The sequence below is a fragment of the Hymenobacter koreensis genome (assembly GCF_039541855.1).
Taxonomy (GTDB): Bacteria; Bacteroidota; Bacteroidia; order Cytophagales; family Hymenobacteraceae; genus Solirubrum; species Solirubrum koreensis.
This window is the reverse complement of sequence record NZ_BAABHA010000015.1, coordinates 228,071-285,741: the sequence shown is the minus strand read 5'-3', so window position 1 is coordinate 285,741 and position 57,671 is coordinate 228,071. Positions and strand designations below refer to the sequence as shown.

General features: G+C 60.5%; 47 protein-coding genes and 1 riboswitch (2 of these 48 running past the window's edge). Of the genes, 28 read left to right on the top strand and 19 right to left on the bottom strand.

Annotation, left to right across the window (positions count from 1 at the left end; all coding sequences use genetic code 11):
* On the bottom strand, positions 1-441 hold the 5' end (the start) of the coding sequence (gene gpmI / locus ABD903_RS19985) for a 2,3-bisphosphoglycerate-independent phosphoglycerate mutase (protein ID WP_345227109.1). Its footprint begins 1,113 nt before the window's first position; 441 of the gene's 1,554 nt are visible here — the first part of the coding sequence; its start codon is at positions 439-441; its stop codon lies beyond the left edge, outside the window.
* Positions 442-586: 145 nt separating this feature from the next.
* Here gpmI and ABD903_RS19980 point away from each other — a divergent pair, with 145 nt between their 5' ends.
* The 6 genes from ABD903_RS19980 to ABD903_RS19955 all read left to right on the top strand — a co-directional run bounded on the left by ABD903_RS19980 (position 587) and on the right by ABD903_RS19955 (position 4,795).
* A complete protein-coding gene (locus ABD903_RS19980) occupies positions 587-991 on the top strand; it encodes a DUF4783 domain-containing protein (RefSeq protein ID WP_345227107.1) in 405 nt (134 codons plus the stop codon).
* 95 nt (positions 992-1,086) lie between these two features.
* Positions 1,087-1,959 carry a carboxylating nicotinate-nucleotide diphosphorylase gene (gene nadC / locus ABD903_RS19975; protein ID WP_345227105.1) on the top strand — a complete coding sequence of 291 codons (873 nt, stop codon included), beginning with the start codon at positions 1,087-1,089 and terminating at the stop codon, positions 1,957-1,959.
* A gap of 89 nt (positions 1,960-2,048) precedes the next feature.
* Positions 2,049-2,678, top strand: coding sequence for a hypothetical protein (locus ABD903_RS19970; RefSeq protein WP_345227103.1), 630 nt, complete (start codon positions 2,049-2,051; stop codon positions 2,676-2,678).
* A 52-nt stretch (positions 2,679-2,730) separates the two neighbouring features.
* Entirely contained in the window at positions 2,731-3,126 is a 396-nt protein-coding gene (locus ABD903_RS19965) for a hypothetical protein (protein ID WP_345227101.1), read from the top strand.
* A gap of 136 nt (positions 3,127-3,262) precedes the next feature.
* Positions 3,263-4,009: a class I SAM-dependent methyltransferase gene (locus tag ABD903_RS19960; RefSeq protein ID WP_345227100.1), complete on the top strand. Its 747-nt coding sequence runs from the start codon at positions 3,263-3,265 to the stop codon at positions 4,007-4,009.
* Positions 4,010-4,060: 51 nt separating this feature from the next.
* Positions 4,061-4,795 (top strand): ZIP family metal transporter, encoded by a 735-nt coding sequence (locus ABD903_RS19955; RefSeq protein WP_345227099.1) that lies wholly within the window; start codon positions 4,061-4,063, stop codon positions 4,793-4,795.
* An 18-nt stretch (positions 4,796-4,813) separates the two neighbouring features.
* On the opposite strand, the gene ABD903_RS19950 is transcribed toward ABD903_RS19955, so the two are convergent.
* From ABD903_RS19950 to ybiA, 8 genes are all read right to left on the bottom strand, one after another.
* Positions 4,814-6,100, bottom strand: coding sequence for an erythromycin esterase family protein (locus tag ABD903_RS19950; protein WP_345227097.1), 1,287 nt, complete (start codon positions 6,098-6,100; stop codon positions 4,814-4,816).
* 107 nt (positions 6,101-6,207) lie between these two features.
* Entirely contained in the window at positions 6,208-6,549 is a 342-nt protein-coding gene (locus tag ABD903_RS19945) for a hypothetical protein (protein ID WP_345227095.1), read from the bottom strand.
* Between the two features lie 138 nt (positions 6,550-6,687).
* Complete coding sequence (locus ABD903_RS19940) at positions 6,688-6,888, bottom strand: hypothetical protein (RefSeq protein ID WP_345227094.1); 201 nt, start codon at positions 6,886-6,888, stop codon at positions 6,688-6,690.
* A 385-nt stretch (positions 6,889-7,273) separates the two neighbouring features.
* A complete protein-coding gene (locus ABD903_RS19935) occupies positions 7,274-8,080 on the bottom strand; it encodes an inositol monophosphatase family protein (protein WP_345227092.1) in 807 nt (268 codons plus the stop codon).
* A gap of 121 nt (positions 8,081-8,201) precedes the next feature.
* Positions 8,202-9,878, bottom strand: a complete 1,677-nt coding sequence (gene lnt / locus ABD903_RS19930) for an apolipoprotein N-acyltransferase (RefSeq protein WP_345227090.1) — start codon at positions 9,876-9,878, stop codon at positions 8,202-8,204.
* Positions 9,871-10,569, bottom strand: coding sequence for a 16S rRNA (cytidine(1402)-2'-O)-methyltransferase (gene rsmI, locus ABD903_RS19925; protein ID WP_345227089.1), 699 nt, complete (start codon positions 10,567-10,569; stop codon positions 9,871-9,873). The genes lnt and rsmI overlap by 8 nt, the downstream gene beginning before the upstream one ends.
* Positions 10,570-11,206: 637 nt before the next feature.
* Positions 11,207-11,464, bottom strand: coding sequence for a 4a-hydroxytetrahydrobiopterin dehydratase (locus ABD903_RS19920; protein ID WP_345227087.1), 258 nt, complete (start codon positions 11,462-11,464; stop codon positions 11,207-11,209).
* 11 nt (positions 11,465-11,475) lie between these two features.
* Complete coding sequence (ybiA, locus tag ABD903_RS19915) at positions 11,476-12,054, bottom strand: riboflavin biosynthesis intermediates N-glycosidase (protein ID WP_345227084.1); 579 nt, start codon at positions 12,052-12,054, stop codon at positions 11,476-11,478.
* 126 nt (positions 12,055-12,180) lie between these two features.
* On the opposite strand from ybiA, the gene ABD903_RS19910 reads away from it, so the two are divergent.
* From ABD903_RS19910 to ABD903_RS19895, 4 genes are all read left to right on the top strand, one after another.
* On the top strand, positions 12,181-12,762 hold the full coding sequence (locus ABD903_RS19910) for a hypothetical protein (RefSeq protein WP_345227082.1): 582 nt from the start codon (positions 12,181-12,183) through the stop codon (positions 12,760-12,762).
* Positions 12,763-12,806: 44 nt separating this feature from the next.
* The gene (locus ABD903_RS19905) at positions 12,807-13,031 is read left to right on the top strand and encodes a hypothetical protein (RefSeq protein ID WP_345227081.1); all 225 of its coding nucleotides are present in this window, start codon (positions 12,807-12,809) and stop codon (positions 13,029-13,031) included.
* Between the two features lie 94 nt (positions 13,032-13,125).
* Positions 13,126-13,833: a metallophosphoesterase family protein gene (locus ABD903_RS19900; RefSeq protein ID WP_345227079.1), complete on the top strand. Its 708-nt coding sequence runs from the start codon at positions 13,126-13,128 to the stop codon at positions 13,831-13,833.
* 548 nt (positions 13,834-14,381) lie between these two features.
* The gene (locus ABD903_RS19895; protein ID WP_345227077.1) at positions 14,382-16,931 is read left to right on the top strand and encodes an autotransporter outer membrane beta-barrel domain-containing protein; all 2,550 of its coding nucleotides are present in this window, start codon (positions 14,382-14,384) and stop codon (positions 16,929-16,931) included.
* Positions 16,932-17,027: 96 nt separating this feature from the next.
* On the opposite strand, the gene ABD903_RS19890 is transcribed toward ABD903_RS19895, so the two are convergent.
* Positions 17,028-18,311, bottom strand: coding sequence for a hypothetical protein (locus ABD903_RS19890; RefSeq protein WP_345227076.1), 1,284 nt, complete (start codon positions 18,309-18,311; stop codon positions 17,028-17,030).
* 211 nt (positions 18,312-18,522) lie between these two features.
* Here ABD903_RS19890 and glyA point away from each other — a divergent pair, with 211 nt between their 5' ends.
* From glyA to rpiB, 3 genes are all read left to right on the top strand, one after another.
* Positions 18,523-19,818 carry a serine hydroxymethyltransferase gene (gene glyA, locus ABD903_RS19885; protein WP_345227074.1) on the top strand — a complete coding sequence of 432 codons (1,296 nt, stop codon included), beginning with the start codon at positions 18,523-18,525 and terminating at the stop codon, positions 19,816-19,818.
* 137 nt (positions 19,819-19,955) lie between these two features.
* Positions 19,956-20,846, top strand: coding sequence for a twin-arginine translocase subunit TatC (tatC, locus tag ABD903_RS19880; protein ID WP_345227072.1), 891 nt, complete (start codon positions 19,956-19,958; stop codon positions 20,844-20,846).
* 135 nt (positions 20,847-20,981) lie between these two features.
* On the top strand, positions 20,982-21,413 hold the full coding sequence (gene rpiB, locus ABD903_RS19875; RefSeq protein WP_345227071.1) for a ribose 5-phosphate isomerase B: 432 nt from the start codon (positions 20,982-20,984) through the stop codon (positions 21,411-21,413).
* A gap of 66 nt (positions 21,414-21,479) precedes the next feature.
* Here the strand turns inward: rpiB and ABD903_RS19870 are convergent, their stop codons facing one another.
* Positions 21,480-22,889: a hypothetical protein gene (locus tag ABD903_RS19870; RefSeq protein ID WP_345227069.1), complete on the bottom strand. Its 1,410-nt coding sequence runs from the start codon at positions 22,887-22,889 to the stop codon at positions 21,480-21,482.
* A 184-nt stretch (positions 22,890-23,073) separates the two neighbouring features.
* Here ABD903_RS19870 and ABD903_RS19865 point away from each other — a divergent pair, with 184 nt between their 5' ends.
* The 4 genes from ABD903_RS19865 (at position 23,074) to ABD903_RS19850 (ending at position 28,983) form a co-directional block, all read left to right on the top strand.
* A complete protein-coding gene (locus ABD903_RS19865; protein ID WP_345227067.1) occupies positions 23,074-23,484 on the top strand; it encodes a ribosome-binding factor A in 411 nt (136 codons plus the stop codon).
* Positions 23,485-23,579: 95 nt separating this feature from the next.
* Entirely contained in the window at positions 23,580-24,389 is an 810-nt protein-coding gene (locus ABD903_RS19860; protein WP_345227065.1) for a class I SAM-dependent methyltransferase, read from the top strand.
* A 178-nt stretch (positions 24,390-24,567) separates the two neighbouring features.
* Complete coding sequence (locus ABD903_RS19855; protein WP_345227062.1) at positions 24,568-25,800, top strand: ABC transporter permease; 1,233 nt, start codon at positions 24,568-24,570, stop codon at positions 25,798-25,800.
* Between the two features lie 243 nt (positions 25,801-26,043).
* Complete coding sequence (locus ABD903_RS19850) at positions 26,044-28,983, top strand: DEAD/DEAH box helicase (protein WP_345227061.1); 2,940 nt, start codon at positions 26,044-26,046, stop codon at positions 28,981-28,983.
* Positions 28,984-29,014: 31 nt separating this feature from the next.
* Here the strand turns inward: ABD903_RS19850 and ABD903_RS19845 are convergent, their stop codons facing one another.
* Positions 29,015-30,088 (bottom strand): aminotransferase class I/II-fold pyridoxal phosphate-dependent enzyme, encoded by a 1,074-nt coding sequence (locus ABD903_RS19845; RefSeq protein ID WP_345227058.1) that lies wholly within the window; start codon positions 30,086-30,088, stop codon positions 29,015-29,017.
* A 97-nt stretch (positions 30,089-30,185) separates the two neighbouring features.
* Between ABD903_RS19845 and ABD903_RS19840 the strand changes: the two genes are divergently transcribed.
* Positions 30,186-30,638, top strand: a complete 453-nt coding sequence (locus ABD903_RS19840; protein WP_345227056.1) for an SRPBCC family protein — start codon at positions 30,186-30,188, stop codon at positions 30,636-30,638.
* A gap of 19 nt (positions 30,639-30,657) precedes the next feature.
* Here the strand turns inward: ABD903_RS19840 and ABD903_RS19835 are convergent, their stop codons facing one another.
* The 3 genes from ABD903_RS19835 to ABD903_RS19830 all read right to left on the bottom strand — a co-directional run bounded on the left by ABD903_RS19835 (position 30,658) and on the right by ABD903_RS19830 (position 31,587).
* Positions 30,658-31,137 carry a GNAT family N-acetyltransferase gene (locus ABD903_RS19835; RefSeq protein WP_345227054.1) on the bottom strand — a complete coding sequence of 160 codons (480 nt, stop codon included), beginning with the start codon at positions 31,135-31,137 and terminating at the stop codon, positions 30,658-30,660.
* Between the two features lie 121 nt (positions 31,138-31,258).
* Positions 31,259-31,387 carry a winged helix-turn-helix transcriptional regulator gene (locus ABD903_RS23290; RefSeq protein WP_425555532.1) on the bottom strand — a complete coding sequence of 43 codons (129 nt, stop codon included), beginning with the start codon at positions 31,385-31,387 and terminating at the stop codon, positions 31,259-31,261.
* Positions 31,372-31,587: a hypothetical protein gene (locus ABD903_RS19830; RefSeq protein ID WP_345227052.1), complete on the bottom strand. Its 216-nt coding sequence runs from the start codon at positions 31,585-31,587 to the stop codon at positions 31,372-31,374. Before ABD903_RS19830 ends, ABD903_RS23290 begins: the two co-directional genes overlap by 16 nt.
* Positions 31,588-31,668: 81 nt before the next feature.
* On the opposite strand from ABD903_RS19830, the gene ABD903_RS19825 reads away from it, so the two are divergent.
* The gene (locus tag ABD903_RS19825; RefSeq protein ID WP_345227050.1) at positions 31,669-32,859 is read left to right on the top strand and encodes a class I SAM-dependent rRNA methyltransferase; all 1,191 of its coding nucleotides are present in this window, start codon (positions 31,669-31,671) and stop codon (positions 32,857-32,859) included.
* A gap of 203 nt (positions 32,860-33,062) precedes the next feature.
* Here ABD903_RS19825 and ABD903_RS19820 read toward each other — a convergent pair whose 3' ends face one another.
* Positions 33,063-33,947, bottom strand: a complete 885-nt coding sequence (locus ABD903_RS19820) for a prohibitin family protein (RefSeq protein ID WP_345227049.1) — start codon at positions 33,945-33,947, stop codon at positions 33,063-33,065.
* A complete protein-coding gene (locus ABD903_RS19815; RefSeq protein ID WP_345227048.1) occupies positions 33,922-34,194 on the bottom strand; it encodes a hypothetical protein in 273 nt (90 codons plus the stop codon). The genes ABD903_RS19820 and ABD903_RS19815 overlap by 26 nt, the downstream gene beginning before the upstream one ends.
* A gap of 282 nt (positions 34,195-34,476) precedes the next feature.
* Positions 34,477-34,585, top strand: a riboswitch (SAM riboswitch).
* 69 nt (positions 34,586-34,654) lie between these two features.
* Here ABD903_RS19815 and metH point away from each other — a divergent pair.
* The 7 genes from metH to ABD903_RS19780 all read left to right on the top strand — a co-directional run bounded on the left by metH (position 34,655) and on the right by ABD903_RS19780 (position 44,809).
* The gene (metH, locus tag ABD903_RS19810; RefSeq protein ID WP_345227046.1) at positions 34,655-38,368 is read left to right on the top strand and encodes a methionine synthase; all 3,714 of its coding nucleotides are present in this window, start codon (positions 34,655-34,657) and stop codon (positions 38,366-38,368) included.
* A gap of 14 nt (positions 38,369-38,382) precedes the next feature.
* Entirely contained in the window at positions 38,383-39,339 is a 957-nt protein-coding gene (gene metF, locus ABD903_RS19805; protein WP_345227045.1) for a methylenetetrahydrofolate reductase [NAD(P)H], read from the top strand.
* Between the two features lie 282 nt (positions 39,340-39,621).
* Complete coding sequence (locus ABD903_RS19800) at positions 39,622-40,113, top strand: tetratricopeptide repeat protein (RefSeq protein WP_345227044.1); 492 nt, start codon at positions 39,622-39,624, stop codon at positions 40,111-40,113.
* A gap of 174 nt (positions 40,114-40,287) precedes the next feature.
* Positions 40,288-40,875: an energy transducer TonB gene (locus ABD903_RS19795; RefSeq protein WP_345227043.1), complete on the top strand. Its 588-nt coding sequence runs from the start codon at positions 40,288-40,290 to the stop codon at positions 40,873-40,875.
* Positions 40,876-40,909: 34 nt separating this feature from the next.
* A complete protein-coding gene (locus ABD903_RS19790) occupies positions 40,910-41,479 on the top strand; it encodes a hypothetical protein (protein WP_345227042.1) in 570 nt (189 codons plus the stop codon).
* Positions 41,480-41,637: 158 nt separating this feature from the next.
* Positions 41,638-43,209, top strand: a complete 1,572-nt coding sequence (locus tag ABD903_RS19785; protein ID WP_345227041.1) for a hypothetical protein — start codon at positions 41,638-41,640, stop codon at positions 43,207-43,209.
* 151 nt (positions 43,210-43,360) lie between these two features.
* Positions 43,361-44,809 carry an N-acetylmuramoyl-L-alanine amidase gene (locus ABD903_RS19780; RefSeq protein ID WP_345227040.1) on the top strand — a complete coding sequence of 483 codons (1,449 nt, stop codon included), beginning with the start codon at positions 43,361-43,363 and terminating at the stop codon, positions 44,807-44,809.
* Between the two features lie 26 nt (positions 44,810-44,835).
* Here the strand turns inward: ABD903_RS19780 and tamL are convergent, their stop codons facing one another.
* Both tamL and ABD903_RS19770 read right to left on the bottom strand, forming a co-directional pair.
* Positions 44,836-47,274, bottom strand: coding sequence for a translocation and assembly module lipoprotein TamL (gene tamL, locus ABD903_RS19775; RefSeq protein WP_345227039.1), 2,439 nt, complete (start codon positions 47,272-47,274; stop codon positions 44,836-44,838).
* Between the two features lie 30 nt (positions 47,275-47,304).
* Positions 47,305-52,473 carry a translocation/assembly module TamB domain-containing protein gene (locus ABD903_RS19770; RefSeq protein WP_345227038.1) on the bottom strand — a complete coding sequence of 1,723 codons (5,169 nt, stop codon included), beginning with the start codon at positions 52,471-52,473 and terminating at the stop codon, positions 47,305-47,307.
* 430 nt (positions 52,474-52,903) lie between these two features.
* Here ABD903_RS19770 and ABD903_RS19765 point away from each other — a divergent pair, with 430 nt between their 5' ends.
* Entirely contained in the window at positions 52,904-55,636 is a 2,733-nt protein-coding gene (locus tag ABD903_RS19765) for a 4-alpha-glucanotransferase (protein WP_345227037.1), read from the top strand.
* 286 nt (positions 55,637-55,922) lie between these two features.
* Positions 55,923-57,671, top strand: the 5' portion of a protein-coding gene (locus ABD903_RS19760; protein WP_345227036.1) for an FG-GAP-like repeat-containing protein. 1,269 nt of this gene lie beyond the right edge of the window; the window shows 1,749 of its 3,018 coding nt (coding positions 1-1,749); its start codon is at positions 55,923-55,925; the stop codon falls past the right edge of the window.

The window sequence follows — 57,671 nt, the reverse complement described above, 5'->3', positions numbered from 1 at the left end:
GGCGTGAATGAACACCTTGTGCACGTCGGCATCGTGGGCCAGGGTACAGAGGGCTTTCAGGTGCTCGAGGTGGGAGTGCACGCCGCCGTCGGAGAGCAGGCCCATCAGGTGCACGGGCTTGCCTTGGGTGCGGGCGTACTCAAAAGCCTGGTGCAGGGCGGGCATGGCAGCCAGCTTCCGCTCCCGAACCGATTTGTTGATGCGCACCAGATCCTGGTACACCACGCGGCCGGCCCCAATGTTCATGTGGCCTACTTCGGAGTTGCCCATCTGGCCATCGGGCAGGCCCACGGCTTCGCCGGAAGCTTGCAAACGGCTGTGCGGAAAGCGCGCAAAAAGGGAATCGACGAAGGGCGTTTGAGCGGCCGCGATGGCCGACACTTCCGGGTTGGTTCCCAAACCCCACCCGTCCAAGATTACCAGCAGTACCGGTTTGTTCATACCTGCAAAGATAGGCGCCGCGTGGCTGGCAAACGCCACAGATTCGCTAATTTGGGCCACTGTCGCTATTTAGTACGCTTATCTCGCGCACGCAAGGGGTTGGCACAGTTTTGGTGTATCTGCCGCTGCAGTCTCATTGCATACTATGAAACGTTTATTTTCAAGGGCGCTTACCGTTTTCTGCCTCAGCATGATGACGATAGTGGCCCAGGCACAAGGCGAAGCCTTCAGCGCGGTGCGCTCGGCCATTCGCAGCGGCTCTTCCCGCGCCGTAGCTCAGTACTTTGCCGGTACCGTCGAACTCGAGTTCGACGGCGACAGGCAGAGCTTCAGCGCGACGCAGGCGGAATTTGTGCTCAAGGATTTCTTCGCCAAAAACGGCCCGGCATCCTTTGAGCTCGTACACCAAGGCTCTTCAACCTCCGGCGGCGTGCAGTATGCCGTGGGGAAGTTCGGTGCCAAATCGGGCACTTACCGGGTCTTCATCAAGATGAAGCCGGCCGAGGGCGGCGCCATGCAAATTGACCAAATGCACTTTACGCACGAGTAATTTGGGTCGACCTGTACATTCCTAAGTACTTTTTGGCCTGACTTTCTGCTAAGCAGGCCCCGGCGCATGTCGGGGCCTTTTGCTATTTTTGCGCCGTGCAAAACGCTCTTTCCTCCGCGCCCTACCTTACCCCCGAAGCCCTTCAGGCCTTTATCCAATCGGCTTTGGCCGAAGACGTGGGCGACGGCGACCATTCCTCCCTGGCCGGCGTACCGGCCGATGCCCGCAAGCAAGCCCGCCTGCTGGTGAAGGACGAAGGCGTACTGGCCGGCGTAGCCTTGGCCGAATTGATTTTCGCGGCCGTGGACCCCAGCCTGCAGGTGAAGGTGCTGCTGCCCGATGGCAGCCGCGTAAAGCACGGCGACGTGGCCCTGACCGTAGAAGGTCCGGCCCGCAGCATTCTTACGGCCGAGCGTTTGGCCCTGAACTGCATGCAGCGCATGAGCGGCATTGCCACCCACACGGCCTACCTCAACAGCCTGCTGGCCGGTACCAAGGCGAAGCTGCTGGATACCCGCAAAACCACGCCTAACTTCCGTATTTGCGAGAAATGGGCCGTGCTCATCGGTGGCGGGGTAAACCACCGCTATGGCTTGTTCGACATGATTATCCTGAAGGACAACCACGTGGATTACGCCGGCGGCATTCGCCAAGCCATTGAGGCCACGCACGCTTACTTGAAGAAGCTGGGTCGCAAACTGCCCATTGAAGTGGAGACCCGCACCCTGGCTGAAGTGCAGCAAGTGCTGGAAGTGGGCGGCATCGACCGTATTATGCTCGATAACATGGCCCCGCCCATGCTGCGCGAGGCCGTAGCCCTAATTGCCGGCCGGTTCCCCACCGAGGCCTCGGGTGGCATTACCGAGCACACCATTGCCGCCGTGGCCGCCACAGGCGTCGATTACATTTCGGTGGGCGCCCTCACGCACTCCACCAAGAGCCTGGATTTGAGCCTGAAAGCGTATTAAAGCCTTGTTAGTAAGCCGTTGTACTTGTTGTTTCTATTAGCAAACACGCGCAACGGCTAACGTCTAACAGCAATAACTGAAAACCCAGAATGCAACAACCCAATAACATGCGCGGTCGGCAAGTAGCGCAGCAGCCTTCGCCGCTGGCCATCCGCACCAAAAAATACCAGCTCGACAAGAACACCTACACCCGCATGGCCCTCACGCAAGTGTGGAAGCGCGACTGGTGGCAGGCCGTTATTCCATTGGTGGCGCTGTCGTTGCCGGCGGTATTTTGGTTTTCGTGGTGGTGGATTGCGGCGGCCGTGCTGGTAACCATTCTCTACGTGCTGCTGCGTTCGGCTCAGGTTACGGGCGTTACGCAAATGGAGCAAAGCAAGGCTTTGTTTGAGCGCGTGAACTACGAAATGGACCAGCGCCAGGTGTTGCTGCGCCTCAACCAGGAACAAGGCATGCGCCTGACCTGGGACATGATTGAGAGCGTGCGCAAGGACAATGACGCCTACGTGATGTACCTGAAGCAGCCCGATTTAGCGGGCCAGGTAGCCGGCTGGCGGGCTTGGGCCGCCAAGATTATGTACGTGCCTGTATTTTTGCACCTTCCCACCCGCATTTTCAACTCGGCTAACGACTTGCGCCTGTTCGAGTCTATTTTGCGGCGCAAAGGCTTCCTGCCTGCCGAAACCGCTGCGCCTGAGGCGGGCGGCAAAGCAGCCTAAATTGTCGGTTCTGCGTACTTCTGACTTCGTTTCTTCTTCCGCTTTCTTCTATATGACCTCCAAGAACCTCGTTTCGGGCCTGGCTGCCGTAGCTCTGCTGGCCCTGGCTTCGTGCAGCAGCGAACCATCTGACTGGCGCGCCGACCGCAAAGTGTCGGTAGACATGGTCCCTCCCGGCGGCCGCACCACCGATAATTTCGACCTAGCTACCGACGCTGCCAGCCAGCACAAGGGCGGCGCCGTTGCCGAGCCCATCAGCTCGCACATGGATGTGGAGCAGACCATGGCCCCGGCCGCTGGCCAGCCCGATAAACCTTCCGCAGGTGGTGCTATGTCGGCCGATGCCGTGAAGGCCGAAGGCAGCAAGCAGGGCGAATCCGCTACCAAAGTGGAAACGGAAACCCACCACGACCTCAACGAAGGCCACCGCGAGCAGAACAAAAACTAGGCTCGGGGTTCGGGCTTGGCTCTGAACTCCTTACCCACCCAGCGCCCCGGCGCGGCGGTTGAAGCCAGCTTCGACTGCCGCGCCGGGGCGTCGGCATACGTTCCCTGGCCGCGCTTCTCGGCACTATTTCCGCCCTATGCCACCTGTGCCCCCCGAAACCGAATGGTTTAGCACCTGGTTCGATTCGCCGTACTACCACTTGCTGTACCGCAACCGCGACCAGAACGAGGCGCAGCACTTCCTCGATAACCTGCTCGTGCGCCTGCACCCCAAGCCCACCGAGCGCCTGCTCGACCTGGCTTGCGGCAAGGGGCGTCATGCTATTTACCTCAACGAGCAGGGCTACGATGTAGCCGGCATCGACCTGTCGGCGGAAAGCATTGAATTTGCCCGGCAGTTCGAGAACGAGCGGCTCCAATTTCACGTGCACGACATGCGCGCGCCACTGACCTACGGGTCCTTCGATTTCATCCTGAACCTGTTCACCAGCTTCGGTTACTTTCAGGAAGAGGCCGAAAACGTGGTGGCTCTGCGCAATGCCGCTGACGCGCTGCAGCACGGCGGCAAGCTCGTTATCGATTTTATGAACACCGAGCGCACGATTCGCAAGCTGGTGGCGCACGAAGAAAAAACCGTTGAGGGCATCACGTTTCTGCTTACCCGCCACCTCGACCGCGACTTTGTGGTAAAGGACATTCGCTTTACCGACAAGGAAGGCCAGCCGCGCCATTACCAGGAGCGGGTGCGGGCCCTCAGCCTGGAGCGTTTTCGGGAGTACTTCTACCTGGCCGGTTTGCGCCTGGCCGAAGTGCTCGGCGACTATGAGTTGCGCCCTTACGTGGAGCAGGATAGCCCCCGCATGATTTTCATTCTCAAGAAATAAACCTGCCTGCTGCCGCTCCGTTGGGCATTCGGCAGTACTGGTTCCTCGCTCATGTTAATAGCTCTGCTGCTGCTTTTTGGATCGGTGTTCGGTGCCGGCTGGCTTACCCGGTTCATGCCCACAGCGCAAACTACGTGGCTGCGGCCGCTGCTGGCTTTTAGCGGGGCTTACCTGGTTACGCTTACCCTCACGCACTTGCTGCCTGAGGCTCTGTCGTTGGGCACTTCCGCCGAGCACATCGGCTATTATGTGCTGGCGGGCTTTTTCGGGCAGTTGGTGCTGGAGCTATTCTCGGAGGGGGTGGAACACGGCCACCAGCACGTGCATGCTGAACATGCCCACGCGGGGGTGCCGTGGCTGCTGCTGGGCTCCCTCACCCTGCACGCGTTTCTGGAAGGCAGCATTTTGGTGCAGGACCCGCACGGCCACACGCCCGATGGCTTTTACGCTACCTTAACCGGCGTAGCCCTACACCACATTCCAGCTGCTTTCGCGCTGGTAGCCGTGCTGGTTACCCGGCTTGGCAGCTTCCGGCGTGCTTTGCCGTGGTTGGTGCTGTTCGCGGCTGCTGCGCCCATTGGCGTACTGGTAAGCCATTACGCTGCCCTCGATCCGCTGATGAAAGGTGGACTTTACCCGGCGCTGCTGGGTTTGGTGAGCGGCAATTTCCTGCACGTGTCCACCACCATCCTGTTCGAGGTTAGCCCCGAACACCACGTGAACGTGCGCAAGCTGCTGGCTACGGTAGCCGGCTTGTGCCTTGCCCTGCTGGCCAACGCACTGTAGCAACCCGCTTGTGCGGCCTCAGTCCGTCCACGGATACAAATCTGGCGGCACGTGTTCGTTTACTTTGGTGGGCAGCGGGTGCAGGGCTTTGGTTTGCTCGATGTACATGAAGGCGTCGTAGCGTTCGGGTACTACGGTGGGCACGTAATTACCGAACCGTTCCCGCTCGGGCCGGTACACTACCCCAATGGCGCGGTGCCCGATGTGCTCTTTTAGGGCGGGCAGCTGCCGGATTTCGTTGGAAAACAGCAGCGCATTACGCCCTATTTGGGTGTGCAGCAGGGCTTCCCACGAGTTTGATCGGGCTTCGGGCACCGGCATTTTTTCGATTGGCGCGCCCCAGGCCTTAGCCGCAATAACGGAGCCTTGGTACGAGCCGAAGCCCACGGAGTATACCTCTTCACGGCCGAGCTGCTGGCGCGCCAGTTGGCCCACGTTCACCATGCCGTCGGCGGCCATGTCGGTGTAGCGCGCGTCGCCGATGTGGGTGTTGTGCTCCCACACAATGGCTTTGCTGTCGGGGCCGTGCAGCTCCAGCAGGCGCTCCAGGGTTTCCATCATGTGCCGGTCGCGTACGTTCCAGGAGGAGCCGCCGCCACGCAGCATGGCTTTGTAGTAGCGTTCGGCATTCACGGCCACCAGGGCGTTTTGCTCGGTGGCAAAGTCTATTTCGGGTCCCAGGCCGTCGGGGCCGGTGGCGGGCAGGCGGCGCTTCAGCTCGCGCAGCATGGTTACTACTTCATCTTCGCAGTCTTCCTTTACGAAGGCTACGGCTTGCGCGTATTCCTGCGGGTCGGCACTGTAGGGCTCGAAGCAGCGGTATGCCCGCTGGGCGGCTTGGGCGGCGGCTTCGCCTTTGGTGCCGGCGTATTGCATAATCTGCTCCAGGGACTCCCACAGGCTGTACACATCGAGCCCGTAAAAACCGACTTTGCGGCTGCTTTCCTGCCCGGCGTTGTGCTGCCGCAGCCAATCGACCAGCGCCGCTATTTCCCAGTTACCCCACATCCAGGTGGGCCAGCGGTTAAAGGTTTGCAGCAGCTCCGAGGCCGGCCGCTGGTCTTGCGGCTGCTTAATAGCCATGTTCACCTCGAAGCAGTCGGGCCAGTCGCCTTCCACGGCAATAAACTGAAAGCCTTTTTCCTGCACCAGGCGCTTGGTAGTGGCGGCCCGCCAGGTATAGTACTCGTGGGTACCGTGCGAAGCTTCGCCCAGCAGCACCACCCGCGCATCGCCAATGGCGTGCAGCAGCGGATCGAGGTCGGCGGAGGATTGCAGGGCATGATGTGGCAAGTGAGCAGACATAGCAGCGGGCGGTAAACAGGGCGAAAAAGAAACCGCGCCGGCCCGACTACATTCTCCTGAAAGAAGCAGCCAGTGGCGTCGCGGCAACTATACAGCGTGATTCGGCCTTATTTGTGGGCCTTGTCGAGGTTTTTTCCGAGGTCTTCTACCTGGCGCAGGAAGGCGTCGATGCGTTCGTCGCCGTAGGTGCCAAAGGCGTTGGAAATGGTGCCACGGATACCGTCGTGGGTTTCGATGGCGTACAGAATGGACATATCATCGGGGTTCGACTCGCCTTCGAAGCGGTAGAAATCCACGATGGTTACTTCGTCGGGGCCGTAGGTGCGGCTGGAAGCGTCGTCCATGGTGCACAAGCGGCCTTCGGTAACGGTGAAGTCCGTGGTGAAGCCGTCGGCGTTCAGTTTGCGCTCCACGTTAACGAGGGAACGTTCTTGCTCTTTGTCTTGCATGGTTGTGGGGGCGTGATGATGTAGAGAGAAGGTACCGGGCGCGCCTACCAGCCGAATAATGGCCCAAAGCAACGCCCCGCTCACGGCTATACGCAGCCATGGGCGGGGCGGGTTATATCGTCGCGGCGAAATGATTTGCTAAGCCGGCTGACCGGCGCGCTGCTGCGCTTTTTCGATTTGCTGTTGCAGTTGGTCCACGTTCAGGGTATTGCAGCCACCGCCGCAGCCTTTGGGACAGGCGCTGTCGGATTTGGCAAAAAAGCTCAGCCACAAACGCCGCCCCATGTACAGGGCCGCCGCGGCAAAGAGCAAGGCAATGAGGAGTTGTTGCAGGAGCATAGCGCTGACAAAACTAGCTTGCTGGGGAAAAAGTTGCAGGCTATACCATGCCGGGTCACACGGGTAATTCTTGAATCTTACTGGTGCGAATCAGCAAACATCCACTCTCGGAGAAGCTAATCAGGCAGGTCTCGTTAGTGACGCTAACGCTGTCAATGGTATCTAGGAAAGCACCGGGGGAAACTACGCGTGACAATGTCCGCATGCAGAAAGTTGATACCTCGCTGTAATTACCAATGGCACCGCATCTTAACTCAATAGTGCAACTGGTCAGCGGGTTCCAAACCGCATCCAATACAACCTGAAGCACCAGTTCATGCCTCGGCCCAAGCCGAAAGGATGCCACGCCCGCATCGTGGTATTTGTAGCGCAAAGTATCCTGGAATTATTGCCAAAAGTCTCGAATAATCTGCTGCATCTCGCCGTGCACCAGGGTGTTGCTGGCCACTACTTCTCTTCCAAACAGCGGGTCGCCGTCTTCCAGGAACTGCGTTACGTGCCCGCCCGCCTCGCGCACCAGCAAAATGCCCGCCGCCACGTCGTAGGAGTTCAGGTTGAACTCGAAGTAACCCTCGAAGCGGCCAGCCGCTACCCAGGCCAGGTCCACGGCGGCCGAGCCCACGCGGCGCACGCCGTTGGTGCGGCGCATGAACTCCTTCAGCACCTGTAGGTAGTCATCTACTTTGTGGAAGTTGCTGTAGGGGAAGCCAGTGGCCACCAACGAGCTGTTCAGCTCTGGCGTAGTGGATACGCGAATGGGCTCTTCGTTAAGAAATGCCCCGCCGCCGCGCACCGCCCGGTAGCATTCGTCGCGGCTTACTTCGTACACCACGCCCACCACCAGCTCGTTTTCGTGCAGCAAGGCCACGCTCACGGAGTAGCAGGGCAGGCCGTGAATGAAGTTGGTGGTTCCATCGAGCGGGTCGATAATCCAGGTGTACTCCGCCCGACTGGACTCCCCAACCGTGCCTTCCTCGGTAATAAACCCCGATTCCGGCAGCAGTTCCCGCAGCCCCGCCACCAGCATCCGCTCCGCTTCCTGGTCCACGTACGATACCATGTCGTGCAGGCCTTTGTGCTCGATGCGGCCGCGGTCGAAACCGGCGGCTTCCTGGCGAATAAAAGCGCCGGCACGGCGCGCTACCTCGGCTACCTGGTGGCTGAGTTGGGTGAAGTCAACGGTCTGGGTCATAGCAAGGCGAAAAAGTCAGAACGAAAAGCGCCTCTCCTTAGTGAAAAAGGGGCGTTGCTGCCGACACGGCAATGAGGGAATTGAAAATCGTTGTTTAGAAGAAAGCACCCGGCTTCAGCACTTACCGAAGCACCGCTACGGGCTTTTCCACTGGCCGCGCCGTAAACCGCCGCACCAGCGCAAAGCCCAGCAGCAGCACCGCCAGCACTTGTACGGCGTGGCCCAGCAGCTCGCCGTGACGGGTGTAAAACGTCAGCTCGTCGTTCAGGTGCACGGTGTAGCGACTCACGGCCGGCACCCACCAGCCGGTTTGCTGCACAATGTCGCCGCGCTGGTTGATGAAGCCTGAAATGCCTGTATTAGCCGAGCGCGCAATGTCGCGGCGGGTTTCAATGGCGCGCAGGCGGCCGTAGGTGAGATGCTGCTTGTAGCCGGGCGAATCCGACCACCACCCATCGTTGGTAATAATGCCGATGAGCGTGGCCCCGTTTCGCACGTACTCGCTCACGTAATCGGAGTAAATCGACTCGTAGCAAATTACCGGCGCTACGCGCAACGTGCTATCCGTTGCCGGGGCTGCGGGGCGGAACACCGAGCGGTAATCCTGGCTGCCGTACGAGCCTACCACGCCGCCCAGGTCAATGGTGCCGAGGGCTGAATTGAGCCAGCCCGGCACCTTTTCCACACCCGGCACCAGCTTCGATTTGTGGTACACCTGCAATGGGCTCACCGGTCCGCTCACATGCAAAGCGGCGTTAAACACGTCGTAGTAGCCTAAATCGTCGCGGAAGCGGGCCGTGCCGCTAGCGGCTTCCTTGTTGGGATACGAGCCCACCGAAGTAAAGCCGGTAATGAGCCGCATGCCGGGGTGAGAAGCTACCAGGCCACGCACGCGCCGGATATCGGCAGCGTTTTCCAGATTGTTTTCCCAGTGGGTTTCGTCGGCCAAGGCGGTTTCTGGCCACAGCACCAGCTTGGTATTGGGCGTCAGGGCCGATTCGGTGAGTTGAATCATGCGGCTGAGCTGCTGCTCGGCCGGAATGTACTTGGGGCCGCCCTCGAACTTCTCCTGAAACGGATCAATATTGGGCTGCACCACTACCACCTCGGCGGCTGGGCCCTTTTCTTCCCACTGTGCATTAATGCCGAAGGAAACCAGTACGGGAACCACAGCAGCTACCACCGGCACCAGCCAGCGGTTAAAGGCCAAACGCGGTCCGCGCACCACCATTGGGTCGAACTCGGTGGCCACTAGCGCTTGGTGCTTACCAAAAGCGGCCCAGAAACACGCTAGGTTCACCAGCAGCATCCACAGAGAGCCGCCCAACTGCCCGGTGTACTCATACCACTGTACCCAGCTGGGCACCATGGCAAAGGCGTTACCCAGCGTCAGCCACGGCCACGACAAATCCCACGTGAGGTGCAGTTGCTCGAAAGCCAGCCAGTACACTACAAACGAGAGGTAGCCTATTTTGGAACCGGCCACCCGCTTGGTGTGCCAGAACGCCAGCAGCGGCAAGCTTTGCAGGGCCGCGTTCAGCACGTTGGCCGCAATGCCGCCGCCTAGCGTGCTGTAGCTCACCCAGTAGGTGGTCAGCACGTTCCAGATGAGCAGGTACAAATAGGTCCAGCGCCAAAAACGCGCCGCCCGGGCACCCTGCGCCCGCAGCACCTGCTCCAGGCGCAGCAGCGGCACCAAGCCCACCAGCAACAATACAGTGGCGGGGGCCGGGTGCACCGGCCAGCCCGCCCACAGGAGCACCGGTCCCAGCAGGACCAGCACCCACGGTTTACTCACGAAGTCCTTGAACGACAATGACAATTTCTCCTTTAATGGATGATCGGCCCCCGAAATCTTTGGCCAGCGCGGCCAACGTATCGGTTACCGTTTCTTCAAATAACTTGGTCAATTCGCGGCTCACCGAAGCCATTCGCTCCGGCCCTAAGGCCTCGGCCAGCTGCTCCAGCGTTTTCACAATGCGGTGCGGCGACTCGTAGAAAATCATGGTTCGGGTTTCCGCCGTTAGCTCGCGCAACCGCGTTTGACGGCCCTTCTTCACCGGCAAAAATCCTTCGAAGGTGAACCGCTCGGCCCCAAACCCCGATTTCAGCAAGGCCGGCACCAGGGCCGTGGCGCCCGGCAGGCATTCCACTTTCAGCCCCTTGGCCAAACACTCCCGCACCAACAAAAACCCAGGGTCCGAAATTCCGGGCGTGCCCGCATCCGACACCAGGGCCATTCGTTCGCCTTTTTCCAGCCGTTCCAGCAGGTGCGCCACCACTTTGTGCTCGTTGTGCAGGTGGTAGCTCTGCATGGGTTTCTTCAGGCCCAGGTGCTGCAACAGCCGCCCGCTCGTGCGCGTATCCTCGGCCAGCACCACATCCACCTCACCCAGCACCCGAATAGCCCGCAGAGTAATATCCTCCAGGTTGCCAATGGGCGTGGGCACAATGTACAGGGCGGTTTCGGTGGGAGCTTCGGTAGGCATGGGGCAAAGGTAAACGCAGTTGCTTGGTTGCGGCACTTGTTTCAGGGAGCCGAATAGATCATCTATTACCTCACAACCTGATCGAATAAATCGAACCACTGACTTATAGGGTTCTGTTTATATGTTGGTAGTTGCTCTCCTAGCAGTACTTCTTCACATGAAAACACAAACCGGCCACGTCGTTCGTCCCTAACATGAAAGAACTTAGTGTGCTTTGGTAAGTACATTCCTACATAGTAGCCCATACCATGAGAAGATAGCAGCATGGGAGTTGGAATCTGAAATAAGCTGTCTAAACGGTGGTGTTGATAGAAGGAGGTAAGAGTGTCTGTCGATAAGCTACTCGTGACTTTATGGATGATTTTTTCGCATCCTAGAAACCCTTTTACATGACATTTTCCGGCTTGCTGCCATATTATGTACTCCACTGCTCCAGGTAGCCGGCCATTGTCATAATCATGCCTGAAAGTCATGATGGTATCTACTCCTTGTTGCCATAGGTTTTGCAGTGTCCGTTTCACACTATCTTCTCTGCACTGTAAAGATGCGAATGCCGCCCTATCAGCACGTTTTACTCGTTGTGCCGATAGAGTTGATGAAAGCAGCAGGACAGTGACCATCAACGCAGGAGTTTTCATTACCCTATATCCTCCCCGCCGTATTCCTCGGCCAGCTTCGTTATAGCCGCCGCCAGTTTATGGTCGCGCTCCGTCACGGTGTTGCCCGCGTCGTGGGTGCGCAGCCGAAATTCTACCGTGTTGTATTCATTGGCCCACCACGGATGGTGCTCTTGGTACTCGGCCTCCTCGGCTACATCCGTCATAAAGGAAAAGGCCGTTTGGAAGTCCGGAAACTGAAAGGTGCGGCACAGTTGGTTGTCGAGTTCTTTCCACATAGTCGGTTCGGTTAAAGGGCTTGTAAACGGGTACGCACTTCCATCATGGCAAAGCCGAGCAAATTAAGCCCTTGCCAAGCGGCTGGATTAAGAGCCCGCGCATCTTGTTGCGGTAAGCCAATGCCCCAAATGGTATCCACGGGGCTGGCCTCCACCAATACCCGGTCGCCGGTGGTCAGCAAATACGCTCGCAGTGCCGGGTGCTGCTCGAATTTAGCCGTGCAGCCGCGCACCACAATGTTAAAGCGAGCCGCATCCCATGTTTCGGCGTCGAAATGCAGGACTTCGCGGCCCAGCCTCTTGGCTTGATCGGGGTGTTTAGCGCTGAGGATTTTCGTCCGAATGGCTTCGTCGCCGAACAGGCGGGCTTTTTCGGCCATCATAAAATGCTCGGCGGTGACGTACCGCTCTCCATCGACCTCGAATGCCGCCGGGTACCATTGGCTTAGGCATTCTTTGCCCACCGTGCGTGCGTTCGGAATGGGCGTGTGACCCCAGAAAAACAGATACTTAAGCGCCTGGCCCTGGGCCACTGCTTGCCGCAGCGAAACCAGATCGGTAATGGCAGAAGGCAGGGGAGCAGATTTCATAGACAACCGAACAAACCAGCCCGGCCCCGAACATACGCTACCGCCCGCAATCCGCAACCCAAATCCGGCCAGCGGAGTAAACCCACCTACAACCCGTTTCCTCTTTTCCACACCGCACCCACCTATATGGCCATCGACCCCAACAACCGCCCCGTACGGGAAATACCCAACGACACCACCGACGAAGAACTGCAGGCCGGACACATTATTCCGGGTGCCGATCCGCCCAAAAACAACGACGCCCGCGGTGGCTTCGGTAACCGCGACGGTAAGCAGGGCTTCGGCACGGATTCTTCCGATGGCATCACGGCCGTGTCGGTAAACGAAGACGCCGACAAGCCCGGTCACCCCGCCGATAACATGCGCTCCGACGACGAAGGCCGCCCCGTGGTGCCCAACGAAGACATGCCCACGCCGGACTTTCTCGACCCGCGCCGCCTGCCCGACCCCGCCGACGAAATAGACGGCGACACCCGCCGCGCCCGCAACGCCGGCGAAGACCTCACCGACGACGACGATTTTGCCAACGTGGACCGCCGCAACAGCGCCGGCGAAGACGAGCAGCCCGGCCGCTCCCGCTCCGACAACAACCCCGAGCGCGGCGCCGCCATCAACTACAACTCCAAGGCCTCCGACGCCCGCCCCGATACCAACGCCGACCTTACCGACCCCAATGCCCAGGAATCGGGCCTTGATGTAGGTTTCTAATCCGGACCCCGTTCCGGCTGTGTTTCACCCAAACCGCTGCCATCATGCCTTACAAAAGCAATAACACCAACCAGCAGTCCAAGGAAAACAAAGGCAACCCGGCTTCCACCGAGCAGCCCAAAGCCGCCGGCCAGCTGCCGGTAAACGACCGCGACGAACAACTGGAAAACCGGTTGGCTGAAGAGGCTCAGGACGCGCCTCAGCGCCACCCCAACCGTAACCTCGATAAACCCGACCTTGATAAGCCGGCTTACGGCGGAGGCCATTAGCACCACCCGCGAGCCAGCTCGTACATAGAAGCACTGCCCGCAAGGGCAGTGCTTTTTTGTTTAACCGCGCCGCCCCTTACCCCACCAGCAGCTCATGCCCCGCTACGCCACCACCGACCTCCACGGCTGCCTGCAAACGTTCCGCCGCCTGGTAGAGGACCGCCTCCGCCTGCAGACCACCGATACCCTCTACGTACTCGGTGACTACATCAACAAAGGTCCCGACAGCCGGGGCGTACTCGACTACCTCATGCAGCTTCAGCACGAAGGCTACCAAATACACTGCCTGCTCGGTAACCACGACCAGGAACTGCTCGACGCCGCCCGCGGCAACACCGCCGCCACCTGGGCCTCCGAGCCCGACCGGGTGCGCACGCTGCGCAGCTTCGGCGTGCAACGCCCCGCCGATATTCCTGCCCGCTACCTCTCCTGGCTGGCCGCCCTGCCCCTCACCCTGGAACTCCCCGATTTCGTGCTCGTTCACGCCGGCCTGAATTTCCGCTTGCCACCCGAAGCCATGTGGGCCGATACCCACGCCATGCTCAACATCAAACGCTTCACCTTTGATGCCTCCCGCCTGCAAGGCCGACGGCTGTTGCACGGCCACTCCCCTATACCCACCGCCGAACTGCAACGCCGCGTAAACCAACGGGCCGGCGCTATCGACCTCGATACCGGCTGTGTTTACCGCTTAAACCCCGAGTTCAGTCATCTGGCGGCACTTAATCTGGACACCTGGGAATTGATACTGCAACCGAACAGCGAGGATTTCTACCCAATTGCCCACCACACTGCGCGTTAAGCACATAGCTGAGTCAATCCCGACGAGTTAATTCAATTTTTCATAGTAATCAGACTTGCACGGCTTTATTTGAGTGCAATTTTCCAAACGCCATATCTTTAATTAATACCAATTAAAGAGAATTATTTTTTCTTGACAAAACAAAGAACAGCTTCGTCTACGAGGCTTAGCTAATCGTTTAACAAAAATGCTTTTTCTACTTGAAATAAAGTGCTTTATGAGAAAAATATGCATGAAATAATTTTTAAATTGCACCGTTTGGCTTAAAAATAAAATGGCATTTTGTTGATTTAGTTTACCTGCATCCTATATTTGGTTAGTGACATTTGCTGCTCACATGGCGAATTTTACTAAAAATTGGACATAATATAGGCTCGCCTATGATGCTTTAAGCTACTTTCCTCTGTTTTTCTTGAGTCTTCTCTGCCACGAACACGAGAAGCCACAACGTGTAGCTGCAAAGTTGACACGGATTCCCAGGCCGCTTTTGTGGCCAACGGTTACCCCTTTGCCTTTTTCGTCGCCCGTACTTCGTCCTGCTTTGAGTCATGAAACACGCTTTACTTACTTCTTCTCCCACCAAACGTCCTTACATAATTCCCCGGCAATGGGCTTCCCTTGGCATGTGGTTGCTATTGTTGCTGGCTTTCGTGCTTTTGCTGGTGCAGCGGACTCAGGCGCAAAACGTTGTTCGGGTAGGTGTTGGCGGTGAATATGCCACGCTTAACCAGGCGCTTGCCGCGCTTCCCTCCACGCTCACCACCACGCACGAGCTTCGACTTACCCACGGCAGCACCTTTATCGAGGATGTGCTCATTGCTACTACCGGCACCAGCACCGCGCAGCTCATTATTAAACCCGAAGCCGGGGCCACCGGCATTGTGTTGGAAGGCACGCTGGTTTTCGGTGCTGGTGCCCGCTATGTAACTATAAGCGGCCACAACGGCAACGCCGCGCGCCAGCTCACGGTGCGCCAAAGCGGTTCCAGCCAGCCCACCATCCTGTTTGCCGGCGACGTGCGGAACAACACAGTACGCGACGCACAGATTTTGGGCAACAACACGCTTTCCACGGGCGGTGTAGTTGAGTTCGGAGGCACAACCACCACCGGCAACGACGACAACTCCCTTACCGGCAACCTCATCAGCAACGCCACCCCCGGCCAGATGCCGGCTAACCTGGTGTACGCCGCAAACACTTCCACTACGGGGCTGAACGACCGGGTAACCATCCTCCAGAACGAGCTGGTTAACTACGCCCAAGCAGGAATTAAAGTGGGCGCCGGCAACGGCGACGCGTGGATGATTCGCGACAACAGCTTTTACTACAACCTGCCTACGGCAGCCATTACAGCCCAAACCGGTATCAGCTTCGCGCCGGGCCTGGGCTCCGACAACAACACCATCAGTGGCAACTACATTGGCGGCACGGCCCCTCTGGGCACGGGCGCCACGTGGCTGAACGCCGGCTCGCAAACCTTTATCGGCATTGTGGTGAACTGCGGTACGGCCAGCGGCGCGCAGGCCAACGTGGTAGAAAATAACACGGTGCGCAACATCAGCCTTTCGCAGGCCAGCACGCAGTCGTTTCAGGCCCTGCTGGTCTCGGGCGGGCGCAGCGAGCTGACGGGCAATGCTGTTAACGCGGTGTCCAACAACGGCACGGCCGGCGTAAATTCCCTGGTGTCGCAGGCACAGGTAGTGCTGAACACGTTTACGGTGGCTCAAGGCCAGGTAATGAGCATTCAGAACGGGGAAACGGTGGTAACGGGCAACCTCGTTATTCAGGGCACCCTCAACCACACCGGCGGCGACATCGTTGTGAACGGCGACTTTACCAACACCGGCGCCTTCGCCCAAACCCTGGGCAACCTGGAAGTGAAGGGCAACATGAACAACTACGGCGTATTCAGCTGCACTACCGGCGGGGTACTGCTCACCGGCGCCGGCGCCCAAACCGTAAGCGGCGGCCTTTATTACAACCTAGAGGTGCGCGGCGGCGGCGTAAAAACCCTCACCGACGACATTACTCTGGCCAACAACCTGGTGATGAACGGCGGCATTCTGCAAACCGGACCGGCTAACAAAATCAGGCTAAACCCCGACGCCCTGCTCACCGAAACCACTACCAGCTACGTGCTGGGCAACGTGGAAGCCCGCCGCACCCCGCAGGCCGGCACCACCGAAATCTTCGGCAACCTGGGCTTGGCCATTACCCCGCAAGTGGGTTCCACGCTGCCCGGCCTTACCATTGTAACCCGCGTAACCGGCACCGCCCCCAGCGGCAGTGGCTTTGTAGGCATTAAGCGCTACTTCGATATTTCAGCGCCCATGTACAGCGGCACGGGCATGAACGTACAGATGCGCATCGACCACCTGGCTCACGAGCTAAACGGCCTGCAGCCCGCCGATCTGACGTTCTTCAAATCGAGCGACAACGGCAGCACCTGGCAGCTCAAGGGCCGCAGCAGCGGCACCAGCACTTACGCCGTGCTAAACGGCGTAGACGGCTTCTCGCGCTGGACGCTGGGCCGCCAGCAGCAGCCGCTGCCCGTGAGCCTGACGGCCTACCAAGTTCGGCGCCAGCAGGAAGACGCCGTACTTACCTGGACCACGGTATCGGAAACCAACAACCGCGGTTACGGCGTGGAAGTATCCACCGACGGCCTGCAATACCACCAACTGGCCTTTGTTCCAGCTGCTGAAGGCAACACCACCTCTGCCCGCCACTACCGCTACACCGACCGCGAAAACGGCAAGCAGGGTACGCGCTACTACCGCCTCCGCCAGGTAGACCGCAACGGCGACAAAGTAACCTACTACGGCCCGCGCGCTGTGAGCTTCGACGCTAAATCGGGCTTATTAGCCTACCCCACGGCTTTCGAGCAGAACCTGACCTTGGAAGTAAACATGGTGTCGGCGGGCGTGGCCACGCTTACCCTTACCGACATGACGGGCAAGCCGGTGTGGTGCCGCCAGCAGGATCTGCCGGCCGGCCGTTCCAAGCTGAGCGTGCAACCCCAATGCCCCCGCGGCGGCTACGTGCTAATGGCCACGCTTAACGGGCAGCAATACCAGCAACGCCTGCTGCGCAAGTAAGCCTGCTGGGAAAGGTTGGGCGAATCAGTGTGAGTCCAATCAGCAGCCCGTTTTGCTTAAAAGCCCGTCCGGAGTATATCCGGACGGGCTTTTACTTTAGAGTCCGCCTTCGCGCAGGGCACGCTGTGAGGCTTGCCGGAACGGATGCCGCGGCTCGGCTACAGCTTGCTGCAGCGCCGCTTTGGCTTGCGGCATTTCCTCTTGCTGCCAGTGGGTAAGGCCCAGGAAGTACGCCGCCGGCCCGCGCAGGGCTGAACCCGGCGACTGGCTGACACGCTGAAAATAGCTTTCGGCGAATTCGGGCTGGCCTTGGCGCAGGAGCAGCACCCCGGAATAGTAGAGGAAGGTGTCCTGCCCAATTTGCGAGGGCTCCATGCGGCGCAAAGTGCGTAGCGCGGCCCCGTAATTACCGCTGTGGTACAGGTCCATGGTTTCCACCAGCAGCGGTCGGCCTTCGGTTGCGCTGGCCATCAGGCCCGGTTCGGGCGTGTCGTATTCCTGCCACGAGCGTTGCGGGTGCAGGAAGCGCGGCAGCAGCAGCGCCGCCGCCACCAGCAGCACCGCACCTACTCCCGCCCACAGGGCCCAGCGCAACTGCCGCCGCCGCTGGGTGCGCCGCAGCCGTTGCTGCGCCGCATGGCGCTCCACAATGCGGCGGTCGTGGGTTTCGAGGCGCTGGCGCAGGGTTTCGCGGCCCACAGCCCAGCGTAAATCGGCGCCGTACTGCTCGTAAGTAAGGTAAGCCTGGCGCAGGTCGGCATCCTCCACCAGCAGCTCGTCGAACTCATCCTGCTCCTCGGCCGACAGTTGCCCGTCGGCCACGCGCTCTATGCTGCTCAAAAACGGCAGCAGTTGGGCCGAACCGGGAGCTTCGGCGCGGTCGAGGGCTTCGTGAAGCTTGCGCAGGCAGTCCGATTTCTGCAAGCGGGCCACGGTTGCGTTAGCGTAGCCCATTTTCACGGCCAGCTTATCGAACCGGTAGTTGTTGAAATAGAAGTACTGCAGAATCTGGCGGCAGTCGGGGCCGAGGCGCAGGAAGGTGCGCAGCAGCAGCTGCCGCCGCGTGGCCTCGGGTGCGGGCAGCGCCGCCGCGTCGGCGGGCTGCACGGTGTTGGTGGTAGTAGCCGTAAGCAGCTGTCGGGCGGCGCCGTACACGTGGCCGCGCATGTCCTCGGGCCAGCGGGCCAGGCGGCCGTCGGCGGCTTGGTCGTAAAAGTCAAGGAGCACTTCCCGCAGGGCCTCGTGGGAGGCTTCGTCCGACGCCCCAAACTGTCGCCGAGCCCAGCGCACGAACAAGTCGCGTTGCTGTGCATAGAAATCGGTGAGCGGCGTAAGATGTCCGGTGCGCAAGCGCCCCAGATTTTCGGACAGCTGTTTCATGAGGTTGGAAACCAAGAATACCGGGCAAGCAGGTGGAGCCCGGCGGAGCAAGTTGGCAGATTATTGGCGCTTACGCACAAACCGGGTTAACTGAACATTGATCATTTAATATTTCTCCGTTTGCCGTGCCCGGGTTATTGGCAGCCAGCGGCCTGCGGCTTTGCGCGTTGCCCGTGTTCATTGTTCATTGTCTCGGTCTTACCTTTGAAGCATGGAAACCACCACTCGCTCCCTCGTCACCGATACCGCCGTCTTTGATCTGATCCGTCGCGAAAACGAGCGGCAGCTGCACGGCCTCGAACTCATTGCCTCCGAAAACTTTGTTTCGGAACAGGTAATGCAGGCCCAGGGCTCCATCCTGACCAACAAATACGCCGAGGGCCTGCCCGGCAAGCGCTACTACGGCGGCTGCGAAGTGGTGGACCAGATCGAGCAGCTGGCCATCGACCGCGTGAAGGAGCTGTTTGGCGTGGAGTGGGCCAACGTGCAGCCGCACTCGGGCGCCCAAGCCAACGCAGCTGTGATGCTGGGCATTCTGCAGCCCGGCGACAAAATCCTCGGTTTCGACCTTTCGCACGGCGGCCACCTTACGCACGGTTCGCCGGTGAATTTCTCGGGCAAGCTCTACAAGCCTTCGTTTTACGGCGTAGAGCCTGAAACCGGCCTTATTGACTGGCAGAAGGTGAAGGAAACCGCCCGCCGCGAACAGCCCAAGCTCATCATTTGCGGTGCCTCGGCCTACTCCCGCGACTGGGACTACAAGGCCCTGCGCGAAGCGGCCGATGAAGTAGGTGCCCTACTGCTGGCCGATATTTCGCACCCTTCCGGCCTCATTGCCAAGGGCTTGCTGAACGACCCCTTCGAGCACTGCCACATTGTAACCACCACCACGCACAAAACCCTGCGCGGCCCGCGCGGCGGCCTCATTATGCTGGGCCGCGACTTTGAAAACCCCATGGGCCTGAAAACCCCGAAGGGCGAAATCCGCATGATGTCGGCGGTGCTGGATGGCGCGGTGTTCCCCGGCACCCAGGGCGGCCCGCTGGAGCACGTAATTGGGGCCAAAGCCGTGGCTTTTGGCGAAGCCCTGACCGACGCCTACGCCCGGTACACCAAAATGGTAATCCGCAATGCGCAGGCGTTGGCTACGGCCTTCACCGAGCGCGGCTACAAAATCATTTCCGGCGGCACCGACAACCACCTTATGCTCATTGACCTGCGCAGCAAGGGCTTAACGGGCAAGCTGGCCGAGAATACGCTCATCAAGGCCGACATCACCATCAATAAAAACATGGTGCCCTTCGACGATAAGTCGCCGTTCGTTACCTCGGGCATGCGCATCGGCTCGGCAGCCATGACCACCCGTGGGTTAGTGGAAGCCGACATGCCGCGCATTGTGGAGCTGATTGACATGGTGCTCATGAACCACGACAACGACTCGCGCATTGGCGAAGCCCGCCAGCAGGTACACGCCATGATGCGCGACTACCCGTTGTTTTCTATGTAGTGCTTGCAGGATGAGTGATTGAATGTGGTACGGGCCCGTTGCGCAGCAAGCCTAAACCAGCTCCGGCTCCGTACGTGTTCATCATGCTTGCCCATTCAATCATTCGCTCATCCGGTCAGCCGTTCATTTAGTAAGCTTTGCAGTCCCCCTCGCAACAATTTCAGCAAAACCGCGCTTCTGCGGCCGGTCAGGAGCCGGCCGAAATGTCGTTTATCGACCACCTGGAGGCCCTGCGCTGGCACGTCATTCGGGCCACCATTGCCGTGGTGGTATTTGCGACGGGCGCGTTCTTCGCCAAGGATTTTCTGTTTCACGACCTGATTCTGGGCCCTTCGCGCCCCGATTTCTGGACCTACCGCCAGTTTTGCAAGCTCGGGCAAGCCCTGCACTCCACCGAGCTGTGCATGGACAAAGTGGGGTTCATTATTCAGAACCGTGAAATGAGCGGGCAGCTGAGCATGCACTTCAGCACCTCGTTTGTGGTGGGGTTGGTGCTGGGCTTCCCATACTTGTTCTGGGAAATCTGGCGCTTTGTGAAGCCGGGCCTGTATCCGCACGAACGTGCCAACTCCCGGGGGGCGGTGCTGTTCGTCTCGTTGCTGTTCATAGCCGGGTTGTTGTTCGGCTACTACATTGCTTCCCCGCTGAGTATCAACTTCCTGGCTTCGTACACGGTAGACCCCACCATCGAAAACCAGATTGACCTGCAGAGCTACCTTAGCACGCTCATTACCATGACGCTATCGTGTGCGTTCGTGTTTGAGCTGCCCATGATTGTGTACTTCTTAGCGAAGGCCGGGCTTATCACGCCCGAAATCATGCGCATGTACCGCAAGCACGCCATTGTGGTTATTCTGGTGCTGTCGGCCATCATTACTCCACCCGATGTATCGTCGCAGCTCATTGTAATGCTGCCCATTTGGGCCCTTTACGAGCTGAGCATCAACATTGCGGCCGTGGTGCGGCGCAATAACATCAAGCGTCTAAACCAGGAGTTGGCCGAAAACCAAGGCGTTGCTCAGGGATAATGTGCTAAATGCGGGAATGCGCTAATGTGCTATGACCATCAAATGCACGCGGCCCTGCGCATTCAGCCACATTTTGACTACTAACCATACAATAGCGAAGCGCCGCACATTCAACCACATTCGCACATCGGAGAAATGAAACAACTTGCCATCGGTTCCGACCACGCCGGATTTGCCTATAAGGAAATGCTTAAGCCGTGGCTGGCAGAGCTGGGCTATGAGGTGCGTGACTTCGGCACTCATTCCACCGACTCGGCCGACTACCCCGACTTTGCGCATCCGCTGGCGGCGGCCGTAGCCAGCGGCGAATTGCCCCAGGGCATTTTGGTATGTGGCTCGGCCAACGGGGTGTGCATCACGGCCAACAAGCACGCGGGCGTGCGCGCCGCTATTGCCTGGCTACCCGAGCTGGCCGAGCTGGCCCGCCAGCACAACAACGCCAACGTGCTGTGTTTGCCGGCTCGCTTCGTGAGCGAAGAGCAGGCCCGCCAAATTACCGAGCTGTTCCTGAACACCGCTTTCGAAGGCGGCCGCCACCAAAACCGCGTCGGCAAAATCGACTGCTAATTGGGTTTGACTGAAAACGGCGGGGCGCTCTGGATTAAACCAGAGCGCCCCGCCGTTTTTATGGACCTACCGCAACCGGTATACCCGCGGCGTACCCGTGGGCTGGTAGCGCCCAAACAAGCGCGGCAACTTATAGCGCAGCTCGGGCAGCAAATTGGCCTCGTCGATGAGGTAGGGCGGCAGGTCGGGCAGGTTGGTGGCGAGGCGGAAAACGGCGCCGTATTCGTTCAGACGGCCAAAGTCACGCTGCGCCAACGGCCAATCGACGTAGGGCGTACCGGCGGCGTTTTGCACGTACACGCCCCGGCTCGGCCCCAGCACCAGCACCGACTGCCCACTAACGGCCGCGTAGCGGGCATCGGGGCGCGGGGCGTAGCGCGCTTCCGTCGGAAATGGCAACAGTTGATCCAGGCCCAGCATGGCCCGGTGGCGCACTATTACCACGGCGCCTATCAGCACAAACAGCAGCACTTCGGCCACCCAGCCACGTTTCGTTTGCAGCCACAGAAACAGCGAGAAATACGCTAGGGGGGGCAGCATGAGCACCATCATTCCGGGCACTGAGCCGCCCAGCAAGGCCCCAATCAACACCGCTGTTACCAGCCACACCAGCATCAACTGCTGAAATTTAATCTGAAACACCAGGCCCAACGAGGTGGTGAGCGTACGAACCAGGGATAATACCAACAGGATACCGGGCAACACCAGCAGCTTGAGTTGCAGAGCCCGTGGCAGGGCATCGGCGGCGGCGGCCCCGGCCAGCATGGGCTCCAGGTGCATGCTGCGGAAAGCCGGCAAGGCATCGAAGTACAGAAAGACCGTGGCCATTACCGCGTACGGGAATCCGAACCCGCAAAGCAGCAGCAAAAAGCTACGGAAAGAGTTGGCAGCGAAGCTGATAACGGCAAACAAACCCACCAGCAGCAACAAGGCCAGCGGCAGGTAACACAGCGCTGCTACGCCTAACAGAAACCCCGCCCGGAACAAGCGGGAGTTATCGTAACCTTCCCTGGAGGTGGGCAACAAGGCGCTCAGGGCAAATACCACGAACGTTTGCCCCAACAGCAGCGGCGACAAGGCATCCAGCTCGGTGGTGGCGCTGGCCAGCAGTATATAGGTTAGCGCCGCTAAGTAGCCGCGCTCGGGGTGCACATTATAGCGGTTGAAAACCACACTCAGCCGAATTCCCTGCCCCACCACCAAGGCCAAGGCCAGCAGTCGGTACACCCACACCGAGCGGCCGACCAGGGCATCGAGCAGGCCGTAAGCAGCGGCAGCCAAGGGTGCGGTGTGGTCGTACACGTCGCGGTAGAGCAGGGCGCCGGCGTGCAGCCGCTCGCCCACCAGCCAGCCGCGCAGCTCGGCCAGGGTAAGCGGCACGCCTTCGAGCCAGAGCAGCGGCAGGCGCACGGCCAGCGCCAGCAGCACCAGCCCAATCAGGCGCGCCGGAAGCGTACTTCGAAAAAAACGCAGCAACAGGAGAAATCGAAAGGTGAAAGAAACCAGCAGCCGAACGGCCCCGGCTACGGTTCATCAAAAGTAGCAGGTGCGCCCGGCACATGCGCCAGCCGGCTTCCCCGCGCCCGCCGTGGCTGCGTACCGATAACTTCCGACCTAAACCCACTAACCCGAAACGCAAACCCTTACCTTTGCGCATTCTATGGATAGCAAACGACAGCAGAAATTCGCCAGCCTGCTTACTAAAGAGCTGGCCGAGGTGTTCCGGCGCGATTTGCCGCACTTGTTCGCCGGCACCCTGCCGCCCAGCATTACGGCCTTGCGCGTGAGCCCCGACCTGGGCGTGGCCCGCGTGTACCTCAGCGTACTGCTGGCCGACAACCCGCAGGCGCAGGTAGACGTGGTGGCCGACAACACCAAGGAAATTCGTTTTGCCCTGGCCAAGCGCGTGCGTAATCAAATGCGCGTGGTGCCCGACCTAAGCTTTTTCCTCGACGACTCAGCGGCCTACGCCACGCGCATGGACAAGGTCATTAACGACCTGAACATTCCGCCCGCGCCGCCCGAAGAGGACGATAAGCCAGCCCGCCCGCGCCTGTTCAACGATGAATGAATGATGGAATGACTGAATGAAGGAATGCCCGGGCGGCACCCCAATTATTCAGGTCAGCAGCACGTCAATCATTCGCTCACTCAATCATTCAGTCATTGCATTACGACCCCATTAAACGCACCCTGGGCAACGTGTTTAACCGTACGCCTTGGTTGCGGCAGCTGTTTTACAACCTGCTCGATTTGCTGTTGCTGCGCACTTGGCACGTCCACCGCGAGCTGCGGGAGTGGGCCAAAGGTCGCCAGAACCAGCCCCTGAACATTCTCGATGCCGGAGCTGGCTACGGCCAGTATACCTACTGGCTGTCGGGCCAGAGCGAGAAGTGGCAGATATTGGCCGTGGACGTGAAGGAGGAGCAGGTAGCCGATTCCAACCAGTTCTTCCGCCAGATTGGGCGCCCGCACGTACAGTTTGCCGTGCAGGACCTGGTGCTGTACCAGCAGCCCAACTCGTTTGATTTGGCCCTGGCCATCGACGTGATGGAGCACATTCTGGAAGACGTGGAGGTAATGACCAATATCCACGCCTCCCTGCGCGACGGCGGCATGCTCATCATCAGCACGCCCTCCGACCAAGGCGGTTCCGATGTGCACGATGCCGGCGAAGAATCCTTCATTGAAGAGCACGTGCGCGACGGGTACAACATCAACGAAATTCAGCAGAAGCTGCGTACGGCCGGTTTCGAGCGTATCGAGGCCATGTACAGCTACGGACTGCCGGGCCAAATTTCCTGGCGCCTGTCCATGAAATACCCCATCCAGATGCTGGGCGTTTCCAAGGCCTTCTTCGTGCTGCTGCCGTTTTACTACCTCGTTACCTTCCCGTTCTGCCTCGTGCTGAACTGGCTCGACGCCCGCGGCAAACACGATTCCGGCACCGGCCTGATTGTGAAGGCCTGGAAGTAATGTCTGCTCAGGAGTTTAGGAGTTCGTAAGTTTAGGAGCCGAACCGGGTACACCTTCTTTGTTAAGGAATACCACCGAACTTGTCTCCGTTCTTGTTTGAATCCGTAAAAGTGCCCGGGCAGCCGTCGAGTGAAATGTCCGAACCGTTGCCTGCTCCACCTCCTACCTCAACACCTGAGTGAACGTTCCCTTTCTGATAGCCCAGCGTTACTTCCGCTCCAAGAAGAAGCGCAACATCATCAGCATCATCTCCAACATCTCCATGATTGGGGTGGCCGTGGGTACGATGTCGCTGATCATTGTGCTATCGGTTTTTAACGGGCTCGAGGATCTGGTTCGGTCGCTGTACGGCAAGTCGGACCCCGACCTGAAAATTGCGGCTTCCAAGGGCAAATCGTTCGAGGTAAATACCTTTCTGCTGGAACGCACCAAAGCCGTGCCCGGCGTGGCCATTGTTACCGAAGTCATCGAAGACAACGCCCTGCTGCGCTACCACGAGCGGCAGATGGTGGTGAAGCTGAAGGGCGTATCGGAAAACTTCTATGCCCAGAGCGACATCGACTCGGCCATTGTGGATGGGGACCACCGCCTGCGCCGCAACGGGCAGGACTACGCCCTCATCGGCGCCGGCGTGCAGCACGAGCTCAGCATTGCGCTGGAAAACCGCTTTTCGCCCCTGCAGCTCATGTACCCGCGCAACGTAGCGGGCAAACGGACCCTGAGTATCAACCCCGAAAACGCATTTAACCAAGAGCCCATTCTGGCCGGTGGCGTGTTCTATATTGAGCAGCACCTCGACGACAGCTACATCTTCGTGCCCATTGAGTTTGCCCAACGCCTGCTTAACTACGGCGCACGGCGAACTGCTTTGGAGGTTAAAGTGGGCGAAAGCCGCCCCATTGAGGAAGTAAAAGCTGAGCTCAAGCAGGTACTGGGTCCGCAATTCACCGTCCTCGACTCCGACGAGCAGCACGTGAGCTTGCTCAAGGCCATTAAAGTGGAGAAGATGTTCGTCTTCATCACCTTCGCCTTCATTCTGCTTATTGCCTCGCTTAACATCTTCTTCTCGCTCTCGATGCTGGTCATCGACAAGCGCAAGGACGTGGCCGTGCTTATGGCTATGGGCGCCACGCCCAACGTTATCCGGCGCATTTTCCTCATGGAAGGCGCCATTGTGGCCCAGGTGGGCGCTGTAATCGGATTGGTACTTGGGGTAAGTATCTGCTGGCTGCAGCAGCAATTCGGCCTCGTGGAAATGGGCATGGCAACCAGTGTGGTGAAGGCCTACCCGGTGAAAATGCAGCTTGCCGACGTGCTCTGGGTGGGCATTGCCATTGTGGCCATAACCATTATTGTATCGCTACGGCCGGCTCTGAACGCTCCGCAAATCGACTTGCGGGAGAATTTGTAACCGGGCCGAAGCTTCTAAACTTCCTCATTGCACTATGGAGGGAGAATTGCAATTCTTTCCGACCGAATCCTGTAACCTTAGCAGCTGGTTGTCAGTTAGTACTTGACGTTTATTCGCGTTCAGCTACTGGTATAAACATTACATACAATAATTATGATTATTTGTATATAAAATTTTATTATTTATGAAATCCTGCACATCTTAGCATTTGTTCTTACTTTCAATGCCGCTTTTGCTGCCGTTATGAAGGTCTCTACCACGCAGCCGTTTCAAATCGTCTACTCGCTGTTCGAGCACGAGTACTTAGGATATCTGTTTGAGTCCTACGTCGTGCAGCTCAATGCGAAGGGCCAACTCACGCTGCAGCACCAAAACGTTTCGGCGAAGAACGCGGCTGAATTTGCCGACGGGCTCGACGCCCGGGATTTTGAGTTGATTGCCCTGACCGATCAGATCCAACAGGACGCGGTTATCAAGGAGTTCTGGCCGAAAAAGATTGCCACCGCCGATTTCTTTCTAAAGATATACGACCCTGAAAAGGGCGATAAAGGCCTACAAGAACGCATAGCGGCTTACGTACAGGGCCGCATGGGCCAGCTGCTCGACGGGCTGCAAGGCAAGCTGGTGTTCATTATGGGCAAGGACGGCGAACCGACCTGGCACGAAATCAAGGTAGCACCCGAGCCAGCCTCGGTGCTCTTTCACTTCCGCCGGAACCCCGACAACACCCACTACTTTCCTACCATTCAGTACCGCGGCCAGAAGCTAGACTTCACCGGCTGTGGCGCCGTAATGGTGTGCTGCCAGCCCGCCTGGATGCTGCTCAACGACGTGCTGCACAACTTCCGCAACGACGTGGACGGCAAGAAGCTGCAGCCCTTCCTGAACAAGAAGTTCATCGTGATTCCGCGGCAGGTAGAGGACAGCTACTACCAGCGTTTTGTGGCGCCCTTGGTGGAGTCGTTCGACGTGCACGCCCGCGGGTTCGATATTCGCTCGGAACGCTACCAGGCCCGCCCGCACCTCATTTTCTCCGACATTCCCAGCAGCACCGTTACCTACGAAACGGAAGCTGCTACCTCGTCCCGCCGCACTGCCACGACCGAGGCCAGCTCCGACCACATTCATTTCGATCTGGCCTTCCGCTACGGCACGCACATGGTGCGCAACCACGACAAGCGCGTGAGTGTGCAGTTGGAGAAAACCACAGATTCTTACGTTTTCCACCGGCTCATTCGCAACCTGGAGGACGAGCAGGAGTTCATCCGGGCCCTGCAGGACCGTGCCCTGGAAGTGCGCAACGGCCGGGCCGTATTGGAAAAAGCCACCGCGTTTAAGTGGCTGCACTCGCACGCCGAAGAGCTGGCCCAAATGGGCTTCACGGTGCAGCAAGGCAGTACCTCGGGCAAGGATTACTTTATTGGGCAGGTAACGGTAACGGTGGGCATCACCGAAACCAACGACTGGTTCGACGTGCACGGCACCGTGCGCTTCGGCGAGTACGAAATACCGTTTGCCAAGCTGCGGCCCTACATTCTGCAGAAACGCCACGAGTTCAAGCTGCCCAACGGGCAAATTGCCATCATTCCGGAGGAGTGGTTTACGCAGTACCTGGAGCTGTTTGCCTTCAGCGAAGACCACCACAACTCACTCACGCTGCGCAAGCACCACGTGGCGCTGGTGTCGGATTTGCAGAACGGCAACCTCGCTACCGTAACCATGAGCCGCAAGCTGGAGCGCCTGCGCGGCTTCGAGACGGTGGAAGACCAGCCCCTGCCGGCTGGCTTTAACGGCGAGTTGCGTCCTTACCAGAAAGCGGGCTACAACTGGCTGCATTTCGTGCAGGACTACCATTTCGGCGGCTGCCTGGCCGATGACATGGGCCTGGGCAAAACCGTGCAGACGCTGGCCATGCTCATGGACCGCAAGGAAAGCGGCGCGGCAGCCGGTGCGGCATCGTTGCTGGTTATGCCTACCTCGCTGGTGTACAACTGGCTGGGAGAAGCCCAGAAGTTCACGCCCGGCCTGCGCATTCTGACTTACACCGGCACCTACCGCGACAAAAACGTGGAGCAATTCGCCGATTACGACGTTATCCTGACCTCGTACGGCATTGTGCGCCTCGATGCGGAGCTGCTCAAGTCCTACAAGTTCGACTACGTGATTCTGGACGAGTCGCAGGCCATCAAGAACCCGGGCTCCACTACCTCACAGGCTGTGCGCGGCTTAGTGTCGCGGCACCGGCTTATTTTGACGGGTACGCCGGTGGAGAACAGCACCATGGACCTCTGGTCGCAGATGTCGTTCATCAACCCCGGCCTGCTGGGCTCCCAGACGTTTTTCCGCAAGGAGTTCCTGAAGCCCATTGAGAAGGACAAGGACGAAGTGAAGATGCGGCGCCTGCACGCGCTGATCAAGCCCTTTATTCTGCGCCGCCACAAGGCCCAGGTAGCTACTGAGCTGCCCGAGAAGATTGAGCACCTGAGTTACTGCCGCATGACCGATGAGCAACAGCAGTGCTACGAGGAAACCAAGAGCTACTACCGCAACAAGATTCTGCAGAGTATAGAGGAGCACGGCACCGCCAGCACCCAGTTCATGCTGCTGCAGGGCCTTACCAAGCTGCGCCAGATTGCCAACCACCCCCGCATGGCCGACGAAACCTACGAGGCGGAATCGGGCAAGCTGCGCGAAGTGGTGCGCATGATTCGCAGCGTGGTTTCGGAAGGCCACAAGGTTCTTGTGTTCAGCCAGTTCGTGAAGCATCTGGATCTGGTGCGCCACTCTCTCGACGAAAAACAGATTGAGTACGCCTACCTCGACGGCAACACCCGCGAGCGGCACAAGGAAGTAGCGCGCTTCCAGGAAACCGAGGAGCTGCGCGTGTTCCTCATCAGCCTGAAAGCCGGCGGCGTGGGTCTGAACCTGACCGCCGCCGACTACGTGTTCATTCTCGACCCGTGGTGGAATCCGGCCGTGGAGGCCCAAGCCGTAGACCGTGCCCATCGCATCGGGCAGGAGAAAACGGTGTTCACCTACAAGTTCATCACCAAGGGCACAGTAGAGGAAAAAATCCTGGCCCTGCAGAACCGCAAGATTCAACTGGTGTCAGACTTGATTTCTACCGACGAGGCCATCATCAAGAGCCTGACGAAGGAGGATATTGAGGAGCTACTGGGGTAATATTCGCACGCCCTGTGCTAAAAAGCCCGCGCTACCGTGCGGGCTTTTCTGTTGCATATGCCCGGCTGACTTCCGCTATTCGCTTCACATCTTCGGCGGTATGCAAGGCACTCAGCACCACGCGCGTAATGCACGGGTCGGCCGGCGTGGGGTAGCAGAAGCTGGAGAGCAGAATACCTTTTTCCTGCATGTACTCCGCGAAGCCGTTATCAAGCGTATAGAATACTGGGAAACCAGGAGCCGATTGGAATAGACTCAAGCCCGAAGTGGCCGTGGTAAACTGTTGCACGTTAGCCTGCAGTTGAGCCCGAGCTTGCTGGTAAAGCCCCGCCGCCTGCAGGAAAGCATACAGGTAAGCGGGCACCACCGGCGAGCTGGCGCCGAAAAACGGGCTGCGGCGTAAATCTTCAATGAATGCGGTATCGGCCAGCACCACGCCGCTTGGAATGCCGCATGCTTTGCCCATAGAGCTAACCACGACTACTCGCACCGACGCAGGCACGCGCAGTTCCGGCCAGATGCCCGCGCCATCTGGACCGATGACGCCGAAGCCGTGGGAGTCGTCGATGAGCAGGGTAATGGGCCGGTCGGCGGGCAAGTGCTGGGTCCACGAGAAGTCATAGCGCTGCACCCGCAATGCGTCGAGAGAGTTCGAGACGATGACTACTGGTTCCGGCGGTTCCTGTTGCAGGCGCTGCATCAGGTCAGCCGCCCATTCATCGAACGAAAGCTTTGAAACAGCCATTGGCGCGTGCTCTGTGAGCCACGCCGCCGGGTGCGTGCCAGGCGCGTATTCGAAACGACCGGCCCCAGCCAGCGCCTTCACCGCCATTTGCCCCGCCAAGTAGCCCGACGAAACTGTGAGGGCCGCTTCGGCGCCTGTATGATGGGCGAGGTAGCTTTCGGCTTCTTCGTAAATGCGCAGCCGCAGCGGGCCGTTGCGTGAGTTGCCGTAGTTGGTGCCGTAGCGGCTCAGGCCTTCGGCTAGCAGCGCGGCAAAGGCTGGGTTGCGCGCCGTGCCCAAATAGCCAGTGCCGCTGCAATACAGGTATTCGCGGCCGTTGTGAATGAGGGTGCGGCCGGGCAAGTAATCAGCTTCAAGCATAGGGCGTTTGGCCGAAGTAAAACCGAACTACCCGAACATACACCTTTCTGCTGCCGAACCACAACCGCAATCTTGTTTGCGCGGTTAGTGTAGAGCTATGCACCTCCTCCTTCGCACGCCCGTTGCCCAGCCGCCCGCCGCCGTATGGGCCGGCTTCACCCGCCAGTTGTTCATTGACCTGGCGCCGCCCGCGCCCCAGCTTCGGCTGCTGCGTTTCGATGGCTGCCAGCGCGGCGACGTGGTGGAAATTGAGCTGCACCTGGGCCCGTTGCGCCTGGCCCGCTGGACTTCCCTCATTACCGAGCACGGCGAACTGGCGAACGGTGGGCGCTACTTCGTGGACCAAGGCCAGGAAGTGCCGGCGCCGCTGCGCTTCTGGCGGCATCGGCACCTGATGGAGGCCGCGCCCAACGGCGGCACCGTGATTGTGGATGCCATTGAGTACCGCACCGCTTCACCGCTACTCGACCGGCTGCTGTACCCGTTTATGTGGGCGCAGTTTGCCTGGCGCGGCCCAGTGTACCGCCGTGTGTTCGGCCAACCCACATAGGCGCAACCCAAACGCGTGCCTAGCGAAGCGCCAGCACCATCCGAATGTCGGCCCGCTGGTATTCCGATGGGTTAAGCGGTGCCTCCACGAAACCTAGCTTGCGGTAGAGCCCAAGGGCCGGGGCGAGGCGACGGTTCGAAAGCAACTCGATTTCCCGGGCGCCAATTTGCCGGGCGTGCGCTATAACCGCCCGGCCCAGTTCCCAACCGATGCCCAAGCCCTGGGCGCTGGGTGTTACGGCCATCTTGGCCAGCTCGTATACGCCGTCGTGCTCTTTAATCAGGGCGCAAGTGCCCACTAGCTGCCCCGCGTGGCGAGCCATAAAAATGTAGCCTCCAGCATCCAGAATGTAGCCCTGTGGATCGTCGAGCATTCGGCGGTCCAGCTCCTCCAGGGTGAAGAAGCGGGTTATCCACTCGTGGTTCAGGTCGCGGAACGCCGCTTGGTGCTCGGGTTGGAAACTTAGAATTTCAACGGGGGAAGCAGGCGAGTTGCTCATTGAGGAAAGAGGAAGTTCTGGCCGCGAAGGACGTAGGTGAGCCGGCCCTATCCAAGAGCGTACAGCCACAGCCGGCTACTTACACCGAGGGAAGTTTTAAGCACGAACGGCGGGCAGGCGGTTAATTTGAACTCACGGCTGTTTGTATTTCTTGCCGCAAGTGGCCGCGTCCCCAGTGCCACATCTGCTTCAGCACCGGGCAAAGCGTGTAGCCGTGCGGGGTGAGGCTGTATTCTACCCGGGGCGGCACCTCCGGAAACACGCGCCGCTGTACCAGGCCGGCCGCTTCCAGCTCGCGCAGCTGCTTGTCAGAATTCGCTCGCTCACCGTTTCGCCGAGGTGGCGGCGCACGTCGCTGAAACGGCGGGGCTGTGGGTTCAGGAATATGAGAATGTCAGCCTTGTGCTTGCCTTTGATTAACTGAATCAGGGCGTCGATGGGATTGTCCATGCTGCTAGTGTACGCAACTCCGCCGATGCAAGCCCGCGCCGGGGTGTGTACCTTTGTGGTTCCCATCTGCTTTTGTTTGCTATGTCCGCTGCCATTGTTACGCTCAAACCCGGTAAAGACCAATCCTTGCGCCGCCTGCACCCTTGGGTGTTTTCGGGCGCCATTGCCCGCATGCAGGGCGAGGTAACCGAGGGGCAGGTGGTGGCAGTACACGCGCATAACGGCGAGCCGCTGGGAATGGGCCACTACGCGCCCGGCTCCATTGCGGTCCGCATGCTGGCCTTCGGCGACGTGGCCGCCGTAGCCGACGAAGCTTTCTGGATCGAGAAACTCAGCAACGCCTACAAACTCCGCCACAGCCTCGGCCTGACGGGCCAAGGCAATACCAACGTGTACCGTTTGGTACACGCCGAAGGCGACGGCGTACCCGGTCTGATCATTGACGTGTACGGCGACGTGGCAGTAGTGCAGGCCCACAGCGCCGGTATGTACCTGGCCCGCCCGCACATTGCGGCCGCCCTGCAAGCCGCCGTGCCCGGCCTGCGCGCCATTTACGACAAGAGCTCCGAAACCGTGCCGCAGAAAGCCGCGCCCGGCGCCAAGAATGATTACCTATTTGGTGAAAGTACCGGCCACGAGCACTTGGTGCAGGAAAACGGCCACCGCTTCGCTGTGGATTGGGAAACGGGCCAGAAAACTGGCTTTTTCATCGACCAGCGCGACAACCGCGCCTTGCTGGCTCGCTACGCCCCCGGCCGCCGCGTGCTCAACACGTTCTGCTACACCGGCGGCTTCTCGGTGTACGCCCTGCAAGCCGGCGCCGAGCTGGTACACTCCGTTGATTCCAGCAAGAAAGCCGTGGAGCTAACCGACCGCAACGCCGAGCTAACCGGCCTGCAGGACAAGCACGAATCCTACGCCCAGGATGTGTTCACCTTCCTGAAAGACCGCCACAACCAGTACGACCTCATCGTGCTCGACCCGCCGGCGTTTGCCAAGCACCTCTCGGCCCGCCACAACGCCCTCATGGGCTACAAGCGCCTGAACGTGGCCGGTATCAAGCAAATTGCCCCCGGCGGACTGCTGTTCACCTTCAGCTGCTCGCAGGTGGTGAGCATGGAGCTGTTCGAAGGCGCCATCATGGCTGCGGCCATCGAGGCCGGTCGCCCGGCGCGCATTCTGCACCGCCTCACCCAACCCGCCGACCACCCCGTGAGCCTGTTCCACCCCGAGGGCGAATACCTCAAGGGTTTGGTGCTGGCTGTGGATTAAGGCCTCACCCCCGGCCCCTCTCCAAAAGAGAGGGGAGCCTGAGGGCCGCAACGATTCCGTTCAACGACAGCGGGGCCGCCGAACTAAAGTTCGGCGGCCCCGCTTGGTTTATTGGCATCCGTATCAGTCAAGCTGAGCCGCGCCGTGGCGCTACAGCCGCCGTGGCTCCCCTCTCTTTCGGAGAGGGGCCGGGGGTGAGGCCCTTACTTTGCGCCCGGCGCCGGCATTTGCATCAGAAACTGACTGCTGCTGCCACCCGTGTACGTGGGCACGCTACTGCCGCCTTTCTCCCAGGCCTCAATCCAGCGCATTTGCACCAGCAGCGGCGTGAGCGACTGTTGCTGCTTTTCGTTGGCGTAGGCTTGCGCGTCGGCGGCAATGCGGATGGCTTTGGCCCGGCCTTCGGCTTCGGCAATGTTAATGCGGGCCTGGGCCTCGGCCTGGCGGATGCGGTTTTCGGTTTGCAAGCCGGTTTGCACAGCCGTGTTTTTAGCGTCGATGGCGGCTTTCAGGCTGGCGGGCGGCTCCAGCTTGGTGGTGATTTGCTGCACCGTGAAGCCCATGGCCTGCAGCTGTTTTATCAGATTCGCCTTCACCTGGGATTCGTAGGAGCCGCGGTTGCTGATGAGGCTGTCGGCGGTGTAGCGGTTGGTGGCCACGCGATAGGCCTCGTACACGGCCGTTTTCAGGAAGCCGTTTTCCAGGTCGGGCAGCGGGCGTCGGTACTGGCGGAAGATGTCGTCCACTTTGTCTTGCTGGATGAAATAGTTGAGGCTGGGCGCCACGCCAAAGCTGGAGCCGTCCTTGCTCTGCACCTCAAACTCCTCGTACTCCTTGTGCTGGGTGTACACCGGAAACTCGTACACGGCCGTGCTGATGGGTGAGTAGAACACCCAGCCCGTGGTATAGGTAATATCGTCCACGCCCCGGCCGGTGCCGGTCAGGTTCACTTTAATGCCCACGTTGCCGGCATCAATACGCTCTACTTTAATCAGGCTGCAGCTGCCAATGAGCACCAGCAGCAACAAGCCAGCGAAAATTATCGGCTTCAGCCAACGGCGGTTAGTGGCGAGGGGTAGGGCGCTCATGCGAATCGAGTTTAGGGGGAGTAGAAGAAGGCGGCTGGAACCGGCGAATGAGGGCACGTCCGGCCTGGTACAACGACAAGGCTACGCCCGTAGCCACGGCTAGCAAGCCCAGCACGCCGTAGGTCAGCCATTGGTCGGAGGGCTGGTTAAGCCAGTCGAGGAAGGTGGGCAGCGCGTAAGGCAGCGCCACGCCGTAAAAAAGCAGCCATACCACCAGCCAGCGGTACGAAGCACGGAATGCAGACATGGCCAAGCGTGTGGGCAAAGGAATAAGCGCCACAATATCCGTACTGCCGAGCATTCCCGCGGGATTTTTTCGCTTACGGCACCTACCGGCGGCCCGCGTTACTCCAAGCTATGTGTACAGTAAACCCGAAGAACGCAATGTTTCGGCTGTGCGGACGCCGGATGGACAGAACGAACCAGGAAGTATCAGACCCGCTTTATTGGTTGTTTTGCCTGCACCCTGCATACGCATTCCCCAAGCGTGAACCTTGGTTGCTAACCCATCCGTATGTAACTTCGCTACTGCTTATCCAGAAAGACCGAGGGACTGGGCCCTGCGACGTCTTAGCAACCAGCCATTGTGGCGGAGGTGCTAACTCCCATTTCACCCCCAAGGTGGAAGAAGATGAGCAAAGGAACCCGTTTGCGCGGTTTTCTCTTTCTGGATGGGCTTGTTGAAGCTGTTATTCCGAAGGAAAACCATGAAGACGCACTGTACCGACTCCCCCCTCCACGACATCCTCCAGCAGCGCGTACTCGTGCTCGACGGCGCCATGGGCACCATGATTCAGCGGCATACGCTGAGCGAAGAGGATTTCCGGGGGGCGCGCTTTGCTGACCATCCCAAGCCCCTGCGCGGCAACAACGACCTGCTGAGCATTACCCGGCCCGACATCATCCGGGACATTCACGCGCAGTATTTCGCCGCCGGGGCCGACATGGTGGAAACCAACACTTTCAGCGGCACCACCATTGCCCAGGCCGATTACGGCCTGGAGCACATTGCCTACGAGCTTAACTACGAGTCGGCGCGCATTGCCAAAGAAGTAGCCGACGAGTTTACCGCCCAAAACCCCGCCAAGCCGCGCTTCGTGGCCGGCGCCATCGGGCCCACCAACCGCACCGCCTCCCTCTCGCCCGACGTAAACCGCCCCGGTTTCCGCGCCGTGACATTTGATGAGCTGGCCGCGGCCTATCACGAGCAGGTGCGCGGCCTCGTGGACGGCGGGTCCGATGCCCTACTCATCGAAACCATTTTCGACACGCTGAACGCTAAAGCGGCCCTGTACGCCGTGCAGAAGTTCTTCGACGAAGGCGGCCGTGTGGTGCCCATCATGATTTCGGGCACCATTACTGATGCCTCGGGCCGCACGCTGTCGGGCCAAACGGTGGAAGCCTTTTGGAACTCCATTCGCCACTTGCCGCTGCTGAGCGTGGGACTGAACTGCGCCCTCGGCGCCGACCAGCTCAAGGTGTACGTGAAGGAGCTGAGCCGCATTGCCGACGTGCACATTTCCGCTTACCCAAATGCCGGCCTGCCCAACGCTTTTGGCGGCTACGACGAGTCGGCGCAGGAATTCGCGGCCGTGGTGGAGGACTACCTCAAAGATGGCATTGTAACCGTGGTGGGCGGCTGTTGCGGCACCACGCCTCAGCACATCGGCGAGTTGGCCAAGCTGGCCGGCCGGTATCAGCCCCGCCCCTTACGCGAGGTACTGCAAGCCACCCGTCTGAGCGGTTTGGAACCCTTCAGCATTACCCCCGAAAGCCTGTTCGTGAATGTGGGTGAGCGGTGCAACGTCACCGGCTCGCGCGCCTTTGCCCGCCTGATTCGCACCGGCGCCTACGAGGAGGCCCTGGCTGTGGCCCGCGACCAGGTGGAGGGTGGCGCGCAGGTGATTGACGTAAACATGGACGAAGGCATGCTCGACTCGGAGCAGGCCATGACCACGTTCCTGAACCTGATTGCCTCGGAGCCCGACATTTCGCGGGTGCCCGTCATGATCGACTCTTCGAAGTGGAGCGTACTGGAAGCCGGCCTGAAGTGCGTGCAGGGCAAGAGCATCGTCAACTCCATTTCGCTGAAAGAAGGTGAGGAAGTGTTCCGGCAGCGCGCCCGCACCGTGCGCCAGTACGGCGCGGCCATGGTGGTCATGGCTTTCGACGAAAACGGCCAAGCCGATACGTTCGAGAAGCGCATCGAAATCTGTAAGCGCAGCTACGACATTCTGGTGAACGAAGTCGGTTTCCCGGCCGAGGACATCATTTTCGACCCCAACATCCTGACGGTGGCCACCGGCATGGACGAGCACCGCAACTACGCGCTCGACTTCATTGAGGCCGTGCGCTGGATCAAGGCCAACCTGCCCGGCGCCCTCACCAGCGGCGGCGTGAGCAACATCAGCTTCTCGTTCCGCGGCAACGACGTGGTGCGTGAGGCCATGCACTCGGCCTTCCTCTACCACGCCATTCGCGCCGGTCTGGACATGGGCATTGTGAACCCCAGCCAGCTGGCCGTGTACGACGAAGTGCCCAAGGACCTGTTGGAGCTGGTGGAAGACGTGCTGCTGAACCGCCGCCCCGACGCCACCGAGCGCCTAGTGGACTTCGCCGAAACCGTGAAGCAGAAAGGCAAAACCGAAGTGGTGGCCGATGCCTGGCGCAGTCTGCCCGCACAAGAGCGCCTGCAGCACGCGCTGGTAAAAGGCATTGCCGACTTCATCGACCAGGACACCGAGGAAGTGCGCCAGCAGCTGCCGCGGCCGCTCGACGTGATTGAGGGTCCGCTGATGGCCGGCATGAACGTGGTGGGCGACCTGTTTGGCGCCGGTAAAATGTTCCTGCCGCAGGTGGTGAAATCGGCCCGCGTGATGAAGAAGGCCGTGGCGTATCTGGAGCCCTTCCTGCTGGCCGACAAGCGCGGGCAGGAACGCCAGACCGCCGGTAAAATCCTGCTGGCCACCGTGAAAGGCGACGTGCACGACATAGGCAAGAACATCGTGGGAGTAGTACTGGCCTGCAACAACTTCGACATCGTGGACCTGGGCGTGATGGTGCCGCTGGAGAAAATTCTCGACGAAGCCGTGGCGCACAACGTGGACATCATCGGCCTGAGCGGCCTGATTACGCCTTCGCTCGACGAAATGGTGTACGTGGCGGCCGAAATGGAAAAGCGCGGCCTAAAAACGCCGCTGCTCATCGGCGGGGCCACCACTTCGCGCCTGCACGCGGCGGTGAAAGTGGCCCCGGCCTACTCCGGCCCGCTGGTACACGTAAACGACGCCTCCCGCTCGGTAGGCGTGGCCGCCGGCTTGCTGGGTTCGGCCAGTGAAACCTACGCCCGCGCCGTGCGCGACGAGTACGAAACCCTGCGCCACGACTATGCCAGCCGTCAGCGCGAGAAAAACTATTTGCCCATTGAGGCCGCCCGTGCCAACGGTTTCCGCGCCGATTGGGACGCCACGCCCATTACCAAGCCCAGTTTCCTCGGCACCAAAGTGCTGGAAGACTACGACCTGGCCGAGCTGGCTACTTACATCGACTGGACGCCATTCTTCCACACCTGGGAACTGAAAGGCCGCTACCCGCGCATTCTGGACGACGAAAACCTGGGCGAAGCCGCCACTAAGCTCTTCGCCGATGCGCAGGCCATGCTCCGGCGCATTATCGACGAGAAGCTGCTCACGGCCCGCGCCGTGCTGGGCTTCTGGCCGGCCAACACCGTCGATTACGACACGATTCAGGTGTACGCCGACGACTCGCGCCAGCAGGTGGCCACCGAGTTTTTCACCCTGCGCCAGCAGGGCGAGAAGGGCACGGGCATTCCGAATATTGCCTTCTCCGATTTCGTGGCGCCGCGCGAAACCGGCCGCGAGGACTACATCGGCGGTTTTGCTGTAACGGCTGGTATTGGCATCGAAAAGCTGCTGGAGCAGTTCGAAAAAGACCACGACGATTACTCCAGCATCATGGTAAAAGCCCTGGCCGACCGCCTCGCCGAGGCTTTTGCCGAGCGCCTGCACCAGCGCGTGCGCGAGGAGTTCTGGGGCTACGCCTCGGGCGAAAACCTGTCGAACGAGGACCTCATTCAGGAGAAATACCGCGGCGTGCGCCCGGCCCCCGGCTACCCCGGCTGCCCCGACCATACCGAGAAAATCACCCTGTTCCAGCTCCTCGACGCCGAAGCCCAAACCGATATTCGCCTCACCGAGAACCTGGCTATGTACCCGGCATCTTCGGTGAGCGGCATGTATTACGCGCACCCCGATTCGCGCTACTTCGGCCTGGGCAAAATCGGCAAAGACCAGGTAGACGACATTGCCCGGCGCAAGAACATGCCTGTGGCCGAGCTGGAACGCTGGCTGAGCCCGAACCTAAATTACAACCCCACGGCCGTGCCCGTAACCGCACTGTAGCCGAAGCGCCTCCTATGAAAGTTACCGAGCACCTGGCCCGCGCCAACGGCAAAACGCTGTTTTCCTTTGAAGTGCTGCCGCCCAAGAAGGGCGAAAACATCCAGACGCTGTTCTCGAACATCGAGCCGCTGATGGAATTTAAGCCGCCGTTTATCGACGTTACCTACCACCGCGAAGAGTACGTGTACCGGCAGCGGCCAAACGGCGGCCTGGACAAGGTTACGGTGCGCAAACGTCCTGGCACGGTGGGCATTTGCGCCGCCATTAAAGGCCGCTTCGATGTGGACACGGTACCCCACCTGATTTGCGGCGGCTTCTCGAAAGAGGAAACCGAAAACGCCCTCATCGACCTGCATTTCCTAGGCATTGATAATGTGCTGGCCCTGCGCGGCGACCCGATTAAGTCGGAGCCCGGGTTTGTGCCGCACCCCGCGGGCCACGGCTACGCCAGCCAGCTCATCGGGCAGATAGCGGCCATGAACAGCGGCCGCTACCTCGACGAGGAGCAGCAGGACTCGGCCGCCACCAACTTCTGCATTGGCACGGCGGCCTACCCCGAAAAGCATTTCGAGGCGCCCAACCACGCCGCCGACCTGCGCTACCTCAAGCAGAAGATTGATGCCGGGGCCGAATACATCGTAACCCAGATGTTTTTCGATAACCAGCAGTTTTTCGGCTTTGTGGAGCGCTGCCGGGCCGCGGGCATTACGGCCCCCATTATTCCGGGCCTGAAGCCGCTGACCACCAAGAAGCAGCTGACCATGCTGCCGCGTACCTTCTTCCTGAACCTGCCCGAAGAACTGGTGGAAGCCGTGGCCCAGTGCCGCGACGATGCCGCCGCCCGCGAGGTAGGCATCGACTGGTGCATTCAGCAAAGCCGGGAGCTAATGGCAGCCGGTGTACCCAGCCTGCACTACTATTCCATGGGCAAGGCCGAAGCCGTACGCCGCGTGGCGGCTTCCTTATTCTAAGTTGCTCGTTGTCAGTTGCCAGTTGTCAGAGTTGATGTAACCACTTAACTGAAAACGAGCAACGAACAACCCGTTTACTTTGAACGACTACCTAACAGCGCCCTCAATACCCAAGCAAGGCAATGCCGGGCCCCTATGGCTCGGCATTGCTCTTTACAACTACGTATCTTCCGCGCTTACTGGCAACGGCACGTAAACACCCCGTCTTCGCCTGCGTACTAGTACCGATTCTGCCCCTCCCGTCCAATTGATCATTGTTGCCCACTCATTGATCATTGCCCCATGCCCGAACGCCAGCAGCACCTCGATGAGCTTTTTCAGCGCCTGCGCACCGCTACGGCTACTCTGGAAGTAGAGGCCCTGCAGCAAGGCATCTGGCAGCTCTGGCTTGAAATCGACGATACGGCCCTGAGCAAGCGACTGGAATCGGGCATGCGCGATATGGCCGCCGGCGAATACCAACGCGCCATCCTCGACTTCACTTACCTCATCGAGCACCGCCCCGATTACGCCGAGGGCTGGAACAAGCGCGCCACGGCTTACTACCTGCGCGGCGAGTACCGGGCCTCGCTCAACGACATTGCCCAAACCCTGAAGCGCGAGCCGCGCCACTTTGGGGCCCTCTCGGGCAAAGCTACCATTCAGCGCATGTTGGGCGACCACCGCGGCGGGCTGCGCACCCTGCGCCGTTTGGCACGCCTGTGCCCCCACTTGCCGGGCCTGCAGGAACAGCTGCGCGACGTGCAGGACCGGCTAGACGAGTCGCCGATTTAGGCTTCGGTTTTTATTTTTTCTGGAGGAGCTCCGCAATCGTTTGCGGAGTTTTTTATACTTTCCGTGTCGGTACGGGCTGATTCTTAGACTCAACCCCCGAAACATTGCTTTTCCGCGCCCCGCAATTCTTTCCCCGGCGTTTGTAGCCAACTACGAATGTCTATTGTGCTATTTATGAAAACACTCTTACTCCTGTGCCTGCTCACTATTTGTCCGGTTTCTCTTTTGTGCGCGCAAGGGCGGGTGCGCACCACCGACGTGGACAGCGGCCGCGTGGAAAAAGGTAAAAAAGTAGGCCTGTGGAGCTACTACTCCTTTACCGGCAGCGGCCGTAAAGTGCTGGTGCAGCGTTACGACCACACAGCTCAAAAACTGCTGTTCTTTCGGCAGGCCGATGAGCGGCCTTACCGAATGCAGGTAGGCTCGGAATGGAAAAGCGACTACCTCGATCAGCCTCCCTTGTTCCTGGGCGGTGACGCCGCCCTGTCGGAATTCACCCGCCAGCTGAACTACCCCGAAGATGCCCGCGCGCAGCAGGTGCAGGGCCGGGTGGTGGTAAACTTCATCATCGACACCCTCGGTGCCGCTTACGACCACAAGGTGCTGCTGGGCGTAAGCGCCAGCTGCGACCGAGAAGCATTGCGCGTTGCCAAGCTTATTCCGGCCCAGTGGTTGCCGGGCCGCAAGAACGGCCGCGCCGTGCCCGTGGAGTATCAGCTGCCGTTTGTTTTTCGGGTGCAGAACGCGGCAGCGGGGCGGTAGTATCCTACTGCGGCCTGCACCCGTACATTGGGGCATGAAACACGCCGTTGTTGCCCCGTTTGTACACGCTGCCGTTTCGGCGGCCTTGCTGGCCGCCGTGGCCCTGTTGCTTCCCTCCTGCGACTCCACCCCGCGCGAGCGGCAGGAAGCCGTTCGTGAAGGAGCCCGCGAAATAGATACCGCCGCCGATAAAGCCGCCGCCGTGCTCAAGCGCGCCGGCAACCGCGCCGCCCGCTTCGATTCGGTTTCGCGCCAGCGCAGCCGCCAGCCCCTCGACGACGCTGCTACCAAGGCCTTCAACCAGGAACTCCTGGGTACGTCGGCGGAGGTAGAGCAGCTAACCGCTCAAACCATTGAACCGGCTTACACCCAGCTGTTGCGCAACACCCGCGACAAGCGCCGCACGTGGACCCAACGCGACTGGGATTACGCCACGGCCGTATTCCGCCGCCTAAACGACCGGTACCGCGCCGTGCGCCTCGACCTGCCGGCCCGCAACGAATTGCGCATCAAAGCCCTGCAAGCCGAGTTTACGGCCCTCGAAACCGGCCGCGACCTGAATGATTTGCGCGACGCCGTGCGCGACGAACCCGTGGCTCGGTAGCCCCCATTTATAAAAAAGTTTACTGCTACAGGCATCCCAAAAAGCCGCGCCGGAGCGTTAACGCTCCGGCGCGGCTTGTATCTTTAAAGCCACCATTTTCAGGGCCGTAGCGCGGCGCTTCGGCCATTATTTCTGCATTAGTTTATCCTCCTTTCCGGATGTTCAATCCCCGCACGCTGCTGTTCGCGGCAGCTTTGCTAGGCGCCTCTGCTTGCGCGGCCCAATCTATTCCCGAATCCCCCGCTGTAAACCGCTGGCAAATTGGCCTCCGAGCTGGGCTGAGCCTAGCCCGCGCATCGGTTTACGGCACTACGCCTGCGCCCAACGTGCGGTACGCCAGCCGCCTTCAGTCGGGTTTTGCGCCGGCCGTGGTGGTGCAGCGCCAACTTGGCCAGCGCACCTTTGGGCGGGCCACTTTCAGCACCTTGGCCTTGCCAGCAGGTTTGGAGGCCCGCGTGGGCGGGCCGCGGTACAGCAGCAGCTCGGGCTACGGCTTCGGCAGGGCCAAAGCCCCGCGGCTACACCTGGAGGCCGGTTACCGTTTGCCGCTGGGCCAGGCAGCCCGCACGCGCCTGCTGGCGGCTGTGGGCACCGGCGTGGTAGTGGGTGGGCCCCGCAACCAGAACAGCTTGGATGCGGGGCCGGCGGACAGCGCCTCTTTTTACACCAATTTTCCGGTGCGGCTCCGGTACGTGCGCAGCGAGTTGCGGCGCGTCAACGCCGTGGTGCCGGGCCTGAGCGGCCGCTTGGGGCTGGAACGCGAAATGCGCTGGCGCGACGTCATTGGCCTGGAGGTGGGAACTTATTACGGGCTGCTGCCCCTCTACCGCACCCGCCACGAGTTGGAGCTTATTGACGAAACTACCGCGCCGGCCACCCGCACCGCCCTGCAAGCCGCCACCAATACCCACGGCAGTTTTGTGGAAGTAGGGCTGAGTTACCGCTGGCAACCTGGCAAGCGCGCGGCCGGCCTCACCCCGCTGCCGCGCACCCGAACGCCCTGGCAACCCCTACCTGGGCGCGGCCTGTACACCAGCGTGGGCATGCACTTGTTCGCGCACCTCGCCCGCGCGCGGCGCACAGGGTTCAACCAAACACGCACCCTTGTGAGCTTGGTACAGCCAGGCACGTTGGCGCGTTTGGGCTACCAGTGGCCGAACCGCTGGCTGGTGGAGGCAGGCGTGCAAACCGGTTTTGTGCCCTTGGTTTATACTTACGACGTATCAATACCGGCCCCGGCCGTGGTGGGCGCATCCGGGCGCTGGGGCCGGGCCGACGTGCTCAACAACAACCAGCGCAACCGGCCCGGGCACCGCGCGGCCCTGCTGCAAGCCGGCCGCCGCTGGGCCCTGCGCCCGCACCGCGTGTACGCCGCCGCCAAGGCCGGGGTGCAGGCACTGCGTTACACCGGACGCACCACCGCCAGTTACTCCCGCACGTACTACGGCACTAACGCCTCCGAGTACTCCCCGTTGCAGTTCGCCTACGAAACCCCGGCCCGCTGGCGGTTGCTGGCCTGCGCCGAAGCGGAGGCGGAGGTGCGCATCAGCCGCCGTACCTTGCTTGGGCTGCACACGGGCTACGCCCTTCGTCCAGTGGGCCGCGCTGGCGCCGACCGGCTCACCATTTCCTGGCAACGCAACGGGCAACCGGAGCCCGCCGTGGAGGTGGTTTCGCGCATGGCGCACTTTACGGGTGGGCTGCAGTTGCGGCGGGTGTTGCACTTGTAGCGTAGCCCCCGGTGGCGGGTTGGGTTGCCGGTCGTTTCTTTGCGGCATGGTATGTAGTAAGGTAGGGGCTGCCCGCTTTCGGCAGCTATTAACGGTACTCTTAGGCGGCGCTCTGTGGGGAGCCGCCGGGCCCTTTGCCGCGGCGCAACGCTTGCTTGAAAAGGTTGAAATTCTGCCCGCGCAGGACCAGTGGCTGCAACCCGGCGACCGGCTGCAGGTGCGCGTGAAAGCGCAACCCGGTGCTCAGGTTACCGTGCTGGGCGGCAAGCTCTTGGTGGAGCTGCTGCCCGCGCAGGCGCAAGGGCAGCGCGGCGTGTACCAAATCAGCTACGTGGTGCAACCCACCGACACGCTGGGCTCGGCGGCGGGCGGCCGTGCCCTGAAAATCCTGGCTTCAGCCCCCGACGGCCGCCGCGACTCGCTGCTGACCGCCCAAACCGTGCGGTTCCTGAACCCCAACCAGCCGCTGCTGGCCCGTACCCGGGGGCCGCTGGCTTACCTGAATTACGGCTTGGGCGAAGACCGCCTGGGCGGCGCCAAAATGGGCTACCTGGATTCGTTGGTCTTGCTGCACGTAACGGGGCGCGTGGGCGAGCAATACCGCGTGCGCCTGGCCGAAAACCAAACCGCCTGGGCACCACTGGAAACGGTGCGCCTGCTGCCGGCGGGCGGCTGGGTGCCGCAGTCGCTTACCGGTTCCTGGAGCGTAAGCGGCGATGCGCAGTTCGACTACGTGCGGGTGCCGCTGCAAGAACGGCTGCCCTACCGCTCGCAGCTGTTGCTGGAGCCCACGCGCCTGGTGGTGGACGTGTTTGGCGCTACCTCCAACACCAACTGGATAACCCAGCGGGCGGGGCTGCGCGAAATCACCAACGTGAGCTACGAGCAGCCGCAAACCGACGTGTTCCGCCTGGTTATCAACCTGCAGCACGCGCAAAACTGGGGCTACGTCATCGGGTACCAGGGCAACACGCTCGTTATTAAGGTGCGGCGGCCGCCGGCCAAGCTGGCGCTGCGCGGCCTTACGGTGGCCGTGGACGCTGGCCACGGCGGCGACAACCACGGCGCCGTGGGAGCCAGCGGCGTCAAGGAAAAAGACCTGACCCTGCTCATGGCTCAGAAGCTGCGCACCGCCCTGGAGGCCGAAGGCGCCACCGTGCTCATGACCCGCGACGCCGACGTGAGCCTGGGCAACGACGTGCGCATTCTGCGCCTGCGCCAAGCCCTGCCGCACTTGCTGGTGAGCCTGCACGTGAATTCGGCCGGCTCGGCGGAGGCCAAGGGCACGGCCACGTTTTACCGCTACGTGGCGTTTCGGCCGCTTTCCACGGCTCTGTACAACGAGATGCTGAAAACGGGGCTGAACGGCTGGGGCAACGTGGGCGCGTTCAACTTCGGCCTCAACGGCCCCACGGAGTTTCCGAACGCCCTGGTGGAAACGGCTTTCGTATCGAACCCCGACGACGAAAAGCGGCTGGTAAACCCCGCGTTTCAGCAGCAAATTGCCGAGCGCATCATCGAGGGGCTCAAGCAGTTTCTGAAAAGCACCCGGCGCCCTGGATTGCGCGGCTGGCTCAGCAAAGAAGCGGCGGAGCAATAGCAGCGGGCTGCGTGCGGTATGGCCCGCTAGAACGGATACCCGATGGCCACGTTCAGGCGCATGGCGTTGCCGCCGGTGCCGCCGGCGGGCACACGCAGCGGCACGGCCCCGTCGAGGCGAATGACGAGGAATTGGATGTCGATGCGGATGCCGGCGCCGGCGCCCACGGCCAGCTCCTGCAAAAACGAGCCGGGCTTGAACTGCCCGCCGGGGCGGTCGGGGTCGTCGTTGACGAGCCACACGTTGCCGGCGTCTACAAACAGGGCGCCCTTTACGAAGGGAAACAAATCCTGGCGGTACTCCAGGTTGCCTTCCAGCCGAATGTCGCCCACTTGGTCGTAGAAACTGATGTTGCGGTCTACCTCGGCGGGTTGGTAGCGGCCGGGGCCAATTTGGCGGGGAGCAAAGGCCCGCACGCTGTTGGGGCCGCCCACGCCGTACTGCTTCAGGTAGGGCATCACGTCGGAGTTGCCGTAGGGCAGGCCCAGGCCCACGAGCAGGCGGCTGGCTATTTTGTTGCCGCTGGCGGGGTTGGGCGTAACGCGGTAGTAGTTGCGCAGCTCCAAATCCAGCTTGCCGTACTGGGAGTATTCCTGCCCGAACAGCTCGAACCGGCCGCTGTCGTTGCGGCCGGCCCCGCTGAGGCGGTTAACCAGCGAAGCCAGGTTACCGGCCGGCTCCACCATGCCGCTGAAGTAAAGCTGGTTGCGCCGCTGCTCGTACACCTGCGTGTTGTAGGTGTAGCGGTAGGAGCTGGCGGGAATAAACTGCTGGCGGAAGCTGTTGGCCAGAAACGGCCGCTCCAGCAGCAGCGTGTCGAAGGCCTTGGAGGTGTTGGCCAGCCGGATGTACTGCACGTCGATGGGGCGCAGCTCCTGCTCGTTGGTAATCTTGGTTTTCCAGCTGTAGCCGTAGTTCAGGTTCAGGAAATCGACCTGAAAAAACGCGCGCCGCGCCACGTAGCGGTAACCCGCGCCAAAGCTGGTGCGGGGCTGGAAATCGGAGTTCGGCAGGTTTACATCCAGGAACGGCAGCGGCGGCGTAATGAGGCGCGGCACCAGCAGTTGCGCGTTGGCGCCCAGCTCGTAGGAAGTAAGGCCCAGCACCGGCCCGCTGGCGCCTTCGGCGGCGCTTTTTCCGCCCTGCCGGGTTTCAAACGAGCCCACCAGGTTGAGGAGCAGCTGCTCGGCGCCGCGCAGGGCCGAGCGGTTGCGAAACTGCACCGTGAAGCCCGGGCCGGTGAAGCCGTTGGTTTTGGACACCAGCTGCACCTCCGCCCGCACCGACTTTTTCTTGAGCTGGGTCATGCGCACGGAGGCGTTCAAAAAGCCGTACCCGAGCGAATCGGGTTTCTGGCGCGCCTCCCGCAGCTGGATGTCCACGAACTTGAACGTGCCCAGGCTCATGAGGCGGCTCAGGGTTTGGTCTTGGCGGCGGCGGCGGTAGAGGCTGTCGGGGTACAGGAACACCGCGTTGGTAATGGCCTTGGCTTTGAAGATCTTCTCGTCGGGCACGTAGCGGTACTTCTTGTACATAATCGGCCGGATGGACTCGGTGGTGTCTGTGAGGCCGTAGCGGGTGTTCAGCGTTACGCGGTTCAGCACGTAGGGCTGCGCGGCGCGGTCGGGTATGGAGCCCTTAACGCACAGGTACACGTCCACCTGGTTGTGCTCGGTGCTGTCTACTTCGTACAGAATGTAATCGGGGTTGAAGTAATAGTAGCCGTGCTGCTTGAGCTGGTCGTCGATGCGGTTACGCTCGGCAATGAGCGTGTTCAGGTTGTACGGCTCGCCCACTTTGAGCAGCGTACCGGCCTGCGTTTTCCGAATGTCGTTGTCGAGCAGGGTGTCGCGGTCGGGAAAATGGATTTCCTTGATCATGTAGGGCCGCTGCACCGTGGCACTGTAATCGATGGTGGCGGTGCGGCCTTTCACGTTGGGCTTGGTTTGCACCAGCGGCCGGGCAAAGTAGCCGTTGTTGTAGAGCCGGTTTATCATCAGGCCCTTCACCTTTTGGGTGTCTACCTGGCTGACCAGCACCGGCGCTTCGCCGTATTTCTCGGCCAGCCACTTGCCCAGACCTTTGGTTTTGCCCTGGCCCATGTGCCAGAAATACAGCTTGGGCCGCGCGCCTAAAATGGAGGCATTGGGCTTAGGCGTAATAACGGTTTCCAGCTCGGTCTGAATTTCGGCCTCGCGCGGAATGGGGTACGGCGAGGTAAGCTTTACGCTGCTGCCGGTGTACAGCTTGTCGTTTTCGGGAATGAACTTGGTGCCGCTGCATGCCGCCAGAAACAGCAGCAGCACAAGCGCTGCGGCTTGCGGAATGCCGGTTCGCACCGAGCTTGCCCAGCTAGGCTGCGGCGCAGCGCCACCCCGGTGGCCGATGCAGGGGCGCAGCTCCGCCTGCGAAAAGGCGCGGAGGTTGCCGGGCTGCTGGGTCGGGGGGGTAGGCAGGTGGGTCATTCGGTCACTTGTTGTTTTCATCCCTGCGGCTTAGTTCAGGGCTTTGTTTTGAAGCGTATCCTGCGCGGCGGCCTTTTCCTCCTTGCGGGCGCGCCGGTCGGTGCGCACGGCCTGCTTCACCTCCGGGGCCATTTTGGCGAAGAGCTCCTGCAGGCTGTTGTAGTCGCGCTGGAAAATCAGGGCGGTACCGGTCCGGATAAATTGCCCGTCGATGTCCTCGTAGGCGTTGTTGCGGAAGGCGCGCAGGCGCAGGCGCCCGTCGCTCAGAATATTGTATTCAATGCTCACGTCGCCGGCAAACTGGCTGGCAGCCGAAGCCCCGCCGGCCGCCTGGTTGCCACCGCCGCCGCCTAATGGTACGTCGGTGCCGAGGCGCACGGTGAGGCGGTCGTTAAACAGCTGGCGGCGCACGGCCACGTTCAGGTCGGTTTGGTTGTACTGCTGCCCCGTACCCGACACGGCCGAATACGAATCGACGCCCAGCTCCAAGCCCAGGCCGGCCAAGTATTCGCCGGTTAGGTTGTTGAGCTGATCGGTAAGCACCTGACTGGCGGAGCCGCGCAGCTGGTTTTCCACCAGCCCACCCGGCGCCGATGTGCTTTTCAGCGGGTTTTCGGCAATAAAGCGGCCCAAGGCCAGCAGGGCGAATACCTGCTTGTTCAGCTCGTTCTGCTCGGAGGGCTGGCGCAGCTGCTCCAGCTTGGCGCGCACCGGCTCGGCCACCGGACTGGTGGTGTTATCCGGCACGCGAATATCAAACCCGATGGTGGGCTTGAGCAGCTCGTCGGTCACCTTCAGCAGCACCTCAAACGGCAAGCGGTTGCGGGCCAGGTTGCTGACTTCAGAATTGGCATCGAGCTGGCCGGCAATGAGGTCGGCCGCTACGGCGCGCACACGGTAAATGGCCGTTACGTTTACCTGGGCGTTGAACGGGTCGCCGGTCCAGAGGATGTAGCTGCCCTGCGCAATGTCGAATTTGCGCTCGGCCAGGTCGTAAAGCGAGAGTTCGTACTGGCCCTCGGTAACACCCAAGCGGCCGGTCAGGCTTTGGGCGCCACGCTCGTCCAGCACCGCGTTCAGGGTGCCTTCGGCGCGCACACGCAGGTTGTCGCCGGCGGCTTCGTCAATTACAATGGTGAAGGGCGTGCGGTCGGTAACAGTAATGTTGGCGCGCACGTCGTAGCCAGCCGGTGCGGCGGCGCTGTCTACTTCCACCGCCGCTATTAACGCCGAATCGACTTTGGGCGCGTCTTTGTCCACGAACACCACAATGCCTTCGCGCTCCACGGCTACGGGGTCGTCGGTGGGCACCACCACGGTCAGGTCCGAGCCGTCGGCCACGGTGGCGCGGGTACGCACCACGGGCCGGTTGATGTCGCCGGTTACGCGGCTTTCGGAGTCCACAAACAGTTTGCCGTAGTAAAGCGGATTGTCGCGGCGGGTGCTTTGCACGGCCAGAAAGCCCTCGGTTACGGCATCCAGTTGCAGGCGGTACTGCCCCACCTGGGCCAGGTCGCGGGCCGGAATGATGTAGCCATTAATAATAGCTTGCTTGCCGAGGGAATCGATGATGGCGAAGTTGTCGAAGTGCAGGCCGCGGTCGTCGAGCACCAATTCTTCGTTGGAAATGCGGTAAGGTGCGCCCAGCTGCGAGAGGGTGAAGCCCGCCTCTTGAAACCGTACCGCACCGCGTAGCAGCGGCGCCGCCGTGGTGCCGGTAATGGCCAGCTGTCCGGTAAGCGCGCCGCTGGTTTCCCGAATTTGCCCGAGCGAGAAGGGCTCCACGGTTTGCAGGTTCAGGCGGGCAATGTTGGTGTTGATGTTGATGGCGCCGCTGGCCACGTAGTAGCCATTGATGCGCACATCGTTGCCGTCCTGGCTGGTGAGCTGGGCCGTGAGGTCGTAGCGGTCGGCTACGTTGTTCACGGCCTGGGCGCGCACGTCGCCGAGGGTGTACTTGTTATAGGTGAGGCCCGTGAGCGAGACATCGGCGGTAAAAGCTTGGCCGGTGCGGCCCAGGTTGTAGGCCACGGCTTGCCCGTTCAGATTGCCGCCTACCAGGGAATCCTGCAGCCCCGCGGCGCGGCCCAGGGCGTAGAGGTCGAAGTTGCCGATTTGCACCTGCAGCGGGTTGCGGGCACCCGGCAGCGTTTGCAGCGCCAAAAACCGCTCAACCTGGCCGGTGTAGGAAATGCGCACGTTCTGGGCTTCAATGTTGCCGTTGGCGGGCGTGTAGCGCACGTAGTTGTTCGGGCCAACGGTCCAATTCTGGCGGTCCACGGCCAAGTCGGGCGCGATGCTGAACTGGTAGGTATTGCCGCCGTTCAGTACCTGCAGCACGCCGCCCAGGCTCAAGCGCTCCGCCGAATCGGATTCGGCGATGCGCAGGCGGGTGGCCACTTGGTTGTTGGCCACGCTGCCTGTGAGCGAGGGGTTGGGAATGCGCAGCGTGGTATCCTGGCGCACCTGGTCGAGGAGCAGGGAGTAGTCGAGTTTTTGCGGATCGGAACCCACGCGCAGCTTCAAGGAGTCGAAGGCAATGCCCTGGTAGCGCATAAAGGCCACATCGGAGCGCACAGCGAGGTTGGCGGCGCGGCTGTCGTAGCTGCCCGTAGCTTTGAAAGGCGAAATGCGCGTGAGGCCGGTCACGAACTTCGGCAGCAACCGCGCGCCCGACTGCGGCACCTGCACCTCGAACGTGAAGTTGCGGGCTACCGAGGAAGCGCGATACTGCACGTCCGGCAAATCGAAGTACCGGTCAATATGCTGCTGCAACTCGGTAATCATGTCGCCGAGGCGGGTGTTGCCGCGCACGGTCGCGTTCAGAATGCTGGAGGCAAAATCTACTTCGGTGCGGCCCGGCTGCTGCACAATGCGCGCATTTACCGAGTCGAGCGGCACCACTTGGTTGTTCGACACGATGACGATGTTGTCGCCGATGAGCGTGCCGTTGATGCTGTTCAAATCGGAGCCCGAGAGGTTGGCGTCCAGGTCGCCCTGCACGCGCAGGTCGCCGCCGGTGTAAAAACCCAGCGCCGTTAGGTTCAGGCTTTTCACGTTGCCGCTGAAGGCGTACACCGGCGCGTTGGGGTTGCGCAAGTCAATGTTGCCTTTGATGGCAAAGGCCGCGTTGGCGTCGCCGGTGCTGCGCGCATCAATGGCGTACTGCTGGCCCGTAATGCCCACGGTGGCGGCTATGTTGCGGTAGGTATAGCCGCCGTAGCGCGCCCGGTCGAGGTTGGCCACCAGCTTGCCGCGCATGGTCGTCGGCTCGAAACCCGAACCGGTGTAAGTACCGCGGCCGGTTACGGCGCCAATGTCGGGCTGCTTGAGCAGGCGGCCGAGCTGGAAATCCTGGAACGTGAAGCGGGCATCCACCGGCTCGCGCCCTGCCGGACCGGGTTTCAGGTTGGCGGCAATGGTAGCACCGCCAAACGAGGTATTGGCCTTTAGATTCAGCGCTAAATCGTTGGCGGTGGGCCGGCCGCGTACGGTACCGCTGAGCGTGGCGCGCTCGGGCAGCTCAATCACGTCCTGCGGAATGGTGCCGGCGGGCAGAATGTCGTTCAGGTCGCGGCGGGTGGTGGTCAGCTGCCGAATGGTGAGGTCGGTGTACAGGCGACGGTCGGTGTTGGGCAAGCCCTGAATGCGGCCGTCGGCGCGCACAATGGTGTTGCGCAGCCCTATTATTTCGATGTTGTTCAGGGCGAAGTTGTCGAGGCGGCCGTTCACCTGCCCGCTTAGCAGCACCGACTGATTCGGGCCGCTGGTAAAGGGCTTTTCGGTAATGAGGTCGGGCGCCAGGTACAGAATGTCGCGGAAGCCCAGGCGGGTGTTTTGCAGATCGGCTTCCATCCGCATTTTGCCCAGCTGCTTCGTATCGGCCAGCATGCCCAGGGAATCGAAGCCGATGGCCAGGGTGCGCCGAATGCGGGTGTGCGGCGTAACGAGGTCGAGGTTATCGAGGCGAATCTGCACCGAATCGTACACCACATCAGCCTCAGCGCGGTCGACGCGGAAGCCGCTTTGCTCGCGGCCAGCCAGCAAGTCGATGCGGCCGGTGGTGCGGTTCGTGGAGTAGCTCAGGTTGCGCGTTTTCAGGGCTAAGTCCTCGAACAGTAAGTGGTTGTAGTCCATGGCCGGCAGGCGGGTGCGCTGCCGCTGCTCGTCGAGGTTGTCGAAAGCGAATTTCACCCCGCTGATGTCAGACTCGCGCAGCGTAAGGGCCCAGGCGGTGGCCGCGCCGGTAGCCTGCGTCACGGCCGAATCGAGCTTGCGCACGGTTTCGGCGGGGTTCACCACGCGCTCGGTCACGGGCACGTTGCTGTTTTGGGCGTAGGTCACGTCGGCGTCGCGCAGCACCAGCTTGTTGAGGGCAATGCGCTGCCGAATGAGGTCGATGTTGTCGGCCGTTACTTCGGCCTCGCCAATGCGGGTGCTGATGTACTGCTTGGCTACCTCGTTGCGGTAGCTCAGGGCCACGTTATCGAGCGTGGCTTGGTCGAGCCCGAAGGTGAGGGCAAGCGGCTCGGCGGGCGTGTCGGGCGGCACTTTGGTTTGCACGATGTTGATGGCCGTGTTCTTGAGCGCCGCGTTGTCGATGCGGTAAATGCTCTTGTCCACGTCCACCTCGTTCATGGCCACGGCCAGGTCGCCCACGCGGGTGCGCACGCTCATGCCGTCCACGGCGTCGTTGTAGGTCAGGCGAATGTTGGCCAAGTGCGCGTCGCCGATGTTGTACTTGAAGCCGCCGGTGGAATCGGCGGGCGTTACCGTGGTGGTGTCGCCGGTGGCGAAGGCCGCCAGAATGTAGTCGAAGTTGTACGTGGAATCGGGCAAGGAGCGGCTGATGTTCACCGTGCCGTCAGTCAGTTCCAGGGAGCTAAGGTTGATTTCGGATTTGGCCAAAGCCCACAAATCCAGGCTCAGCCCCAAATGCCCCACCGACACGAGCGTGTCGCCGGTTTGGTCTTCCAGGTACACTTGGTCCAGCGAGAGGCCGTGGCGCCAGTCGGTTCGGAACTTCCCGATGCGTACCTCCGTCCCGATTTTGTCCTGCAGGTAGCTGGCGCCTTTGCGGGCCGCGTAATCCTGCACCGATGGAAACTGCAGGGCCACAACTACGGCCACCACCAGCAAAATCACTAACCCCAGAAGCCCCAATAGAACGTACAGGACACGGCGTAAGGAAGTCGACACAGCAAACGGGGTGAAAGCGAGAGAAGGGTTCTGCCCACGCCAACGAAAAAAACGCGGCTGGGGTTGGAAACAGAGCCTCTACCCCGGTTCCAGCCCGTACTTTCTACCCGCTTATGCGTAGCAAACCCGGTCGTATTAACGCACCATGAACAGCGCGAACAAACCCAACAGCCACAAAAAATCGAGCCTTTTCCCTGGCGGAATAGTGTGCGGGGAATATTGCTCATAATCGCAAAAAAACCGCGCAACAAACTTACCTTGGGCCTTCTGAGCAAATCTGCGCTGATCGGCTCCATTGCTTATTTTCCAGCCCCGGTGCAGGTTGCGTAACTGAAAATTTGATAACCCCCGGCAGCGGTGTAGCTTCGGGCTCTGTTTCATGCATTGTGCGGCCGAAACTCCCACCCGGCCCGCCGCTTTTGCTTTCCCCATGTTCGTTCGTTTCCGCCTGCCGTACTTCACCTCCTGGGGCCAGCGCCTGGAAGTGCGCGGTGCCGGCCCCGCCCTCGGCGACTGGCACCCCGACCGCGCCCTGCGCCTTGCTTATTCGCCTGCCACCAGCCTTTGGGAGCAGCAGGTGGAAGTACCCGATGGCACCACCGAATTGCGCTACAAGTACGTGCTGGTGGAAGAAGGTGGCGCCACGCATTGGGAAGGCGGCCCCGACCGCGTCCTTACCCTCAGCGGGGAGTCCTACGGTCAGGTCATTGTCGACGAATTCTGGCACGCCCCGCAACTGCCCGACTACGAGCTGCAGACCAACGCCTTCACGCAGGCTATTTTTCGGCGCCCCGCCGAGTCGCGCTGCCGTCCGCAGCAGGTGCGCGCCCGCGCCGCCGATGCCACCGTGCGTTTCACCCTCACTGCCCCGCGCGTGGAAACCGGCCGCTGCCTCTGCGTGCTCGGCTCCGACGAAGCCCTCGGCGCCTGGGACAACCGCAAGGCCGTGGTGCTGTCCGACGCCAACTTTCCGCACTGGACCGCCGACGTAGCTCTGGTAACGCCCGATAAAGCCGTAACCTACAAGTACGGTTTTTGGGACCCGGAGCTAAACCAGTGCGTGGACCTGGAAGGTGGCTCCGACCGCGTGCTGCCTCCGCTGGGCGGCCGCAACACGCTACGCTGGCGCCGCGACGAGCAATACCGCCACCCCGCCGGCCCCTGGCGCGGCGCCGGGGTGGCCCTGCCGGTGTTTGCCCTGCGCAGCCGCGAGGGTATGGGCGTAGGCGAGTTCCCCGACCTGAAGCTGCTGGTGGATTGGGCCGCCGAAACCGGCTTGCAGCTGGTGCAGGTGCTGCCCATCAACGACACCACCGCCACCCATACCAAAGTCGATTCCTACCCGTACGCGGCCATTTCGGTGTTTGCGCTGCACCCGCAGTACCTGCGGCTGCAGGATATTGCTCCGCTGCAAAACGCGGCCCTGCAAGCCGAGCTGGAGCAGCTGCGCGACGAGCTAAACGGCCGCGACTTCGTGGATTATGAGCCCGTGATGCAGGCCAAGTGGCGTTTCCTGCGGCATTTGTACCAGCAGGAAAAAACCGCCTTCCTGGCCGATCCGGCTTTTCAGCAATTCTTTCAGGAGCAGCGCGAATGGCTGGCGCCGTACGCCGTGTTCAGCGGCCTGCGCGAGCGGTTCGGTACGGTGGATTTCCGCCAGTGGCCCCAGGAATTCCAGCAGCCCGGTGACTGGCTAACGGCTTTGCTCGACCCCAAACACGCCGAGTTCGACGAGTTTGGTCTGCACCTGTTCACCCAGTTTCACCTCGATCGGCAGCTGCTGGCCGCCGTGGAGTACGCCCGCCAACGCGGCGTGGTGCTCAAAGGCGACCTGCCCATTGGGATTTACCGCCACTCGGTGGAAGCCTGGACCCAGCCCGAACTCTACCACCTGGACCAGCAAGCCGGCGCCCCGCCCGACGACTTTTCCGTGACGGGCCAGAACTGGCGCTTTCCCACCTACAACTGGGACAAAATGGCCGAGGACAACTACGCCTGGTGGCGCCAGCGCCTCAGCCACCTCAGCCGCTACTTCGACGCCCTGCGCATCGACCACATCCTGGGTTTCTTCCGCATCTGGGAAATTCCCAACCACGCCGTGGAAGGTTTGCTGGGCCATTTTTCGCCCGCCCTGCCGCTGCACCGCCACGAGGTGGAGCAGCGCCTCGGCTGGTTCGACGAAGACCGGTTAGCCAAGCCTTACATCCGTTGGCACATTCTGGAGGAAGTGTTTGGCTCCAATGCCCAGGCCGTGCGCGAGGAGTTTCTCGACGATGCCAGCCACGGTGCGTTCCGTTTCCGTGAAGCCGTGAACACCCAACGCAAGGTGGAAGCCGTGTTCGAGCAGAAGCTGGCCGTAGCGCCCGCCGAACAGCACGAGCACCTGCAGCGCCTGCGCGACGGCCTTTACAGCCTGCACGCCGAAGTACTGTTTGTGGAAGCCGACGGCACCAACGGCCAGTACTGGCACCCGCGCATCACGGTAGACAAGTCGCGCACCTTCCGCGACCTGGACGACCACTCGCGCCAGCGTATGCGGGAGCTGTACTACGACTTCTTTTTCCACCGCCACAACGAGTTCTGGCGCGAGCAGGGCCTGGTGAAGCTGCCGGCCATCCGCTACGCCACCAACATGCTCATCTTCGGCGAAGACCTGGGTATGGTGCCCGCGTCGGTGCCCGGCGTAATGCGGCAGCTAGGTATTCTGGGCCTGAACATTCAGCGCATGCCCGCCGCCACCGGCATCGAATTCTCACACCCCGACCACGCCGCTTACCTCTCTGTGGTGTCGCCTTCGTGCCACGACATGAGCACTGTGCGCGGCTGGTGGGAGGAAGACCGCAACCGCACCCAACGCTTTTTCGAGCAGCTGCTTGGCCACCACAGCCAAACCGCTCCGTTCTACTGTGAGCCATGGGCCGCGGGCGAAGTAGTGGTGCAGCACCTTCACTCCCCGGCCATGTGGGCTATTTTCCCGCTGCAGGATTTCTTGGCCCTTGACGAAAAGCTGCGCCGCCAAAATCCGCTCGACGAGCAGATCAACGTCCCCTCGAACCCCGAGCACTTCTGGAAATACCGCTTCCACTTACCGTTAGAGGAACTGCTCGGGCAAAGTGACTTTAATAAGGAAATTAGAGACTTGGTAGCCCAAAGCGGCCGATAGAACCTCTTCTACCCAAACAAGCAAAAGTGCCCCGATCTGGTTGATCGGGGCACTTTTGCTTGCAGCGGTATCTGGCCGGTAATGACGAAGCGTCTTATTCATGCAGTTATCCATATGATATTATAGCAGGAAAACACTAGCGCATATATACATAAACAGCAGTATCACAGTACCTTTGCGCCCCGAATGGGCTTATGGCTCATTTGGGTGCTTCTGGCTGTTTTAAGTTCTTTGCTTATCAGGTCATTAAGCTATTCGCAACGTCAATCACACTTCGTTTTTCTAAATGAAAACACCCTTACACGCATCGGCTTCGTTCCGACAACGTTCTTCAACATCAGCAGGGCGCACGAAGGCGTTGTTAAGCCTTCCGTACTTTTTGCTGTTCAGTTTGCTGTTGGGGCTGCAGTCGGTGACAGTGGCACAAACGGCAGCTCCTAAGAGCGTTACGCTGTTAAACAACAACCCCAACCAGGTAGCCATTCCGGATTTGACGGCTACATCGAACCGAACAATTATTGGGTTTGACATTAGCACATACAGTCCTAACACCACGATTGGCCGGTTGTATGTTAACGGCTCGGAAGTAACGGGGCCGCGCCAAATCAGCACCAGTGAGGCTACTCAATTGCAATTTGCTGCTGGTACTGGTACAGGTCAGGTGGTTTTCTCCTATAGAGCGACGCAGCGGAATCCCAATGGCAGCACTAGTACCTCAGCGGCTGTTAGCTACACCATTACGGTGGAAGCACCTCCAGCACCCACTGTTGCTTCATTCAGCCCCACGACCGGCCCCGCAGCCGGTGGCAACCAGATAACCATTAACGGCGCTAACTTCACCAGCAACAGCACCGTTACCATTGCAGGCGTTGCTGCCACAGCCGTTACCTACGTCTCGGCTACGCAGCTTCTGGCTACGGCCCCGGCCCGCCCAGCCGACACCTACGGCCTGATTAGCGTTACCTCCCCTTTTGGCACTGGCACTAACCCACAGAATTACATCTATTTGGGTCCGCCTGCCATTAGCAGCATCTCGCCCACGAGTGGCCCCATCGGGCAGTTGGTTACCATCTCGGGCAGCAGCCTCAATAATGCGTCGCTGATAACGTTCAACGGCAAAATCGGCTCCGACGATGACGTGACGGCCGTTCCTGTCTCGTCTAACAGCACCTCCGTTACGGTAAACGTACCGGCAGGCGTGGTGGTGGGCACCCTCAGCGTAACCACGCCGGGCGGCTCGGCCACCTCAACGCAAACCTTCACTCCGCCTTTCGTTATCAGCAAGGTTACGCCGGCGGCCAACGCCCTCACCGCCGAACGTAATGTAGCTATCAGAATCACGTTCAGTCAGGACGTTACCAGTGCTTCCGCAGCAAACATCCGCGTGTTCAGCAGCCAGATCGGCTACCTGCGTTCTGCTTCCATCAGCACCAACGAAAACGTTGTTACCATTACCCCCGCACCTTACTTTTTCAAGCCGGGTGAGGTGGTGAGCGTAACCGTACCTAACACGGTGGTAAACGCCAGCAACCAAGCGGTGGGCAACCCACAGGTGTACCAGTTCACGGTAAAAACCGCTAATGGCACTGGTGCTTTCAGTGGTACCATGGATAAGCTCACCAACGATAACCCCAGCAACGAGGTATTGGGCGACGTAGATGGCGACGGCAAACTGGACCTGATTGTGGTGAACTACGGCAACGGCACGGGCAACACCGTTAGCATTCTGCGTAACACCCGCACGACCGGCGCCGCCGACTTTGCCAACAAGCAGGATTTTACCTTGGGTGCCGGCCAAACGGGCTGCTACAACATTGCTATCGGCGACCTTGACGGTGACGGCAAGCTGGATATTGCAACGGCGAACTACGGCACCAACAACGTGAGCGTACTGCTGAACACCAGCACCAGCGCGGGAAACATTTCTTTTGCTGCCAGCCAGGCGTACGCAGTAGCTACCGGCCCTTCGGGTTTGGCCATCGGCGACGTGGACGGCGACGGACGACAGGACGTTGTGACGTCGAATCAGCAAAGC

Coding starts and splice junctions, on each gene's coding strand:
- ABD903_RS19950 (WP_345227097.1), bottom strand. CDS start 6,100: ATGTCTGCTCACTTGCCACATCATGCCCTGCAATCCTCCGCCGACCTC.
- ABD903_RS19835 (WP_345227054.1), bottom strand. CDS start 31,137: ATGAGCAACTCGCCTGCTTCCCCCGTTGAAATTCTAAGTTTCCAACCC.
- ABD903_RS19865 (WP_345227067.1), top strand. CDS start 23,074: ATGGATAGCAAACGACAGCAGAAATTCGCCAGCCTGCTTACTAAAGAG.
- tamL (WP_345227039.1), bottom strand. CDS start 47,274: ATGACCCACCTGCCTACCCCCCCGACCCAGCAGCCCGGCAACCTCCGC.
- ABD903_RS19825 (WP_345227050.1), top strand. CDS start 31,669: ATGTCCGCTGCCATTGTTACGCTCAAACCCGGTAAAGACCAATCCTTG.
- metF (WP_345227045.1), top strand. CDS start 38,383: ATGAAAGTTACCGAGCACCTGGCCCGCGCCAACGGCAAAACGCTGTTT.
- ABD903_RS19960 (WP_345227100.1), top strand. CDS start 3,263: ATGCCACCTGTGCCCCCCGAAACCGAATGGTTTAGCACCTGGTTCGAT.
- ABD903_RS19785 (WP_345227041.1), top strand. CDS start 41,638: ATGTTCAATCCCCGCACGCTGCTGTTCGCGGCAGCTTTGCTAGGCGCC.
- ABD903_RS19840 (WP_345227056.1), top strand. CDS start 30,186: ATGCACCTCCTCCTTCGCACGCCCGTTGCCCAGCCGCCCGCCGCCGTA.
- rsmI (WP_345227089.1), bottom strand. CDS start 10,569: ATGCCTACCGAAGCTCCCACCGAAACCGCCCTGTACATTGTGCCCACG.
- ABD903_RS19765 (WP_345227037.1), top strand. CDS start 52,904: ATGTTCGTTCGTTTCCGCCTGCCGTACTTCACCTCCTGGGGCCAGCGC.
- ABD903_RS19980 (WP_345227107.1), top strand. CDS start 587: ATGAAACGTTTATTTTCAAGGGCGCTTACCGTTTTCTGCCTCAGCATG.
- ABD903_RS19965 (WP_345227101.1), top strand. CDS start 2,731: ATGACCTCCAAGAACCTCGTTTCGGGCCTGGCTGCCGTAGCTCTGCTG.
- ABD903_RS19945 (WP_345227095.1), bottom strand. CDS start 6,549: ATGCAAGACAAAGAGCAAGAACGTTCCCTCGTTAACGTGGAGCGCAAA.
- ABD903_RS19890 (WP_345227076.1), bottom strand. CDS start 18,311: ATGAAACAGCTGTCCGAAAATCTGGGGCGCTTGCGCACCGGACATCTT.
- ABD903_RS19955 (WP_345227099.1), top strand. CDS start 4,061: ATGTTAATAGCTCTGCTGCTGCTTTTTGGATCGGTGTTCGGTGCCGGC.
- ABD903_RS19795 (WP_345227043.1), top strand. CDS start 40,288: ATGAAAACACTCTTACTCCTGTGCCTGCTCACTATTTGTCCGGTTTCT.
- ABD903_RS19820 (WP_345227049.1), bottom strand. CDS start 33,947: ATGAGCGCCCTACCCCTCGCCACTAACCGCCGTTGGCTGAAGCCGATA.
- ybiA (WP_345227084.1), bottom strand. CDS start 12,054: ATGAAATCTGCTCCCCTGCCTTCTGCCATTACCGATCTGGTTTCGCTG.
- glyA (WP_345227074.1), top strand. CDS start 18,523: ATGGAAACCACCACTCGCTCCCTCGTCACCGATACCGCCGTCTTTGAT.
- ABD903_RS19845 (WP_345227058.1), bottom strand. CDS start 30,088: ATGCTTGAAGCTGATTACTTGCCCGGCCGCACCCTCATTCACAACGGC.
- ABD903_RS19895 (WP_345227077.1), top strand. CDS start 14,382: ATGAAACACGCTTTACTTACTTCTTCTCCCACCAAACGTCCTTACATA.
- ABD903_RS19905 (WP_345227081.1), top strand. CDS start 12,807: ATGCCTTACAAAAGCAATAACACCAACCAGCAGTCCAAGGAAAACAAA.
- ABD903_RS19830 (WP_345227052.1), bottom strand. CDS start 31,587: ATGGACAATCCCATCGACGCCCTGATTCAGTTAATCAAAGGCAAGCAC.
- ABD903_RS19815 (WP_345227048.1), bottom strand. CDS start 34,194: ATGTCTGCATTCCGTGCTTCGTACCGCTGGCTGGTGGTATGGCTGCTT.
- ABD903_RS19900 (WP_345227079.1), top strand. CDS start 13,126: ATGCCCCGCTACGCCACCACCGACCTCCACGGCTGCCTGCAAACGTTC.
- ABD903_RS19920 (WP_345227087.1), bottom strand. CDS start 11,464: ATGTGGAAAGAACTCGACAACCAACTGTGCCGCACCTTTCAGTTTCCG.
- ABD903_RS19850 (WP_345227061.1), top strand. CDS start 26,044: ATGAAGGTCTCTACCACGCAGCCGTTTCAAATCGTCTACTCGCTGTTC.
- ABD903_RS19910 (WP_345227082.1), top strand. CDS start 12,181: ATGGCCATCGACCCCAACAACCGCCCCGTACGGGAAATACCCAACGAC.
- ABD903_RS19790 (WP_345227042.1), top strand. CDS start 40,910: ATGAAACACGCCGTTGTTGCCCCGTTTGTACACGCTGCCGTTTCGGCG.
- rpiB (WP_345227071.1), top strand. CDS start 20,982: ATGAAACAACTTGCCATCGGTTCCGACCACGCCGGATTTGCCTATAAG.
- ABD903_RS19970 (WP_345227103.1), top strand. CDS start 2,049: ATGCAACAACCCAATAACATGCGCGGTCGGCAAGTAGCGCAGCAGCCT.
- ABD903_RS19800 (WP_345227044.1), top strand. CDS start 39,622: ATGCCCGAACGCCAGCAGCACCTCGATGAGCTTTTTCAGCGCCTGCGC.
- ABD903_RS19940 (WP_345227094.1), bottom strand. CDS start 6,888: ATGCTCCTGCAACAACTCCTCATTGCCTTGCTCTTTGCCGCGGCGGCC.
- ABD903_RS19935 (WP_345227092.1), bottom strand. CDS start 8,080: ATGACCCAGACCGTTGACTTCACCCAACTCAGCCACCAGGTAGCCGAG.
- metH (WP_345227046.1), top strand. CDS start 34,655: ATGAAGACGCACTGTACCGACTCCCCCCTCCACGACATCCTCCAGCAG.